Annotated in this window: 53 protein-coding genes (1 of these 53 running past the window's edge); 16 read left to right on the top strand and 37 right to left on the bottom strand. The window is 63.1% G+C overall.

Going from position 1 to position 56,444, the window contains the following annotated elements; all coding sequences use genetic code 11:
- Window positions 1-707: the 3' portion of an ABC transporter ATP-binding protein gene (locus tag ACMGF8_RS13030; RefSeq protein WP_207167246.1), read on the top strand. 1,126 nt of this gene lie to the left of the window's left edge; 707 of the gene's 1,833 nt are visible here — the last part of the coding sequence; its start codon lies beyond the left edge, outside the window; it ends in the stop codon at window positions 705-707.
- Between the two features lie 213 nt (window positions 708-920).
- Window positions 921-1,619, top strand: coding sequence for an aquaporin Z (gene aqpZ, locus ACMGF8_RS13025; protein ID WP_102861680.1), 699 nt, complete (start codon window positions 921-923; stop codon window positions 1,617-1,619).
- A gap of 16 nt (window positions 1,620-1,635) precedes the next feature.
- Here aqpZ and ACMGF8_RS13020 read toward each other — a convergent pair whose 3' ends face one another.
- Both ACMGF8_RS13020 and ACMGF8_RS13015 read right to left on the bottom strand, forming a co-directional pair.
- On the bottom strand, window positions 1,636-2,760 hold the full coding sequence (locus ACMGF8_RS13020; RefSeq protein ID WP_416759855.1) for a GNAT family N-acetyltransferase: 1,125 nt from the start codon (window positions 2,758-2,760) through the stop codon (window positions 1,636-1,638).
- 85 nt (window positions 2,761-2,845) lie between these two features.
- Entirely contained in the window at window positions 2,846-3,751 is a 906-nt protein-coding gene (locus ACMGF8_RS13015; protein WP_207816239.1) for a LysR family transcriptional regulator, read from the bottom strand.
- A gap of 226 nt (window positions 3,752-3,977) precedes the next feature.
- On the opposite strand from ACMGF8_RS13015, the gene ACMGF8_RS13010 reads away from it, so the two are divergent.
- Both ACMGF8_RS13010 and ACMGF8_RS13005 read left to right on the top strand, forming a co-directional pair.
- Window positions 3,978-5,345, top strand: a complete 1,368-nt coding sequence (locus ACMGF8_RS13010; RefSeq protein WP_416759852.1) for an MFS transporter — start codon at window positions 3,978-3,980, stop codon at window positions 5,343-5,345.
- Complete coding sequence (locus tag ACMGF8_RS13005) at window positions 5,326-5,727, top strand: DUF4440 domain-containing protein (protein ID WP_207167243.1); 402 nt, start codon at window positions 5,326-5,328, stop codon at window positions 5,725-5,727. Before ACMGF8_RS13010 ends, ACMGF8_RS13005 begins: the two co-directional genes overlap by 20 nt.
- A 51-nt stretch (window positions 5,728-5,778) precedes the next feature.
- Here the strand turns inward: ACMGF8_RS13005 and argS are convergent, their stop codons facing one another.
- The 17 genes from argS to aceK form a co-directional block, all read right to left on the bottom strand.
- Complete coding sequence (gene argS / locus ACMGF8_RS13000; RefSeq protein ID WP_102861675.1) at window positions 5,779-7,491, bottom strand: arginine--tRNA ligase; 1,713 nt, start codon at window positions 7,489-7,491, stop codon at window positions 5,779-5,781.
- A 54-nt stretch (window positions 7,492-7,545) separates the two neighbouring features.
- Window positions 7,546-8,748: an MDR family MFS transporter gene (locus tag ACMGF8_RS12995; protein WP_102861674.1), complete on the bottom strand. Its 1,203-nt coding sequence runs from the start codon at window positions 8,746-8,748 to the stop codon at window positions 7,546-7,548.
- 51 nt (window positions 8,749-8,799) lie between these two features.
- The gene (locus tag ACMGF8_RS12990) at window positions 8,800-10,113 is read right to left on the bottom strand and encodes a hypothetical protein (RefSeq protein WP_416759849.1); all 1,314 of its coding nucleotides are present in this window, start codon (window positions 10,111-10,113) and stop codon (window positions 8,800-8,802) included.
- A gap of 49 nt (window positions 10,114-10,162) precedes the next feature.
- Window positions 10,163-10,930, bottom strand: coding sequence for an SDR family NAD(P)-dependent oxidoreductase (locus tag ACMGF8_RS12985; protein WP_102861672.1), 768 nt, complete (start codon window positions 10,928-10,930; stop codon window positions 10,163-10,165).
- A gap of 41 nt (window positions 10,931-10,971) precedes the next feature.
- Window positions 10,972-11,961: an ornithine cyclodeaminase family protein gene (locus ACMGF8_RS12980; RefSeq protein ID WP_102861671.1), complete on the bottom strand. Its 990-nt coding sequence runs from the start codon at window positions 11,959-11,961 to the stop codon at window positions 10,972-10,974.
- Window positions 11,958-12,485: a MaoC family dehydratase gene (locus tag ACMGF8_RS12975; protein ID WP_207816244.1), complete on the bottom strand. Its 528-nt coding sequence runs from the start codon at window positions 12,483-12,485 to the stop codon at window positions 11,958-11,960. Before ACMGF8_RS12975 ends, ACMGF8_RS12980 begins: the two co-directional genes overlap by 4 nt.
- Window positions 12,482-13,345 (bottom strand): HpcH/HpaI aldolase/citrate lyase family protein, encoded by an 864-nt coding sequence (locus ACMGF8_RS12970; RefSeq protein ID WP_123393369.1) that lies wholly within the window; start codon window positions 13,343-13,345, stop codon window positions 12,482-12,484. The genes ACMGF8_RS12975 and ACMGF8_RS12970 overlap by 4 nt, the downstream gene beginning before the upstream one ends.
- 28 nt (window positions 13,346-13,373) lie before the next feature.
- Window positions 13,374-14,597, bottom strand: a complete 1,224-nt coding sequence (locus tag ACMGF8_RS12965; RefSeq protein WP_102861668.1) for an aminotransferase class I/II-fold pyridoxal phosphate-dependent enzyme — start codon at window positions 14,595-14,597, stop codon at window positions 13,374-13,376.
- Window positions 14,598-14,631: 34 nt separating this feature from the next.
- Complete coding sequence (locus tag ACMGF8_RS12960; RefSeq protein ID WP_207167240.1) at window positions 14,632-16,788, bottom strand: carbamoyltransferase C-terminal domain-containing protein; 2,157 nt, start codon at window positions 16,786-16,788, stop codon at window positions 14,632-14,634.
- A 41-nt stretch (window positions 16,789-16,829) separates the two neighbouring features.
- Window positions 16,830-17,687 carry an acetaldehyde dehydrogenase (acetylating) gene (locus ACMGF8_RS12955; RefSeq protein ID WP_102861666.1) on the bottom strand — a complete coding sequence of 286 codons (858 nt, stop codon included), beginning with the start codon at window positions 17,685-17,687 and terminating at the stop codon, window positions 16,830-16,832.
- 36 nt (window positions 17,688-17,723) lie between these two features.
- A complete protein-coding gene (gene dmpG / locus ACMGF8_RS12950; protein ID WP_102861665.1) occupies window positions 17,724-18,725 on the bottom strand; it encodes a 4-hydroxy-2-oxovalerate aldolase in 1,002 nt (333 codons plus the stop codon).
- Window positions 18,726-19,384: 659 nt separating this feature from the next.
- Window positions 19,385-20,719 (bottom strand): OprO/OprP family phosphate-selective porin, encoded by a 1,335-nt coding sequence (locus tag ACMGF8_RS12945; RefSeq protein WP_110595114.1) that lies wholly within the window; start codon window positions 20,717-20,719, stop codon window positions 19,385-19,387.
- 295 nt (window positions 20,720-21,014) lie between these two features.
- Window positions 21,015-21,248, bottom strand: a complete 234-nt coding sequence (locus ACMGF8_RS12940; RefSeq protein ID WP_102861663.1) for an anti-sigma factor family protein — start codon at window positions 21,246-21,248, stop codon at window positions 21,015-21,017.
- On the bottom strand, window positions 21,242-21,856 hold the full coding sequence (locus ACMGF8_RS12935) for an RNA polymerase sigma factor (RefSeq protein ID WP_102861662.1): 615 nt from the start codon (window positions 21,854-21,856) through the stop codon (window positions 21,242-21,244). Before ACMGF8_RS12935 ends, ACMGF8_RS12940 begins: the two co-directional genes overlap by 7 nt.
- 80 nt (window positions 21,857-21,936) lie before the next feature.
- Window positions 21,937-23,058 (bottom strand): beta-ketoacyl-ACP synthase III, encoded by a 1,122-nt coding sequence (locus ACMGF8_RS12930; protein ID WP_102861661.1) that lies wholly within the window; start codon window positions 23,056-23,058, stop codon window positions 21,937-21,939.
- Window positions 23,059-23,351: 293 nt separating this feature from the next.
- On the bottom strand, window positions 23,352-27,263 hold the full coding sequence (hrpA, locus tag ACMGF8_RS12925) for an ATP-dependent RNA helicase HrpA (RefSeq protein ID WP_115581816.1): 3,912 nt from the start codon (window positions 27,261-27,263) through the stop codon (window positions 23,352-23,354).
- 132 nt (window positions 27,264-27,395) lie between these two features.
- Complete coding sequence (gene aceK / locus ACMGF8_RS12920) at window positions 27,396-29,117, bottom strand: bifunctional isocitrate dehydrogenase kinase/phosphatase (protein WP_207167239.1); 1,722 nt, start codon at window positions 29,115-29,117, stop codon at window positions 27,396-27,398.
- Window positions 29,118-29,366: 249 nt separating this feature from the next.
- Here aceK and ACMGF8_RS12915 point away from each other — a divergent pair, with 249 nt between their 5' ends.
- Window positions 29,367-30,260 (top strand): DMT family transporter, encoded by an 894-nt coding sequence (locus tag ACMGF8_RS12915; protein WP_102861658.1) that lies wholly within the window; start codon window positions 29,367-29,369, stop codon window positions 30,258-30,260.
- Window positions 30,261-30,331: 71 nt separating this feature from the next.
- Here the strand turns inward: ACMGF8_RS12915 and ACMGF8_RS12910 are convergent, their stop codons facing one another.
- From ACMGF8_RS12910 to cysK, 4 genes are all read right to left on the bottom strand, one after another.
- Window positions 30,332-30,709: a hypothetical protein gene (locus ACMGF8_RS12910; protein WP_102861657.1), complete on the bottom strand. Its 378-nt coding sequence runs from the start codon at window positions 30,707-30,709 to the stop codon at window positions 30,332-30,334.
- A 342-nt stretch (window positions 30,710-31,051) separates the two neighbouring features.
- A complete protein-coding gene (locus ACMGF8_RS12905) occupies window positions 31,052-31,915 on the bottom strand; it encodes a DMT family transporter (protein WP_102861656.1) in 864 nt (287 codons plus the stop codon).
- Between the two features lie 352 nt (window positions 31,916-32,267).
- Window positions 32,268-33,206, bottom strand: coding sequence for an aspartyl/asparaginyl beta-hydroxylase domain-containing protein (locus ACMGF8_RS12900; protein WP_102861655.1), 939 nt, complete (start codon window positions 33,204-33,206; stop codon window positions 32,268-32,270).
- Window positions 33,207-33,432: 226 nt separating this feature from the next.
- Entirely contained in the window at window positions 33,433-34,407 is a 975-nt protein-coding gene (cysK, locus tag ACMGF8_RS12895) for a cysteine synthase A (RefSeq protein WP_102861654.1), read from the bottom strand.
- A 127-nt stretch (window positions 34,408-34,534) separates the two neighbouring features.
- Here cysK and ACMGF8_RS12890 point away from each other — a divergent pair, with 127 nt between their 5' ends.
- The 3 genes from ACMGF8_RS12890 (at window position 34,535) to ACMGF8_RS12880 (ending at window position 37,943) form a co-directional block, all read left to right on the top strand.
- Window positions 34,535-35,611, top strand: coding sequence for a DUF748 domain-containing protein (locus tag ACMGF8_RS12890; protein ID WP_102861653.1), 1,077 nt, complete (start codon window positions 34,535-34,537; stop codon window positions 35,609-35,611).
- A gap of 143 nt (window positions 35,612-35,754) precedes the next feature.
- Window positions 35,755-36,600 (top strand): AAA family ATPase, encoded by an 846-nt coding sequence (locus ACMGF8_RS12885; RefSeq protein WP_011059855.1) that lies wholly within the window; start codon window positions 35,755-35,757, stop codon window positions 36,598-36,600.
- Window positions 36,601-36,764: 164 nt separating this feature from the next.
- Window positions 36,765-37,943, top strand: a complete 1,179-nt coding sequence (locus tag ACMGF8_RS12880; protein WP_102861652.1) for a vWA domain-containing protein — start codon at window positions 36,765-36,767, stop codon at window positions 37,941-37,943.
- A gap of 113 nt (window positions 37,944-38,056) precedes the next feature.
- Here the strand turns inward: ACMGF8_RS12880 and ACMGF8_RS12875 are convergent, their stop codons facing one another.
- The 4 genes from ACMGF8_RS12875 to ACMGF8_RS12860 form a co-directional block, all read right to left on the bottom strand.
- A complete protein-coding gene (locus ACMGF8_RS12875) occupies window positions 38,057-38,974 on the bottom strand; it encodes a biotin-dependent carboxyltransferase family protein (protein WP_207167237.1) in 918 nt (305 codons plus the stop codon).
- Entirely contained in the window at window positions 38,971-39,675 is a 705-nt protein-coding gene (gene pxpB / locus ACMGF8_RS12870) for a 5-oxoprolinase subunit PxpB (protein WP_115581810.1), read from the bottom strand. The genes ACMGF8_RS12875 and pxpB overlap by 4 nt, the downstream gene beginning before the upstream one ends.
- On the bottom strand, window positions 39,672-40,424 hold the full coding sequence (locus tag ACMGF8_RS12865) for a 5-oxoprolinase subunit PxpA (protein WP_416759838.1): 753 nt from the start codon (window positions 40,422-40,424) through the stop codon (window positions 39,672-39,674). Before ACMGF8_RS12865 ends, pxpB begins: the two co-directional genes overlap by 4 nt.
- 72 nt (window positions 40,425-40,496) lie before the next feature.
- A complete protein-coding gene (locus tag ACMGF8_RS12860) occupies window positions 40,497-41,780 on the bottom strand; it encodes an MFS transporter (protein ID WP_102861648.1) in 1,284 nt (427 codons plus the stop codon).
- Between the two features lie 138 nt (window positions 41,781-41,918).
- Between ACMGF8_RS12860 and ACMGF8_RS12855 the strand changes: the two genes are divergently transcribed.
- Entirely contained in the window at window positions 41,919-42,839 is a 921-nt protein-coding gene (locus ACMGF8_RS12855) for a LysR family transcriptional regulator (RefSeq protein WP_102861647.1), read from the top strand.
- A 132-nt stretch (window positions 42,840-42,971) separates the two neighbouring features.
- Here the strand turns inward: ACMGF8_RS12855 and ACMGF8_RS12850 are convergent, their stop codons facing one another.
- From ACMGF8_RS12850 to ACMGF8_RS12840, 3 genes are read right to left on the bottom strand one after another with little or no spacing between them, the layout of a single operon-like run.
- Window positions 42,972-43,514 (bottom strand): DUF2937 family protein, encoded by a 543-nt coding sequence (locus ACMGF8_RS12850; RefSeq protein WP_102861646.1) that lies wholly within the window; start codon window positions 43,512-43,514, stop codon window positions 42,972-42,974.
- 10 nt (window positions 43,515-43,524) lie between these two features.
- Window positions 43,525-44,301, bottom strand: coding sequence for a class II glutamine amidotransferase (locus ACMGF8_RS12845; protein WP_110595098.1), 777 nt, complete (start codon window positions 44,299-44,301; stop codon window positions 43,525-43,527).
- Window positions 44,302-44,333: 32 nt separating this feature from the next.
- The gene (locus ACMGF8_RS12840; RefSeq protein ID WP_102861644.1) at window positions 44,334-44,831 is read right to left on the bottom strand and encodes an MFS transporter; all 498 of its coding nucleotides are present in this window, start codon (window positions 44,829-44,831) and stop codon (window positions 44,334-44,336) included.
- A gap of 100 nt (window positions 44,832-44,931) precedes the next feature.
- Between ACMGF8_RS12840 and ACMGF8_RS12835 the strand changes: the two genes are divergently transcribed.
- Window positions 44,932-46,986, top strand: coding sequence for a S9 family peptidase (locus tag ACMGF8_RS12835; protein ID WP_207167234.1), 2,055 nt, complete (start codon window positions 44,932-44,934; stop codon window positions 46,984-46,986).
- Between the two features lie 103 nt (window positions 46,987-47,089).
- Window positions 47,090-47,563, top strand: coding sequence for a cyclic nucleotide-binding domain-containing protein (locus ACMGF8_RS12830; RefSeq protein WP_102861642.1), 474 nt, complete (start codon window positions 47,090-47,092; stop codon window positions 47,561-47,563).
- On the opposite strand, the gene ACMGF8_RS12825 is transcribed toward ACMGF8_RS12830, so the two are convergent.
- Window positions 47,560-47,874: a hypothetical protein gene (locus tag ACMGF8_RS12825; RefSeq protein ID WP_102861641.1), complete on the bottom strand. Its 315-nt coding sequence runs from the start codon at window positions 47,872-47,874 to the stop codon at window positions 47,560-47,562. The genes ACMGF8_RS12830 and ACMGF8_RS12825 overlap by 4 nt on opposite strands.
- 75 nt (window positions 47,875-47,949) lie before the next feature.
- On the opposite strand from ACMGF8_RS12825, the gene ACMGF8_RS12820 reads away from it, so the two are divergent.
- The 4 genes from ACMGF8_RS12820 to ACMGF8_RS12805 all read left to right on the top strand — a co-directional run bounded on the left by ACMGF8_RS12820 (window position 47,950) and on the right by ACMGF8_RS12805 (window position 50,093).
- Complete coding sequence (locus ACMGF8_RS12820) at window positions 47,950-48,636, top strand: spermidine synthase (protein ID WP_207167233.1); 687 nt, start codon at window positions 47,950-47,952, stop codon at window positions 48,634-48,636.
- Between the two features lie 49 nt (window positions 48,637-48,685).
- Complete coding sequence (locus ACMGF8_RS12815) at window positions 48,686-49,063, top strand: YajD family HNH nuclease (protein ID WP_102861639.1); 378 nt, start codon at window positions 48,686-48,688, stop codon at window positions 49,061-49,063.
- Between the two features lie 108 nt (window positions 49,064-49,171).
- Complete coding sequence (locus ACMGF8_RS12810; RefSeq protein ID WP_102861638.1) at window positions 49,172-49,639, top strand: RNA methyltransferase; 468 nt, start codon at window positions 49,172-49,174, stop codon at window positions 49,637-49,639.
- 82 nt (window positions 49,640-49,721) lie between these two features.
- A complete protein-coding gene (locus tag ACMGF8_RS12805) occupies window positions 49,722-50,093 on the top strand; it encodes a DUF2892 domain-containing protein (protein ID WP_115581808.1) in 372 nt (123 codons plus the stop codon).
- A 39-nt stretch (window positions 50,094-50,132) separates the two neighbouring features.
- On the opposite strand, the gene ACMGF8_RS12800 is transcribed toward ACMGF8_RS12805, so the two are convergent.
- Both ACMGF8_RS12800 and ACMGF8_RS12795 read right to left on the bottom strand, forming a co-directional pair.
- Window positions 50,133-51,368, bottom strand: a complete 1,236-nt coding sequence (locus ACMGF8_RS12800) for a hypothetical protein (RefSeq protein ID WP_207167232.1) — start codon at window positions 51,366-51,368, stop codon at window positions 50,133-50,135.
- 50 nt (window positions 51,369-51,418) lie between these two features.
- On the bottom strand, window positions 51,419-51,868 hold the full coding sequence (locus tag ACMGF8_RS12795; protein ID WP_102861635.1) for a YcgN family cysteine cluster protein: 450 nt from the start codon (window positions 51,866-51,868) through the stop codon (window positions 51,419-51,421).
- 274 nt (window positions 51,869-52,142) lie between these two features.
- Here ACMGF8_RS12795 and ACMGF8_RS12790 point away from each other — a divergent pair, with 274 nt between their 5' ends.
- On the top strand, window positions 52,143-52,736 hold the full coding sequence (locus ACMGF8_RS12790; protein WP_102861634.1) for a nitroreductase family protein: 594 nt from the start codon (window positions 52,143-52,145) through the stop codon (window positions 52,734-52,736).
- Window positions 52,737-52,848: 112 nt separating this feature from the next.
- On the opposite strand, the gene ACMGF8_RS12785 is transcribed toward ACMGF8_RS12790, so the two are convergent.
- The 4 genes from ACMGF8_RS12785 to ACMGF8_RS12770 form a co-directional block, all read right to left on the bottom strand.
- Entirely contained in the window at window positions 52,849-53,781 is a 933-nt protein-coding gene (locus tag ACMGF8_RS12785; RefSeq protein WP_102861633.1) for a D-2-hydroxyacid dehydrogenase, read from the bottom strand.
- A gap of 119 nt (window positions 53,782-53,900) precedes the next feature.
- Window positions 53,901-54,194, bottom strand: a complete 294-nt coding sequence (locus ACMGF8_RS12780; protein ID WP_016964446.1) for a YcgL domain-containing protein — start codon at window positions 54,192-54,194, stop codon at window positions 53,901-53,903.
- A complete protein-coding gene (gene rnd / locus ACMGF8_RS12775; RefSeq protein WP_102861632.1) occupies window positions 54,191-55,324 on the bottom strand; it encodes a ribonuclease D in 1,134 nt (377 codons plus the stop codon). The genes ACMGF8_RS12780 and rnd overlap by 4 nt, the downstream gene beginning before the upstream one ends.
- 286 nt (window positions 55,325-55,610) lie before the next feature.
- Window positions 55,611-56,273 carry a class I SAM-dependent methyltransferase gene (locus ACMGF8_RS12770; RefSeq protein WP_102861631.1) on the bottom strand — a complete coding sequence of 221 codons (663 nt, stop codon included), beginning with the start codon at window positions 56,271-56,273 and terminating at the stop codon, window positions 55,611-55,613.
- Window positions 56,274-56,444 lie beyond the last annotated feature (171 nt).

Genomic DNA, 56,444 nt, shown 5'->3' with positions numbered 1-56,444 from the left:
AGGTGATCAGCGACCTCAACCTGGACATCCGTCCCGGGGAGAAGATCGGCCTGATCGGCCCGTCCGGGGCCGGCAAGTCGACCCTGGTCAACCTGCTGCTGCGCCTCTACGACCTGCAGGGCGGACAGATCCTCATCGACGACCAGAACATCGCCGAGGTGACCCAGGAAAGCCTGCGCGAGCGCATCGGCATGATCACCCAGGACACCTCGCTGCTGCACCGCTCGATCCGTGACAACCTGCTTTACGGCCGCCCCGATGCCACCGACGAGGAGCTCTGGGAAGCGGTGCGCAAGGCCCGGGCCGACGAGTTCATCCCGCAACTGTCCGATGCCCAGGGCCGCACCGGCTTCGATGCCCACGTTGGCGAACGCGGGGTCAAGCTGTCCGGCGGCCAGCGCCAGCGCATCGCTATTGCCCGGGTGCTGCTCAAGGACGCGCCGATCCTGATCATGGACGAAGCCACCTCGGCCCTGGACTCGGAAGTGGAAGCGGCGATCCAGGAAAGCCTGGAGACCCTGATGCAGGGCAAGACCGTGATCGCCATCGCCCACCGTCTCTCCACCATCGCCCGCATGGACCGCCTGATCGTCCTGGAACAGGGGCGCATTGCCGAAGCCGGCACCCACGCCGAACTGCTGGCCCATGGTGGTTTGTACGCGCGCCTGTGGCAGCACCAGACTGGAGGATTCGTCGGCATCGACTGACCGGCGGCCGCGGCTACAGCAATCAGGTGCAGAAGGTTGTGCCTCGCGACGCCAGGGCCCTGTTTCCAGGGGCCCTGGCGTTTTTTTGCGGGCTGGAATTGCGCCAAAAGCCTGCTGTACTGAGCCTAGGTTACGGGACAGAACCTGCAGTTAACCCGCGGGATGCATAACAGTTGTATCGCGTTGATAGGTTGACCTATCAAGGAATCACTCATGTCTTTGTTCAAACGTTCCATGACTGAATTGCTCGGGACCTTCTGGCTGGTTCTCGGCGGGTGCGGCAGCGCCGTGCTGGCGGCGGCGTTTCCCAATGTCGGCATCGGTCTGCTGGGCGTCGCCCTGGCCTTTGGCCTGACGGTGCTGACCATGGCCTTCGCCATCGGCCATATTTCCGGCTGCCACCTCAATCCCGCCGTGTCCGTGGGCCTGGTGGTGGGCGGACGCTTTCCGGCCAGGGAGCTGCCGGCCTATATCGTGGCGCAGGTCATCGGCGGGGCCATCGCCGCAGCGCTGCTGTATTTCATTGCCAGCGGCAAGCCCGGCTTCGAGCTGGCCTCGGGGCTGGCCTCCAACGGCTATGGCGAGCACTCCCCCGGCGGCTATTCAATGGCTGCGGGGTTTGTCTGTGAACTGGTGATGACCGGGATGTTCGTGGTGATCATTCTGGGCGCCACTGACAAACGCGCCCCGGCGGGGCTGGCGCCCATCGCCATCGGCCTGGCCCTGACCCTGATCCACCTGATCTCGATCCCGGTCACCAACACCTCGGTCAACCCGGCCCGCAGCACCGGCCCGGCGCTGATCGTCGGCGGCTGGGCCCTGCAGCAACTGTGGCTGTTCTGGCTGGCACCGATCCTCGGCGCAGTGATCGGCGCCGTGCTCTACCGCTGGCTGGGCAAGGAAGACGGCTGAGCAACGGCGGCGAGGATCACGCCTGCCGATAGGGCAAGGCGTCCCTCGCCTCCTCGGCATAAGCGCGAATCCCGACCCGCTCCCGATGCAGAAAATCCTGCACCGCGGCATTCAGCCCGGGGTGACGCAGGTAGTGCCAGGAGCGGGTGATCACCGGCTCGAAGCCCCGAATCAGTTTGTGCTCGCCCTGGGCCCCGGCGTCGAAGCGCTGCAGCCCCTGGGCGATGGCGTAATCCATGCCCTGATAGAAACAGGTCTCGAAATGCAGGCGGTCAAACTCCGCCAGGCAGCCCCAATAGCGGCCGTAGAAACTGTCGCCCCCCACCAGGCTGAAGGCCATGGCCACCGGGCGCCTGCCCTGCTTGGCCAGGACCACGCGAATCGCCTCGGGCATGCGCTCGGCCAGCAGGCTGAAGAAGGTCCGGGTCAGGTAGGGCGACTGGCGCCGCACCGCATAGGTGTTGGCGTAGCAGGCGTAGACGAAGTCCCAGTGCGCCTCGTCCAGTTCATGGCCTTCGAACCACTGGAAATCAAAACCCTGCCCCGCCACCTGTTCGCGCTCCTTGCGCATCTGCTTGCGCTTGCGCGAGCTCAGGGCGTCGAGAAAATCCTGAAAGTCCCGGTAGCCGCGATTCTGCCAGTGGAACTGACAGCCCAGGCGCTGCAACCAGCCCGGTTGCTGTTCCAGGGCCTGATCGCTGAAGTCATCAGTGAAGTTGATGTGAGCGCTGGAAAGCCCTTCGATCTCCAGGTAACCGGGCAGGCTTTTCAGCAGCTCGAAGGCGTCCGCCTGGGTCGCCGCCAACACCCGGGCGCCGCTCACCGGGCTGAACGGCACCGCGGTCAGCAGCTTGGGGTAGTAGTCGATCCCGGCCCGTGCGCAGGCATCGGCCCAGCCATGATCGAACACGTATTCACCGTAGGAGTGCCATTTGCGATAGCTGGGCAGGGCCGCCAGCAGCCGGCCGTCTTCTACATGCAGCAGGTGCTCGGCCTGCCAACCGGAGCGCGGGCCCAGGCTGCCACTGTCTTCCAGGGCACTGAGAAAGGCGTGACGGACAAAGGGTTGCCCATCCTTGAGCAGGCCATCCCATTGCACAGGATCGACGGCAGACAGACTGTTCAAGGATTGCAGCGGCATGGGGGTCCCCGGAATTCAGATCGAACGACCCGGCGAGTATCCTCCATCCCCGGACTCACCGAAACCGCCAGCACCCTGCCCCCCCTCAATGCCCCAGGTGTTCGGCGAGAAAATCGATGAACACCCGGGATTTGCGCGGCAAGTGGGCGCTGTTGGGAAACAGCACATGCACCGGCTGCGGCGCCAGGCTGTACGGCGGCAGCACCCGCACCAGGCGCCCGTTGGCCAGGTCGTCGAGCACCAGCCATTCGGGCAGCACTGCCAGCCCCAGGCCGGCCAGGGCCAGGGCGCGAATCGCCGTCGCCGAATTGGACTCATGCCCGGGGTTGACCCGCACCTCCACCTCGCCCCGACGCGGATGATTGAAAGTCCAGCAAGGCGGCCCCGCCAGATTGCTGTTGCCGATCCACGGCAAGCGGCAGAGATCCTCGGCCTGCGCCAGTTCCTGGCCCTGGAGCAGATCCGGGCTGGCCACCAGGGCGATGCCGTAGTCCCCCAGCTTGCGCCCCTTGAACCCCGAGTCCGCCAGGTGGCCGAGGCGAATCACCAGATCGAGCTTTTCCGCCACCAGGTCATTCAACGACGAATTGAAGTGATAACTCAGGCGCACCTCGGGGTAGCGCGCGGTGAACAACGGCAGGATCGGCAGCACGAAGGTCTCTGCATACTCCGCCGTGGAGCTGATGCGCAACTTGCCGCTGACCCGGTTGCGTCCGTGCAGCACGTTGTCAAAGGCGGTATCGATATTGGCGACAATCCCCTTGAATTCGTCATACAGGTCCTGCCCGCTTTCCGTCAGGGCGATATGCCGCGTGGTGCGGATCAGCAAGGTACTGGCCAGGGCCTGCTCCAGCGCCTTGATGTGCAGGCTGGCCATGGCCTTGCTGATGCCCAGGTACTGCGCGGCGCGGGTGTAGGAGCCAAAGTCCACCACCGCGAGAAAGGTCTGCACCCGGTGCAGTTGGCCGTGAAAGGTCTCGCTCACTGTCAAATCCTGTTAAACAATGCGTCAAGTATAGGTACCTCGACAGTCTCCGCCCAGCCTCCCTAAGCTCTGTACGAAAAGCCTTGATACTCGGTGATGCTGCGTTGAAAACGGTCTCGGAATGCTCATTTACAACCCGTAAACTCCGCTTCCTCGACCGTTTTCGCCTTGCCTGACCTTCGTCTCAACACTTTTCGTACAGAGCTTAAGCTGCGGGCAAAACGGAGGCGGCATGACCTACAGATACAAAGTGGCGGTGGTATTTCTTCTCGGGTTCTTTATCGACTGCGTGAACATCTTCATGTCGGCGGTGGCCCTGCCGAGCATCGCCGCGCACTGGCAGGTCTCCAGCGCCAGCGTGGCCTGGGTGGCCAACGCCTACATTCTCGGCCTGACCCTGGTGATTCCCATCAGCACCTGGCTGGCAGGACGCTTCGGCAGCCGGGAGATCCTCAGCGCCTCGATGCTGCTGTTCAGTGGCGCGGCCCTGCTCTGCGGGCTGGCCGACGACTTCAGGTGGCTGGTGTTCTGGCGACTGGTGCAGGGCATGGCCGGCGGCCTGCTGATTCCCCTGGGGCAAGCCCTGACCTTCAACCTGTTCCAGGGCCCGCAACGCGCGCGCATCTCGACCCTGATCATGGCCGTGGCACTGCTGGCCCCGGCACTCTCGCCGACCCTGGGTGGTGCAATCGTCGACCACAGTTCCTGGCGCTGGGTGTTCTTCGCCAGCCTGCCGCTGTCCTTGCTGGCGGCGCTGCTGTCCTGGCGCTGGGTCCGCAGCGAACGCACAGCGCATCCGGCCCGACCGGACCTGCGCGGCCTGCTGCTGGTGAGCGCCAGCCTGGGCAGCCTGCTGCTGGGCATGTCGCTGTACGGCAGCGGCTACCCGGCCCATCAGGCCCTGCTGTGCCTCGCGGCCGGCCTGCTGTTGGCCGCGCTGTACCGCAGGCACTGCCAGGCTTGCCCACAGCCCATCGTCGATCTGCACCTGCTGAGCAATCCCCGCCTCGGCCTGTCGGTGGGCATCTACCACGCGATTCCCGGAGTCTTCACCGGCGTCAACCTGCTGAGCCTGTTCTTTCTGCAGGACAGCCTGCACCTGAGCGCGCAACACAGCGGCATGTTCATGCTGCTGTATGCCGCCGGCGCCCTGCTGGCGATGCTGGCCTGCGGGCATTACTACCACCGCATCGGCGCCCCGCGGCTCTTCGCCATCGCCCTGGTGCTGCACAGCGCCGGCATCGCCACCTTGTGTTGGGTCAACGCGACATCCGACCTGCCGCTGATCATGCTGGCCTACCTGCTGATGGGCCTTGGCGGCGGCGCCGGTGCCAACACCGCCCAGACCACCGCCCTGCTGGACTTCAGCGGCAGCGACACGCACAAGGCCAGCGTGATCTGGAACATCAACCGGCAGCTGGCCTTCAGCCTTGGCGCGGCCTTGTTGCTGATGCTCTACAACCTCCTGCTCAGGTACCTGGACGCTGTCGCGGCCTATCACCTGACCCTGCTGCTGGCCGCCCTGGCCGGCCTGCTTTCCTTGCCGGCCCTCGGCAGACTCACTCCACAAAAGGCCTCCCATGCCCAACTCGATCGTTAAACAGGCACAGCACAGCGTGCACTGGATTCATCAACTGATTCACCGCGTCTTCACCGATCAACGGGGGGATGGCGCGGCCTGCATCGAGCAACTGCTGCCGTTGTTCGCCGAGGATTTCCAGATGGTGACCACCAGCGGCGCCCTGGTTGGCCGGGCACAGGTGGAGCAGCTGTTTCGCGGTGCCCTGGGCACCCGCGCCGGGCTGGAGATCATCGTCAGCGATCTGCACTGCCTGTGGCAGGAAGGCCACAGCGCGGCGATCCGCTACAAGGAAACCCATTGCCTGGACCAGAGCCAGACCTCGCGCCTGTCACTGGCGATCATCCGGGTCCAGGACGATGCGGTGCAGTGGCTGTACCTGCACGAAACCGCCTGCCCCTGAGCCCTTTGCCCGAGGCGCGGCACGCGCCCCGCCTCGGCCATGCTCTGGGCATCACATGGTGTCGACCACCTCGATCCCCAGCAGCCCCAGGCCCTCCTTCAGGGTGCGGGCAGTCAGTTCACAGAGTTTCAGCCGCGAACCATCGACACGCTCGTCAGCAATCACCGGGCAGGACTCGTAGAAACGCGAAAATGCCGTGGCCAGCCCGTACAGATAGGCACACAGCACGTGGGGCAGGCTTTCGCGCAGCACTTGCAACATCACATCCTCGAAACGCAGCAGCTCGATGGCCAGGCTGTGTTCATGGGGCTCGATGATCTGCAGGCCTTGCTCCTTGACGCTCCCGGCCCGGGTCAGCACGCGGTTGGCCCGGGTGTAGGCGTATTGCAGGTAAGGCGCGGTATTGCCCTCGAAGGACAGCATCGCGTCCCAGTCGAACACATAGTCGGTGTTGCGATGACGGGACAGGTCGGCGTACTTCAGCGCGCCGATGCCCACCACCCGGGCCACGTGTCGACGGGCCTCGGGGTCCAGCCCGTTGTTCTTCGCGGCGATCAGCACCTCGGCCCGCTCCACCGCCTCGGTCAGCAACGCATCGAGCTTGACCGACTCGCCGGACTTGGTCTTCAACGGCTTGCCATCGGCGCCCTTGATCGTGCCATGGCTGACATGCTCGAAATCCGCCTGGGGCGGCAGGAAGCCGGCCTTGCGCGCCACCAGGAACAACTGCTGGAAATGCAGGGACTGACGCACATCCACCACATACAGGCAGCGGTCGAGCTTGAGCTGGCGAATGCGAAAACGGATCGCCGCCAGGTCCGTGGTGGCATAGAGAAAGCCACCGCCCTGCTTCTGCACGATAAAGGCCGCCTCCTGGCCCTCCTTGTTGGCGTACTCCGCCAGCATCACCACCCTGGCTCCCTGGCTTTCGGTCAGCAGGCCCTTGTCCTGCAGGGCCTGGACCAGGGGCTGCAGGTCATCGTTGTAGAAACTCTCGCCACGGATGTCCGACTGTTTGAGCAACAGGCCCAGGCGCTGGAAGATATCCAGGGAGTGGGACAGCGACACCTCGACAAAGGTGTGCCACATGCGCAGCACCTCGGCGTCTCCCTGTTGCAGCCGGACCACATAATCCCGGGCACGGCGGGCAAAATCCTCCGATTCATCGAAGCGCCGCTTGGCCTGTTGGTAGAAGCGGTTCAGGTCCCGCAGTTCGTAGTCCTGCCGGCGGGTATCGGTGGCCTCTTTCATATAGGCCAGGAGCATGCCGAACTGAGTGCCCCAGTCGCCGACATGACTCTGCAGGATCACGTCCTGGCCCATGAACAGATTGATCCGCGCCAGGGCGTCGCCAATGATGCTGCCGCGCAGGTGCCCGACGTGCATTTCCTTGGCCAGGTTGACCGAAGCGTACTCCACCATCACCCGCTTGGCCGGCTGCGGCTCGACCCCCAGGTTGCGGGTCAGCAGCGCATGCTCCAGGCGTTCACGCAGGAAGTCCTTGCTGAGGGAAATATTGATAAAGCCCGGCCCGGCGATCTGCAGGTGCTCGGCGATGCCCCGCAGATCCACCCGCTCCACCAGTTGCAGGGCCAGCTCGCGCGGCGCCAGGCCCAGTTTCTTGGCCGCGGCCATCACTCCACTCATCTGGAAGTCGCCAAACTCGGGACGGCTGGCCAGTTGAATCACCGGCGGACTGTCAGTGGCGCCCAGGCCGTTGAGGGCGGCCGCGAAACGTTGGTCCAGAATGCGCATTACAGACATGTCGGATACACCTCATCCTTGAAGATTTCGAACCTCAGGCGGCAACCCTGCCCTTTACCTGACGGCGTAGTTTTGTACCACCATGACCAGCCCGCACAGCGCGGCCAGTCCTATGAACATCCATTGCCCCCCCACCAGGTCGAGCATGGCGCCGCCGTAGATCGGCGACAGCGCAATGCCCACTCGATAAAGGCTGGAGACCCCGAAATAGGTGCCGCGCAGACTCTCCTGAGCCAGCCGGTCAACCTCGATGCTGAAGATCGGGAACACGATCAACTCGCCCACGCTCAACAGCAGCGTGGCCAGCGCCAGCCCCCAGAACAGCGTCACCGGCGAGCCGGCGAACACCAGCTGCGAGGCTAGCATCAGGGCCATGCCCCAGAACAGCCGGCAGCGAGTGGAATAAACCTCCAGCAAGCGCAACAGAGGAAACTGAGTAAAGACCACAATCAGCGAGTTGAGGGTGATCAGGATCACCAGCAGGGTCACCGGGTCCTGCACTTCGCTACGCGCCAGGTACTGCGGCAGGGTCGAGTCGAACGAGGCATAGACAAAGGCCGCCACGGTGTTGCACAGCATCAGCAGGGTAAATCGCCGATGCTTGAGCACCGCACCGAAGGCCACCAGGAAGTTGGGGGTCGGAGCGCTGGCATGTCGCTGCACTCGGGCCTCCTTGTCCCGCAGCAGACGCCACAGCAGCAGGCCGAACACCGTGTACACCAGGGCGCAGGCGGCGAACACCAGGGAGCGCACGCTGGACAGCAGCAACATGCCGATCAACGGCCCGATGGAGCCGCCGACGTTCACCAGAAAATAGTTGGCATACAGTGCCAGCTCCCGGGACTGCAGGTCCTCCACGTAATCGCCGATCAGCACTTTGCAGGTCGACTCCAGCAGCGAGCAGCCGATGCTCACCCCCGCCACTGCCACGCCGAACCAGAACACCGAGCCGGCCTCGATGAACAGCAAGAACGACAGCGCGCTCAACAAGGCGCCCGCCAGAATCAGGCGCCGGCGTCCGAAGCGGTCCGAGAGCCAGCCGGTGTAGATACTGCTCAGTGCGCCGCCGACCATGGCCACCGCCAGCAGGGTGCCGATCAAGGTCGCTCCCAGGTGATAGTCCTGGTACAGGAAGATCGCCAGGAACGGCCAGATCATGAAGAACGCGCTACGGGTCAACAGGGTGCCGAACAGCACCACATGGATCTCCCTGGGCAGGGTGGCGTAGCGCGCCCAGCTGAAGGTTCTTTCAATCATGGGCCGGCCCACTTCTCCCGCCAGGGGGAGCCTGTCCTCCCCGGCCCTGGTTCATTGCGCTAGCGGGCACGGTTCAGGCTCCTGGGTCTTGAGTTGCGCCAGCAGCAGTCGCTGCTCCTGGTCGGTGATCGGCAGCGCCCAGCCCGGCATGCCGCCGGACAGCACATTGACCGCCCTGGAGCGACCGTTGCAGCGCAAATACAGGCCCGACATCTGCTGATTGATGTAGTACAGGCCAAACACCACGAACTGCTCCACCGGCTGGTTCCAGAAGGCCTGGGGCAAAGCATAGGAGCGCTGGCGGATGGTGGCCTGGGCAATCCATTCACAGGGTCTTGGACCCACGCAGGCGCGGATCAGTTCGTCAGTGGCTTCCTCACCGAGGATCACCCCCTTGCCACCGGTGGAGTTGCAGGGTTTGAACACCAGTTCTTGGCGCCGCTGCAGCAAACCCTCAAGGTTTTGCGCACTGACCCGCACCGTCATGGGTATCCGGCGATCGATGGCGGCGCGCTGTTCAGCGTCCAGCACCGCCCGCAGCGCCGGCTCATGAAACAGCGAGAACCATGACTTGCAGCCGCTCACGTAGTTTTCAAAGGTGTTGAGCAGCAAGGCGCCCGAACCGCAGATACGCCGCACCAGATCGCCGCCATCGACGATCTCCTCCTCCAGGAACAGGCGATAGACCAGGGTTCGCGCGCCCTCTTCGGCGCTCAACCACTGCGCCTGGTACTGATGCTCCTTGATCAGCACCACTTCCAGATCCGCACAGGCCTGACGCACATGGCGCAACAACGGCTGGTAGGCCGAAGCGCCTGCCCAGTGGTCATAGGCTTGAAGATCCAGGAGCACCACCCGACTGCGCCGCTGCTCCTTGCACAGGCGCTGGATCAGCCGCGCCAGATCGACATAGGGCGATTGCCCGTGTTCGAAGCCACTGAGCTGCACCCCTCGCGACTCCAGAAAACGCGAGCAGAATTCGTGCAACTGCGGGCCTTCGATGGCCGGGCCGATATTCAGTTCGCACAGTTGGTACTGGCCATCCTCGCTCAGCAGAACGTCCGCACGGCCAATCAGCCGCCCGCCCTTTTCCAGCAGCGACCAATCCACCAGGTCGCGGACCTGAACCGGCACATTGAACAATTCGAGGATGTGCTCGCGGCTGTGCAGGGTCAGCAAATGGGCCAGCATCCGCGACTGCGCCGCCAGGATCAGGCGCAGGTCGGCGGCCACCGCCTGAAAGGCAGTGGCGGGAAACAGGGCCAGGGGAAAGGGGGTCGCCTTGTATCCCTGGGGCTTGATCAACTGCGGATTGCGCTGGCCAAACACATCGAACAACGGGCGATTGAGCTCTTCAAAATTCATGGATCGCGCTTCCTGATGCAAATGAGGGGCAAGCCCTCGGTGGGAATGATCAGAGGGTCGCTTCGCCGCCATCGATCACGATGTCGGCACCGGTCACCCAGGCGGCTTCGTCACTGGCCAGAAACACCGCCGCGCCGGCGTGATCCTGGGGCGTGCCGGCACGGCCCATGGGAATGTCCTTGCCCCGTTCGCGCCACAACTGCGGATCGTTGTGCCACTGGTTGCGGTTGCCCTGGGTGGCGGTCAGTCCGGGTGACAGGGTATTGACCCGGATGCCCTGGGCAGCGAACTCGTAGGCCAGGCTCTTGGACAGCATCGACAGCCCGGCCTTGGATGACTGGTAGTGGGCCATCTGGCTGATGGCCTTGAAGGCACTGATGGAAGACACGTTGATCACACTGCCGGCGATCCGCCGTTCGAGCATGTGGGCGATCACCGCCTGGGTCAGAAAGAACGGAAACCGCAGGTTGGCATTCATCACCTTGTGGTAGTCCTCGACGCTGGTTTCGAGAAACCCCGTGCGTGTGGTGATGCCGACATTGTTGACCAGCACATGCAGCTCATCGAACCCGGCAAGGACTCGACCGGCCAGTTGCGGCGCGGCACTGGCCTCCCCCGCATCCACCTGGAAGGCCTGGCACTTCACCCCCAACTCTTGCAGTTGACCCAGCACCTGGGTCGCGGCGGCCTCATCGCGCTGATAGGTAAACGCCACATTGGCCCCTTCTCGCGCCATGGCCAGGGCGATGGCCTGGCCAATGCCATGACTGGCGCCGGTGATCAGCGCGTTCTTGCCGGACAATCGTTGTTCTGCCATGTATTCATCCTTGTCATGCCTGGGCCCCAGGCACTGTGGTTTCAGAGGCTGACGCGTGTGCCCAGCCCCTTGGTCCGTGCCGAGCGCAGCAGGGCTGCCGCCACCGCCACATCCTGAATCGCCGTGCCCACTGACTTGAACAGGCTGCTGGCGGTGCCTCGCGGGACGACGGAGCCGCCCAGCAGGCTGGCGATTTCCTGCACATCCCCGGGCATCAGCACCCCCAGGCGCAGGCTTTGAATCAGCTCGCCGGCCTCACGCAGAGCGGCATCGCGTTCCTCGACGTACACCGCCGCCTGTCCCAGCAGCAGCGGATCGATCTCGCAGGCCATTTCATCGACCCCGCCGATGGCATTGATGTGGGTCCCGGGGCGCACATCCGCCGCCCGCACCAGCGGCTCGGCGCTGGCAGTGGAAGTGGCCGTGCAGATCACGTCCGCCATGCACACCGCCCGGGCCACGCTGTCGGTCACCATGACCTGGGGGCACAACCCACGATCGCTGACCCAGGCCGCCAGGGCCCGGGCCTTGTCCAGGCTCCTGGAATGCAGCAACAGCTGTTCGATGGGGCGCACTGCACAGACCGCCTCGATCTGGCTGCGGGCCTGGACCCCGGCACCGATCACCGCCAGCACCCGGGATGCGGGCCGCGCCAGCAGATCGGTGGCCAGCCCGGCCATGGCCCCGGTGCGCAGGGCCGTCAGATGGGCGCCTTCCATCAGCGCCAGGATTTCCCCGGTCTGGCTGCTGAGCAGGATCACCAGGGCATGGATCAGCGGCCGACCGTGGCGGGGGTTGTCCGGGGTGATGGTCGAAACCTTGACCGCCACCGCCTGGGCCAAGGGCAGGGCCGCCGGCATCACCAGCACTTGGTTGCTCTCGGCACTGTCGCCCAGGGTCATGATGGTTCGTGGCGGCACTTGCACACCGTCCGCCATGGCCGGTGCCAGGGCCTGGCGCAGGGCCTCGATGGCCTCGCCCATGGACAGTGCCCGAGCCATGGCCTGGCGATCGAGGCTGAGAAAATTCATGGCACCTCCTGTTCGACCGCGGGCAGGGCCAGAGGCTCGCGCCGGGGCACCAGGAATGAACGCTGGTAACTGAGCACCACACTGCCATCGGCCTTGAAGCCTTCGGTCTCGATGGTGGCGATCCCCTGCCCCGGCCGTGAACGGCTGGGGCGGATGGCCAGGACCTTCGACTTGGCGTAGAGGGTGTCGCCGATGAACACCGGGGCCGACAGCCGCACCTGATCCCAGCCCAGGTTGGCCAGGGTGCGAAAGCTCATGGTCTGCACCGACATGCCATTGATGATGGCGAAGGTCACCACGCTGTTGACCAGGACCTTGCCGAACTCCGTGTCCTTGGCGTACTCCTGGTCGAAGTGCAGCGGGTGATGGTTCATCGACAGCAGGGTCAGCCAGGTGTTGTCGGTTTCCAGCACGGTGCGCCCGGGCCAGTGACGAATCACGTCGCCGGGCTTGAAGTCCTCGAAGAACATCCCCGGCGACTCCAGGTACTCACCGTTGTCCAGCCGTTGCAGGGTCGCGATCATGGATGTGGCTCCTGGGTAAAATTGTTCAGCAGCTTGCGGGCCTTCTTGATGAATGGAGGACCGATCATGTCGCCATCCAGGGTGAAGATTTCGCCCTGGCTGTGCTCCGCCCGACGCAGGATCTCCCGGGCCCGTTCCAGCTCGCCGGGGCTGGGGCTGAACACCTCCATGACCGTGGCCAGCTGGCGCGGGTGGACGATGGCCTTGCCATGGAATCCCAGGGCCTTGACCGCCCGGCTTTCCTGCAGCAGCAGCTGCGGGTCGTCCAGGTGATAGCAGGCGGTGTCGATGGCGGCGATGTCGTAGCGCGCCGCTGCGTTGGCGATGCGCTGGCGGGCGTAGAGCATGTTTTCCCAACCGATTTCCACCCCCAGCTCGGCCGCAAAGTCCGCCGAGCCGAACACCAGCCCCGAGCACTGGCTGGCAATCGGGTCGATGGCATCGATGGCCTCCAGGGTCTCCACGGTGACGTACAGCTCCACCGGGTGCTGCAGCTCGCTGAGCTGGGCACGCACGATCTCCAGTTCGCAGGCATCGCGGACCATGGTCAGCATCACGATGTCCGGCGCCAGGCCATGGCGGATGAAGGCCTCAAGGTCCAGCAGGCCTTGGGGCGAGCGCAGTTCGTTGATCCGCACCGCCACCCGGGACGCCGACGCCGGAGCCTTGAGCAATTGCAGACAATGCTCCCGGGCCAGGGCTTTCCTGGCTGGGGGCACCGAGTCTTCCAGATCGATCAGACAGACATCGGCCCCCGCCTCCCGAGCGCCTTGCAGCCGTTCGAGGTTGAAGGCCGGGGTGTAGAGGATCGAACGGGGCAACCGGGGAATGGGGGCAACTGAATAACCACGGGTTTGCATAACCGGACACTCGCAGCAATGGATGGGTTCAGGACTCGATGCAGCCACGCAGCAGTTCGCACATGGACAGCACCTGCTCCTCGCTGATGGTGGAGCGCAACATGACCCGCAGCCCGGCGTTGTCCTTGGCCACGATGGGGAAGAACACCGGCGACACATAGAAGCCGTTTTCGAACAGCAGCCGACCGCTGCGGATCACCTGGTCGTTGGGCAACTGCACCAGGCGGATCGGAAAGGCATTGCCGGCCTGCTCGGTGCGGATGAACTCGTCGAACAGCTGGATGTTGCGCGACAGGGCGTTCTGCCGCAGCGCCAGCTCCGGGCCGCGATGCAGCTCGGCAGACGCCAGGGAGGCGCCGATGGCCGCGGTGTTCATCGGCTGCGACCAGGCCATCGGCCCGCCGAAACGGGTCAGGATGTCCTCCACCTGCTTGCCCTTGGGGCCGAACATGATGGCTGCGCCACTGGTGCCGAACGCCTTGTTCAGGGTGGCGACGATGATGGTGTTTTCATTGACCTGATCGATGTGCGAGCGCACATAGCCCTCGCCGTGGCGACCGACGATGGACAGCGAGTGTGAATCGTCCAGGTAGAGGAACAGGCCGTACTTTTCCTGCAGGGTCAGCAAGTCCCCGAGGGCCGCGTGGCCGCCCATGCTGTAGGTGCCGTCGGCGACATAGGCGACCTTGCGGTACTTGCGGCACAGGTCTTCCAGGGCGTTCATGTCGTTGTGGCCGATGGTGAACACCTCGGTCTCATCGCCGCACACCGGCTTGTACAGGCTCATGGAAAAGTGCGCGAACTTGTCGAAGGCCATCACCGGGCGCACGCCCTGGGTCAGATGCCCGGACGCCAGCAGCGGGAGGATGCCCGCCGTGGCCGCGCCGGCGGAAATAGCGGTAATCACCTTGGCCTCGAACAGCTGCGAGAGCGACGCCTCCAGCTCCAGCAGCGCCGGAATCTGGATGCGAATCCGGGAAATGCAGTGATCCAGCACGCCATAGCGATGCAAGGCGTCGATGGCGCCCTGGACAATGCTCGGATGGGAATCCAGGTCCAGGTAGGAACAGCAACTGACGTTGATGAAACGATGGCCATCAGCGGTTTCCAGGCTGCCGTCCCCCACCAGGTTGGCGACGATGCCCGCCAGGCCGTTGCGTTCGGATTCGTCCCAGAACTGGTTGCCGTAATCGAAGGCCTTGAGGTTGTTGCGGTACTTGTTGGTGGCCTGAGGCTGAGTGTTGTCGGTCATGATGCTCTCCGGAATTCGAGTGAATAGGTGCCTGTCAGGTAGGCATGACGTCGAGGGCCTGGGCTTCGAACACCGCTAGCCGCCGCTTGAAGTCGCTGTCGGTTTTCCACACCGCGAAGATGTCGCCACTGGCGCCGACCATGATCAGCGCGTCCATGCCCTTGGCCCGCTTGAGGGTCTGCAGGGCATGGGCCGGGGTCTGGGCGATCGGGCTGCCGACGTTCAGCGAAGTGTTCACCGAGGCCTCGACCCCGCAGTGTTTCCCCATCTGCTTGAGGTAGGCGTGGATCAGCGGGTTGAGGGACTGGCGCACGATCTGCAGGCGACTGGTGCCGTCCACATGGACCACCGCCGGAACCCGGCTGCGGGCCTCGGGGCGCGCCCGGGCGGTGAGCACCATGTAGTTGTAGGCCGAGTAGTCGTCGGTCTTGGCCCCTTCATCGAGCTCGAACAGCCGATGGGCTTCTTCCAGGGTGACCATGGGCGCCAGCGGCCGGATCTTCTCCCGGAACTTCACTTTCGAGTTGAGCAGTTCCAGGGTGTTGGGATTGCACGGGTTGGCCAGGATGCTGCGATTGCCCAAGGCCCGCGGACCGGTTTCCGCCGGCCCCTGGAACACCCCGATCACGGCGTTGTTGCACACCAGGCTGGCCATGAAGCGCGCCACCTCGGTCAGGGAATCGGCCTGGTTCAGAGAGCCGATCTTGCGGGCTTCGACCCCCTGCTCCTCGATCACTGCGCGCTGGATCTGCGCCGTGGACGGTGCCAGGCCACACAGGTACGGGCTGGCGAAATCGTTGCGCGCGTCGGCGCCATTGCGCATGGCGAACTGTATCGCCGCGCCCAGGGCCACACCGCAGTCGCTGGGGATCGGCGGCACCCAGATCTTCAGGCACTGGTCCTGGCCCAGGTAGCGCTGGAAGTAGTCGCGATTGAAGTGCTGCACCAGATGCATGTTGGCAATGCAATTGAGCGCCGTGCCGCCGGTGAGCACCAGCTTGTGGGCACAGGTCTTGCGGATCAGGTGATCGACGATATGGAACAGCGCGTCCTCGAACACCAGTTGCAGGGCCTGGGCCTTGTCGACCCGATCCTGGGTGATGTCCGAATGCTCGATGTCGTCGACGCTGAGCACGCTGTCCGGGTTCCACATGTCCCCCGGAGCGATGGGCGCGCCGAGGATGTCGATCAGCGGCTGGCCATAGGGCTCGGTGTGGCTCTTGATGTGCCAGTTGACCATGGTCCGGTTGACGTGGATGTTGCCTTCCTCGGCGAAGTACAGGATCTGCCGCAGGCGCTTGTAATAGGGGTTGGTCAGGCGGCTGGCATTGCCCCAGGCTGCGGCGCCCATGTAGCGCCCTTCGGAGCTGAGGAAACTCCAGCCGCCCTGGGTCGAGCTGATGTAGCCGTACAGGTAGCCCAGGGAGTCGATGGTGCTCTGGTTTTGCCGGTGACAGATGACCTGGCCGTCGCGGACTTCGTACAACGAGATGGCACCGTTGTCGCCAGTGCCGTCGAGCACGGTGAGGATCACCGGCTCAGGCTCCCGGGCGAACGGCGACAGGGCATAGGCCAGGTAGGCATGGTTGTTGTGGTGATGCATGCCGATCAGCGGCTGGGTGGTTTCCAGGCCCAGGCTCTGGGAGATTCGCTTGGGCGCCCCCAGGCCCTTGACCAGGTGGCTGAGGTTGAAATTCGGGTCGTGCCGCGGGTTGAGCAGGGTCAGGCTGCTGGGGGCGTGCTCGAAGATGATCTTCAGGTCAAAGCCCAGGGCGCGGATGTAGTCCCAACTGCCAAGAATGCAGAAGATGTCCTGCGCGCTGATGTTGCGGCTGGCCATGATCAGGCGGATCTCTGCCAGGCTGTGCTGGGGAAACTTGTTGGAGTGTTTTTCTGCGCTGAAGCGCTCCTCCTCGTTGTTGGCAATGATGTGGATGCCATCCTTGGCGCTGACCTTGATCAGGGCCACGCCGGTGTTGTGCCCGAAGGGACCGACCCCTAGCAGGTACAGGCTCTCGCCCTGGGCCAGACGCCGGGCGAACTCCGCTCCGCGCTCCTGGGCGAAGGCGCTTTCACCGCTGTAGAAATGCTGCCGCCGGCCCAACTTCTCGTAGACAAAGTCGGTCACGCGCTTGACCCACTCGGGCAGGCGCTTGAGCTTCGGCCCGTAGGTTCCGTATACCCTGGTCATGTCGACACTCTCCTGAGATAAACCTCGAACCCGTCCTGGGTTCAGTTCCGGCAACGATCTTCGGCGGCCCGGACTGCCGCACTGGTGATGATGTCCAGATTGCCCGCATAGGCCGGCAAGTAGTCCCCTGCCCCCCTGGCCCGGACCATGGTCACCACTTTGCCGTCGATCAGGCTGGGTTCCATGATCAGCGAGTAGCCGGGCATGTACTGGCGCACCTGATCGAGCATCACGCGGACACTGTGCCGCAGCTCGGCCATGTCCGGTTTGTCTATCAGGGCGAAGACCGTGGTCTGCATGTCCACCGGCGGATCGGCCGGATTGATGTTGAGGATCGACTTGACGCTCGGGGCGCCGGAGAAATGCTTGAGGGCCTTCTCCGTGGTGCACAGGTACTCGTTCACATTCAGCCGGGTTGCAGCGCCGGCACTGCGGGCGGAAATCGACGACACCGCCTCCACGTAGTCCAGGTGCTGACCGGTGCGCCGCAGCGCGTGCACGATCGGCAGGGAGGCCTGGCCACCGCAGGTGACCATGTTGAGGTTCTCTACATCCCGCAACGTGCTTGAATTGATCGTGGGCACACACCAGACGCCGGTATCGGCCGGAGTCAGGTTGATCAGCAACTTGCCCTGCCCCTCCAACACCTGGGCATGTTGCACATGGGCCTGGGCACTGCTGGCATCGAACACCACATCAACTTCATCCAGATGTTCAACTAACTTATCAATACCGCGATGATCACAACGCACTCCCAGTTTTGCGGCATAGTCCAGCCCCGCCGACTGTTGATTGCGCCCAATAAAATAATCACAGCGCAAATAAGAACTGCGCATGACCTTCAACAAAAGATCACAGCCAATATTACCGCTGCCTAATATCGCGACTCTAAGTACCATAAAGCGCTCTCCTTGCTTATGGGAAGTCAGTTGAATTCACAGCGCCTTGGCCAGATTCATCGCAACTTCAATAATCAGGTCTTCCTGACCTGCCACTACTTTTCTTTTGCCCAGCACGCGATATATATCCAGCGCCGCGACACCATGTTGGTGTGCGGCCTTCAACACCGGCTTTTCAAACCCCGAGAACACCCCGTACAAACCGCTGACAATGTTCATGGCACTGATATGGGGCTGCGCGCTCTTGATCCGGTCCGTGCTCTGCTCAGAGGCGACGATCATGGCAAAGGCCTGAGCCTCGTCCACCAGACCGAGCTTCATCAGCGCCGCGCACAACACTTCCAGGGGGGTATTGCCGGCGCCGGCGCCGAGGCCATTGATGGTGCCGTCGAGCAACCGGGCTCCGGCCCTGACCGCGCTCAGGCTGTTGGCCACCGCCAGCCCCAGGTTGTTATGCCCGTGAAAACCTATGGGCACTGGCAACTCCTGGGCCAGCAGCGAAACCTTTTCAAAGGCGTCCTGCTCCATGTAGGCCCCGGCGGAATCCATCAGCACAATGGCATCGGCGCCGTAGCTGACCTGCAGTCGGGCCTGCTCCAGCAGGGTCCGGGCACTGGCCATGTGGGTCATCATCAGCACGCCCTGGGCCTCGGCGCCCCGTGACTTGACGAAGTCGATGTAGCGCGCGGTGATATCGGCCTCGGTGCAATGGCAGGCGATGCGCAGCACATCCACACCCTGCTCGATGGCCATGTGCAGATGATCGATCCTGGCGAACCCGGGAATCGCATGAATCCCCAGGCGGGTCTGCTGCAAGGCTTCCCGAGCGGTGCTCAGCATCGCTTCATCACTGTGGGGAGCCAGCCCCAACTGCAGGGACGAAGCACCCAGGCCGTTGCCATGACCGACCTCCACGCAATAGAGCCCACAGGCATCCACGGCGCGGCAATAGGCACTGATGTCCTCCAGGCCAAGTCGGTGCCCGAGCGCATGATTACCGTCCCGAAGTGTCGGGTCGTAAAGTTCAACTTTCGTCATGTCAGCAATCCCTTGCGACCCCCGGTACAGGGGTACTTAATTACTCTGCCCCACCCTTCACTTCCTTGAAGGGCTTATCGGGCCGGGGCATGACCAAACAACTCAGCGCCGGCCACCAGCGTATTAACAATCGGTTAAAGCTCTAACTTCCCTGACAACAATCAGCCTGGCCAGCTCTACAAAACTCCGTGTAGAACTGTATCTTCCAGGTAACTTTACAAACGTTTACCTGCAATCTTCTTTGATACTTCCATAGCCATTCCGAGGCTGTCAACCGCACTAATTTCATTCTAAAAAACCGTAATATTTTTTAAGAAAAAAAATCAATCCAGAAAAAAACCGTATCGACGCCCTCGCCTCATCCACCATTGCCCCGTATCGACTGGCCCATGAGCACTTTCGCCAACGGCTGTAGCGAGAGCGATTGATGGCGGATTTCAACAGCGAAAATAAACTCGGCGGGAACTATCCAGAGGCTATTTATTTTTTAAATTTGACGCCTGCCAAGGGGCTAACTAGCGTCCTTCGATCGCTATGACCTTCACTCCAAAAACAGCGTATTGCCGTATTCGGGCAAAAAAAAACCCCGCCGCAGCGGGGTCAAAACGAGAGGAGCTATAACGGATGAGAAAGAGCTCTACCTGGATGTTGCAACAGCCTTAGAACACGTACTGCACGCGAGCCACCAGGGCGTCGCCACTGTCATCGCCAACGCTGTTGCTGATCTTGTCGGTGCTGACCTTGATGTAGTTGGCGGACACCTTGATCGCCTCGTTGGCGTACCAGTTGACCCCGATGGTGTTCATGTTGGCCTTGGCATCGCCAACCTCACGGGTAGCGGTGGCGGCGACGATGTTCTTGTCATCAACCTTGATGTTGTCGTAGCGGTAGAACACTTCCCAGGCACCGTACTGCTTGTTTTCCGGCTTGATGGTGTCGAACTTGGCGCCATCGAGTTTGTAGACCCGGGATTCGCCGGTCAGGGTGTAGGCCAGTTGGCCGTAGAAACCGTTGGCCTTGACGTCCTTGTAAGCGTTGCTGTCGGCTTTGAGCTTGCGAGTCAGGTATTCCGCCTGGGCCGAGAACGGGCCACTGGCGAAGGCGAACTCGCCGCCGAACACTCGGTCATTGTCATAAGCGCCTGCTGTCGTCAGGTTCGAGGCGTTCAGGCCGACACCACCGCCGAAGGTAGCGCGGTTGCCGTTGGCGCCGGCATCGTTGCCGCCGTTGGTGGCGATGCCACGCACGCCCAGGCGAGGACGAATCCGCGAGTCGAAGGCGGTATCGCCCAGATCGCGGCTGGCGAAGTCCAGGCCGAAGTGCAGGACGTTGCCGGTTTCATGCAGCGGTGCAAACACGGCACGGGCATTGAGCTGCTTGACGCTGTCGCCATCGCTGTCGTTGATGTCCTTGGCCGAGACGCTGCCGGACAGGTAAGCCATGTCGGCCACCACCGAGCTGACCTGCAGCCCCATGCCGTTCTCGTGGGAGTTGATCCAGTCGGCCAGCTCATAGGCGGCGTTACGCTCCATGGAGGTAACCCACTTGGAGCTGGTGGCCTTCTCCAGACCAAAGTCGGCGTCGAAACGACCGGCGCGAATGGTCACCGGCTTGAAGCCCACATAAGAGATGGACGCCTCGTCGAAGTAACCGTCATCGGCGGTGCCCGAGTTGTGGGAGAAGTCGTAGCTGATCTGGTATTTCCAATCCTTGTAGGCGGTGCCGCCCAATTCCAGATAGGCGCGGCGGAAGTAGGCGCCGTCGCCGGTATCACCATTCTTGGTGTAGAACCCGTCGAAACGGCCATAGTCGGCTTGCAGACGACCGCCCAGCTTGAAGCTGAATGCGGAGTCGGTGGTAGCAACCTCAAGGCCGCCCTTGGTTTTGACTACGATATCGGCGCCGTCGGTGGTGACGGTGCCAGCGAAAGCCTGGGCGGTTACTGCCAGGGCCAGGGCGCTGGCGGCAAAACCGGCGAAGTGCTTACGGATCATCGAAGAGTTCCCCTAATTGGTGGTCTGTAGCGTTGGAAAACACGCGGGGTTGGCCCGCTGGTGTTGGGTGGGAATCTTGGCGATGGGTTATTTCAGCCGGGTTGCTGATAGATAAAGATTTAATTACAGGGGAACTTTTTTACTTCGAAATGCAATAAGGCAAAAAGCCCGTGCTAGAGCGCTTTCGCCAGGGTTTGCGGGGGAATGGGGGGACATTACAGAGCTGTCACCTTCGATCGGATGACCGATTGATGACAGATGCGGATGCACGGCGGCATCCGCATGGGGGCAAAGGTCAGAGGTCGCGCTTGTGCTCGGCAGCCAGGCGTTCGGCCAGTTCGTCCAGACCTTCCAGAGGCGGTTCGGGAAGCACCCGCAACGTGGCCTGGAGCAGGCGCATCTGACGAATGAAACGCCGGCAATTGGGGCAGAACAGCAGATGATGGCGAACCATCAGGCGCTCGCGAAAACTCAGCTGGCCGTCCAGGTAGTCGCTGGAACGTGCCACTTGTTCCTTACAGGTCAGCATTGGCCGGTTTCCTCAAAATGCTCCACGGTGGCGAAGACTTTCAAACGCGCCCGGTGCAACAGCACCCGTACATTGGAGAGCGTGAGCCCCAAAAGATTACAGATTTCTTCCAGTTCCAAACCCTGGCGTTCGCGCAACAGCAGGACGCTGCTTTGCAGTTCCGAGAGGCTGAGCAGGGTGTGCTCCAGACAGTCTCGCAGCTCGGACTCGGTCAGCAGGGCCTCCGGGGTGTCTTCGTGCCAGGCGAAGGGCGCCACCAGCCAGTGGCCATCGCTGGAAGAGAAACGCTCATCGCCCACAGTGCCGTGGGGGGCGGGCAAGTCATCCAGCAGGACTTCCCGGCGATTCTGTTTGTAACGGCCCTTGGCCGCGTTGGACGTGATGGTCAGCAGCCAGGTCTTGAGGCTGGAACGCCCCTGAAACCCTGACAGATTGCGCACCACCGACAACCAGGCGTCCTGTACCACTTCATCGGCATGGCGGTTGCCGACAATGGCGTAAGCCACCGCGCGCATAGCGCTCTGGTAGGTACTGACCAGTTCCTTGTATGCCTTTTGCTCACCCGCCAAAAGGCGCTCTAGCAGTTGCGTGTCATCAGCAGCAGCCATTCGTGCCTCGTTCAATCATGCAGGTTTGAGAGGGTGTGACGCGCCAACCCGGCCCTGCGCCACACCCACATCAGCCTAGATCAACGCTTGCGCAGCAGTACGCTGCCGATGGAGTAGCCGGCGCCGAAGGAACTGAGCACGGCCAGGGAGCCGCTGGCCAGGTCGTCCTGGTACTTGTGGAAGGCAATCACCGAGCCGGCCGAACTGGTGTTGGCGTAAGTGTCGAGAATCACCGGGGCCTCTTCCACCGTGGCTTCACGGCCCAGGAGTTTCTTGACGATCAGGTGGTTCATGCTCAGGTTGGCCTGGTGCAGCCAGAAGCGCTTCACGTCGCCGACATTGAGCTGGTTTTCTTCCAGGTGGGCCGCGATCAGTTCGGCCACCATCGGGCAAACGTCACGGAACACCTTGCGGCCTTCCTGGACGAACAGCTTGTCCCGGGCACCTATGCCCTCTTCCGCCGCGCGGTTGAGGAAACCGAAGTTGTTGCGGATGTTGTTGGAGAACTGGGTCAGCAACTTGGTGCTGACGATCTCGAACTGCTGGGCCGAGGTGGCGAGGTCGGCCCGCTCGATGATCACCGCGGTGGCGGCGTCGCCGAAGATGAAGTGGCTGTCGCGGTCACGGAAGTTCAGGTGTCCGGTGCAGACTTCCGGGTTGACCATAAGGATGGCCCGGGCCTGACCCAGTTGCACGCTGTTGCAGGCAGCCTGGATGCCGAAGGTCGCCGAAGAACAGGCCACGTTCATGTCAAAGCCGAAGCCCTGGATGCCCAGGGCGGCCTGGACTTCGATGGCGATGGCCGGATAGGCACGCTGCAGGTTGGAACAGGCAACGATCACCCCGTCGATGTCGGCGGCGGTCTTGCCGGCCCGTTGCAGGGCCTGTTCGGCGGCGGCGACCGCCATCTGGCAAAGCACCGACCATTCGTCGTTGGAACGTTCCGGCAGGCGCGGGGCCATGCGTTGCGGGTCGAGGATGCCGTCCTTGTCCATGACGAAGCGACTTTTGATCCCCGAGGCCTTTTCAATGAAAGCGGCGTTGGATTCGGTCAGGGCCTGCACCTCGCCCCGCTCGATGGCCGCGGCGTTGTCGCTGTTGAACTGGTGGACGTAGGCATTGAAAGATTCCACCAGCTCTTCGTTGGAAATGCTGTTGGCCGGGGTAAACAGGCCGGTGCCGCTGATGACGACGTTATGCACGGTCGTTCCTCTAGTGTGATGAGGCAGAAGGTCTTGGCACCGCCGTGCCAAACCATAAACGGACTGCCCCGCTGGTGGGAGCCTTCCTGGCATCGCTTTATTCCGATCCGCCCGTTTGCCTGGGGTACAGAACAACAGGGCCGGTATTTATGACGGCGGAGTTTGCCATAAACACCGGCATTTCGCCGCAATTGCAGTGTGCCCGGTGGGCGCCGGCTTGCCGGCGAAGGGGCCTTGGCGCCTTGCGTTGCCCACGCAGACACCTTAGCTGGGGAGCCGGCGCCTGCAGGGGCTCAGGCTTCGACCTGGCTCCACTGCTTGTTCAGGCGCTTGTCGGAAATCGGCACCTTGGTCCCCAGTTGCTGGGCAAACAAGGACACCCGGTATTCCTCCAGCCACCAGCGATACAGCTCCAGTTGCGGGTCGCGCTTGCCTTCCTGGGCATGCTTCTGCGCCCGGGTCTGGTACTGGCTCCACAGGCCCGCCAGTTCGGTGCTCCAGACCCGATCCTTCTGCAGCTGGCTGCCGAGCTTCTCGAAACGCAGTTCCACCGCCTTGAGGTAGCGCGGCAGTTCCTTGAGCCACAGGGCCGGGGTTTCCCGGACAAAGCCCGGGTACACCAGATTCGCCAACTGCGACTTGATGTCGTTGAGGGCCACCGCCTGGGCCAGGTCGATCTTGCCCTTGAAGCGTTTTTGCAGGCCGTGCCAGAGCTTGAGAATCTCCAGGGTCAGGCGCGCCAGACGCTCGGCGTGCTCGGTCCAGGCGCCGCGCTTGCGCTCGGCCAGGGACGCCAGGCCCGCGCCATCGCGAGGCAGCGTGGCTTCGCCGTCGAGGATGCAACTGTCGAGGCTGGCCAGGAGGATGTCCTCCACCAGGGCATCGACCCGGCCCAGTTCACGGTACAGCAGGCCCAGCTCAGTCAGCCCCGGCAGCTTGCCGCGCAGGAACTTGGCCGGTTCGGCCAATTGCTGCAACAGCAGGCGCTGCAGGGCCCGGCGATGCTGGAATTCGGCCTCGGCGGCGGTGGAGAAACGCCCTTCCTTGACCGTCCCCGCCTCTTCCACCAGGGCCGGGTACACCGTCATCGACAGTCCGGCGATCTTCTGCTGGGTCTTTTCCGCGACCGCGGCAAACACACGGGCCTCCACCGGTTGCTGGCTCTTGGCGGTTTGCGGCACCGCCAGGGCGGCCTGACTGGCTTCGGCAAAACGCGCGGTCAGTTCGGCCAGGTCGCGACCTTCACCGAGGAACTTGCCCTGGGCGTCGACGATTTCCAGGTTCATCCGCAGGTGGCTCTCCACCTGCTGCGCGGCCTCGCTCCAGGCCTCGTCGCTGACCCGGGCACCGGTCATGCGCAACAGTTCGCGGCCCAGGGCCTGGGGCAACGAGCCTTCGGCGAAGACCATGCGCTGCAAGGCCGCCTTGACGAAGTCCGGCACTGGCACGAAGTTTTTGCGCAGGGCCTTGGGCAGGTTGCGCACCAGGGCGATGCACTTGGCCTCGATCAGCCCCGGCACCAACCACTCCAGGCGTTCGGCGGGCAGCGCCGGCAGCAGGGGCGCCGGCACCCGCAAGGTCACGCCGTCGCGGGGATGGTTGGGCTCGAAGTGATAACTCAGGGCCAGTTCCAGATCGCCAATATGCAGGGTGTCCGGGTACTGCTTGGCAGTGACCTCGCTGGCCTCGCGGGCCAGCACGTCTTCCTCGCGCATGATCAACAGCTGCGGGTTCTTCTGGCTGTGGACCCGGTACCAACTGTCGAAGGTCGCGGTCTGGTGGATCTCCGCCGGCAGGCGCTCGTCGTAGAAGGCGAACAGGGTTTCCTCGTCCGCCAGGATGTCCCGGCGCCGGGCCTTGGCTTCCAGGGCGTCGAGCTGTTCCAGCAATTGGGTATTGGCAGTCAGGCACTTGGCCTTGGACTGAATCTCACCGCGCACCAGGGCCTCGCGGATAAACAGCTCGCGAGACACCACCGGGTCCACCGGACCGTAATGCACCGGCCGACGGCCGACCACGATCAGCCCGAACAGGGTGATCTGCTCGTAGGCCACCACCTGGCCACGCTTCTTTTCCCAATGGGGTTCGAAGTGGTTCTTCTTCACCAGGTGGCCGGCCAGGGGCTCGATCCAGTCCGGCTCGATCTTGGCCACCATGCGCGCATAGAGCTTGGTGGTCTCCACCAGCTCGGCGGTCATCAGCCATTGCGGGCGTTTCTTGCCCAGGCCCGAGGACGGATGAATCCAGAAACGTCGCTGACGAGCTCCCAGATAATCGCCGTCTTCGGTCTTCTGGCCGATCTGGCTCAGCAGGCCCACCAGTACTGCCTTGTGCAGTTTCGGGTAGTCCGCCGGTTCCTTGTTCAGGCTCAGTTGCAGGTCGCGGCAGATCAGGCTCAGCTGCCGGTGCGAGTCGCGCCACTCCCGCAGGCGCAGGTAATTCAGGAAGTTCTTGCGGCACCAGTTGCGCAGCGGGCTGGCGGTCAGGGCCTGGCGCTGCTCTTCAAAGCCGCGCCACAGATTGACCAGCCCGGCGAAGTCCGAATCCACGTCCTTCCACTGTGCATGGGCCTGGTCGGCGGCCTGCTGGCGCTCCGGCGGACGTTCGCGAGGGTCCTGGATCGACATGGCACTGGCGACGATCAGCACTTCCTGCAGGCTGCCGAGTTTCGCCGCTTCCAGCAGCATGCGGCCCATGCGCGGGTCCACCGGCAGCCGCGCCAGTTGCCGGCCCAGAGGCGTCAACTGACTGTTGCGGTCCACCGCCGAGAGTTCTTGCAGCAGGTTGAAACCGTCGCTGATGGCCTTGCCATCCGGCGGCTCGATAAACGGGAACGCGGTGATTTCCCCCAGGCGCAGATGGAGCATCTGCAGGATCACCGCCGCCAGGTTGGTACGCAGGATTTCCGGATCGGTGAACTCCGGCCGGCCGAGGAAATCCTCCTCGCTGTACAGGCGCACGCAGATCCCCGGCTCGACCCGGCCACAGCGGCCTTTACGCTGGTTGGCGCTGGCCTGGGACACCGCCTCGATGGGCAGGCGCTGGACCTTGGCCCGGTAGCTGTAGCGGCTGATGCGTGCAGTGCCGCTGTCGATCACATAGCGAATGCCCGGCACGGTCAGCGAGGTTTCCGCAACGTTGGTCGCCAGCACCACCCGCCGGCCCGGGTGGGACTGGAAGATCCGCTGCTGTTCCGCCGGCGACAGGCGCGCGTACAGCGGCAGGATCTCGGTGTGCTTGAGCTGAGCCTTGCGCAGCATATCCGCGGCGTCGCGAATTTCCCGCTCCCCCGGCAGGAACACCAGCACGTCTCCGGGGCTGCGCCGCTCGCTGCGCTCGTAGGCGGCGATTTCATCCAGGGTGGCGAGGATCGCCTGGTCCACCGTCAGGTCGTCCTCGACCCGGTTGCCCTCCTCGTCCTGCTCCAGGGTCAGGGGGCGATACCAGGTTTCCACCGGAAAGGTGCGGCCAGAGACTTCGACGATCGGCGCGTTATCGAAGTGCTTGGAGAAGCGCTCCAGGTCGATGGTGGCCGAGGTGATGATGACCTTCAGGTCCGGACGCCGTGGCAACAGGGTCTTGAGGTAACCGAGGAGGAAGTCGATGTTCAGACTGCGCTCGTGGGCCTCGTCGACGATGATCGTGTCGTAGCGCTCCAGGTAACGGTCGTTCTGGGTTTCCGCCAGCAGGATGCCGTCGGTCATCAACTTGATCAGGGTGCTGGAGTCGCTCTGATCCTCGAAACGCACCTGGTAACCCACCAGCGACCCGAGGGGCGTGGCCAGTTCTTCGGCCACTCGGCTGGCGACACTGCGGGCAGCGATCCGCCGGGGCTGGGTATGGCCGATCAGACCGTGCTGGCCGCGACCGATTTCCAGGCAGATCTTCGGCAACTGGGTGGTTTTGCCCGAGCCGGTCTCACCGGCAATGATCAGCACCTGATGCTTGAGCAGCGCCTCCTTGATCTCATCGCGCTTGGCGGCAATCGGCAGGCTGTCGTCATAGCGAATCGGCGGCACGCTGTCGCGCCGCGCCGTCACCAGGTTGCACGACGCCTGCATCCGCTCCAGCCACTGGGCGAGCTTGGCCTCGTCGGGCTTCTTGCGCAGTTCAAGCAACTGCCGGCGCAACCGGTGGCGGTCGGCGAGCATGGCTTGATCGAGGTTTTTCAACAGTTGGTCGATTGCAGGCGATTCGGAAGTCATCAGGTACGCAAAATATCGTCTATGTAGGCAGGGCGCGATTGTCGCAGAAAAGCGCAGGCAATACGTAGGAGCCGGCGTGCCGGCGAAGGCGTCCTCACGAGCACCTTCGCTGGCACGCCGGCTCCTGCACTTTTATTCGTCTTCCAGGCCTTTGCGCCGGTAAGGGAAGACATCGATGATCTTGCCGGCGCGGATGGCGTCCTGCAGGCCCTTCCAGTAGTCGGCGTTGTACAGCTCGCCGTGCAACTGGTCGAACAGCTTGCGCTGGCCGGCATCGGCGAACAGGAACGGCGGGAACTCCTCGGGGAACACGTCGTGGGGGCCGATGGAATACCAGGGCTCGGAAGCCATCTCGTCTTCCGGTGTACGGGGCGCCGGAATGTGACGGAAGTTGGCTTCGGTGAGGTAGCAGATCTCGTCGTAGTCGTAGAACACCACCCGGCCGTGACGGGTCACGCCGAAGTTTTTCAGCAGCATGTCACCAGGGAAGATATTGGCTGCCGCCAGTTGCTTGATCGCCAGGCCGTAGTCCTCCAGGGCCTCGCGGACCTGATCCGGGTTGGCGTGCTCCAGGTAGAGGTTGAGCGGGGTCATGCGGCGCTCGGTCCAGCAGTGGCGGATCAGCACGGTCTGGTCTTCCACGGCCACGGTGGACGGCGCCACTTCCAACAGTTCCTCAAGGCAGGCCGGATCGAACTTGCTCAGGGGGAAGCGGAAATCGGCGAACTCCTGGGTATCAGCCATGCGCCCGACCCGGTCGACGCTTTTCACCAATCGGTACTTCTCGATCACCGTGGCCCGGTCGACGTTCTTCGACGGCGAGAAGCGGTCCTTGATGATCTTGAACACGGTATTGAAGCCCGGCAGGGTGAACACGCTCATGACCATGCCGCGCACACCGGGAGCCATGATGAAACGGTCGTCGGTGCTGGCCAGGTGGTTGATCAGGGCGCGGTAGAACTCCGACTTGCCGTGCTTGTAGAAGCCGATGGAGGTGTACAGCTCGGCGATGTGCTTGCCCGGCAGGATGCGCTTGAGAAAGCCGATGAACTCCGCCGGCACCGGCACATCCACCATGAAATACGAGCGGGTGAAGGAGAAGATGATCGAGACATCGGCTTCGTCGGTGATCAGCGCATCGATCTGGATGCCCCGGCCTTCACGATGCAGCAGCGGGATCACCAGGGGCCACTGTTCTTCGTGGGTGAAGATACGCCCCACCAGGTAAGCGCCCTTGTTGCGGTAGAGCACCGAGGAGAACAGCTCCAGGGTCAACTCAGGGTCCTTGCACACCCAGTCCGGCAGGTTCTCCCGCAGTTGCGCCTCCAGGCGCCGCAGGTCCCCCGGCAGGTCGGCATAGTCCTCGCTGAAGCGGTAGTCGGCGAACACCTGTTCGAGCATCGCCGGCAGGTTGCCCTTGGGGTGGTAGCTGCGGGTCTGCGCGGCCCGGGCCCGGCGCAGGCTGGGCCGGGTGGTGTGGATGAACATGCAGCCGTCGCTGATCAGGTCATGGCTGAACAGCCCGCAGAAGATCGAGTTGTACCAGGTCTCGGACAGCTCATCGTCAAAACGCAGGTCGATCAGGCTGATGTAGGCGCTTTTCACCAGGGGCCACTGGCCGACATCCATCAACGCATCGTCGCTGAAGGACTGGTGCAACCGGGCCACGGTTTCCCCGACCTTTTCCTCATACAGGTTGATCCGCGCCGCCGAGGCCCTCTGCGCTTCCTGCCATTGCGCCTGCTCGAAGCGTTGCCGGGCGCCGTCGGTGATCTGGCGGAAATGCTCGCGGTAGTCGTCGAAGCCATCGAGGATCATTCGAGCGATATCGGCGGCGGGCCATGGCTGCGGCATAAGTAGACCTCTGCGGGAATTTACGATGCCAGAGCTTAGCCAGTGAAACGGCTTGAGGAGAAGCGTATTTTTGTGATCAAGCGTACGCCGGAAAATGACCCGGCAGTCGCCCTGCTCCCCAGGCTTGTGTGGCGGATCATGGGACAAAACAAACCCAGTGCCGGGTTTCTTCGCCCTGTGCACCAATAAGGTTTGCTATGCCCGCCAGCGCTGGGCAAGATCCCCGCCCTCAAACCGAAGGATCCTTGCGTGAGACTTGTCGATCTCCTGCGTCTGTTGTCGCTGGCCGCCATCTGGGGCGCTAGCTTTTTGTTCATGCGCATCATCGCCCCGGTGCTGGGCAGCGTACCCACGGCGTTTTTCCGGGTGTCGATTGCCGCGCTCGGGCTGCTGGTCATGCTGGCGCTGATGCGGGTCGACTGGAGTTTTCGCGGCAAGCTCAAGACCGTGTTGCTGCTCGGTGTGATCAACTCAGGCATACCGGCAACGATGTATTCGGTGGCAGCCCAGGTGCTGCCTGCCGGCTACTCGGCGATCTTCAATGCCACCACGCCCTTGATGGGGGTGTTGATCGGCGGGCTGTTCTTTCATGAGCGGCTGAGCCTGAGCAAGATCGCCGGCGTCTGCCTGGGCCTGTTCGGCGTCGGCATCCTGACCCGTGCCGGCCCTGTGGCCTTCGACCATGAACTGCTGCTGGGCGCCCTGTCCTGCCTGATGGCCACCACCTGCTACGGCTTTGCCGGCTTCCTCGCGCGGCGCTGGCTGGATCAGGCCGGCGGCCTGGACAGTCGCCTCTCGGCGCTGGGCAGCATGCTCGGTGCCACCCTGCTGCTGTTGCCCCTGTTCGCCTACAACGCCATCAGCCAGCCGCCGGCCAGTTGGGGTGGCTGGAGCGTGTGGCTGTCGCTGCTGGGCTTGGGGCTGGGCTGCACGGCGTTTGCCTATGTGCTGTATTTCCGGCTGCTCAGCGCCATCGGTCCGGTGCGATCAATGACCGTGACCTTCATGATTCCGCCGTTCGGCGTGTTGTGGGGGGCCTTGTTGCTGGATGAGCCGCTGTCCATGGCGCATCTGTATGGCGGCGCGCTGATTGGCGCCGCCCTGTGGCTGGTGCTGCGGCCCGGGGCAAAATCGGCGGCCTGAAGCACTGCCTGGTTCTGATCAGCCTGCGACTCGGGAGGCCGCAGCTCCGAGTCGCAACGCTGGCGGTGGCCCTATGGAACGTTCAGGGTAATCAGGTAGGTGCCGGAGGTTACGGCCTTGCCGGCCTGATCAACAAAGGCATAGTGCTGGTTGTAGTAACGGCCCTGGGAACCACTGTCGGCCAGGAGCTTGACCTTGACGGCGGAATGATCCGAAGCGCTGACGCTGGCCACGGCTCCCACACGGGCTACGTCGATTGCGGTGCCGCGGGAGCCTTGAGGACATTGGCGTAGGCTAAGCCCTGTGCTGGCGGCGCTGGTGGTGCAATGGCTCTCAACGATACTGCCGGTAAAGCGGATGACCCCCTGTGCCACGGGAGCAGCGGCGAAACAACTGCTCGACAGTCCCAAAAGCAAACCGAAAGCGGTTGAAGCGAACGTTGCGTTCATACTGACTCTCCTTTGTTTAAGGACTATGTCGTCAGTCTAGGTACCGGCTTTAGCTTTTAAGGTTTGTCTGATGGACTAATTTGGAATACCAACAAAAAAGTCTAAGCATCTGGTTATCAAAAGAACCTTGAGGGTTCGCTTCAGTCGCTCATTACGTGCACATACAAGGTTTGAAATCAGACCTTTATTGACCGGCAAAGAACTACACGACGATAGTGGCATCTAGCCACTATTCGTGCTTATAGTCGATCATTAATTGAATCAATGATGCGCAAAAGCGACCGAGCATTGCGCTCGGCCGCAGGTCTGGACAACCACCGCGAAGATCGTCGCCCGTAACTATCAGGCGCTCTTACGGAACACGAAGACCAGGCCGACAATGATCAGGCCCATGCCCATCAGGCTCAGCCAGGCCAGACGATTGCCGAAAAAGATAAAGTCCATCAATGCGGTCACCGCCGGCACCAGATAGAACAGGCTGGTGACATTCACCAGGTTGCCCTGAGCGATCAAGCGGTACAGCAGCAGTGTGGCCAGTACCGACACCACCAACCCCATCCACAGCAGCGCAATCACGAAGCTGGCGCTGTACTCGAAGTGAAACGGCTGGAACGGCACGAACAGCGCACACAGCAACAGGCCCGCCAGGTACTGCACCGGCAGGGTGCCCAAGGGGTTGTCGGTGATGCGCTTCTGCATGATCGAACCGGCCGTCATGCTGACCAGGGCCAACAGGCCACAGAGCATGCCGGAGACGGATATCCCTGCCAGACCGATGCCCTGGTAGACCACCATGATCAGCCCGGTGAGCCCCAGGCTGAGGCCGAACAGGCGGCTCCAGGAACGCTGGCGCTCCATCAGCACCACGGTGAGGATCGGTTGCACCCCCATGATGGTGGCCATCACGCCGGGGGTGACCTTCAGGTCCAGGGCCAGGATGTAGAAGATCTGGTAGGCCCCCAGCAGCACCAGGCCGGTGGCCATGGCAAAGCCCACGGCCCGGCGCCCCTGGGGCAACTTGAGCTTGAGCAGGGGCAGCAGCAGCACCAGGCCCATCAGCGCGATGATGAAACGCAGCAGCAGGAAGGCAAAGGGCGAAGCCTGGGTCAGGCCCCATTTGGAGAAGATCGCGCCACTGCTCCAGAGCAGGACGAACAGGCTCGTGGAAGCCGCCGCAAGTGCGGACTTTTTGGAAATGAGCAACATGAAAACCACCTGTAATCAGGCAAGAAGCCAATTCAGCCAAGGCTGAAGTTCAGTAGTGTTTGGTTCAGGCGGGCACAGGGAACAGCAGCGATTGCTGATCAGCCCGAAAAGCCAACGCCCGGCGGTGATACGACTGCGTACACCGGCGTGCTACTGACAGGTGGGGGGTACTGACCGATCTGCACAGGCTGCTGATTCCCGCACGGCACGACGCCAGCGTTGACCGCTGAAACCACTACCGCGTTGAGAGGGGAAAAGGCCATGAGCTGATCTTTCTTGAAGGGAAAAAACCATGAGTCGGTTGACTCATCGGGCGCCGAATGTAACCGGCGCCCGATATTCATTGCAAGACTTATCCGAACAACCACTTCCACAAGACCACCAGCACCACCACCGCCAGAACCGGGCGCAGGATGCGGTAGAGCTTGGGATTGCGGCGCTTCCACTGCTTGACCACACCGCTGAAGCTGTCGCTGAAACGCTTGCTCCAGGCATAGGCCTGGTTGATCCCGCCAACGCGCTCGTCATCAAGGTTCTGCGGCGCGGTCGCACGCCCCAACTGGGCGCTGACCCAGCGGTTGATGCGCGTCATCAGCGGGCTGCTCAGCGGACGCTCGATGTCGCAGAACAGGATCACCCGGGTGGTTTCGGTTTCGTTCTTCACCCAGTGCACATAGGTCTCGTCGAACATCACGTCTTCACCGTCGCGCCAGGCGTACTCCTGGCCATCGACGAAGATCCGGCAAGCGTCGGAGTTGGGAGTCGACAACCCCAGGTGATAACGCAGCGAGCCGGCAAAGGGATCGCGGTGCGGGTTCAGGTGGCTGCCACCGGGCAGCAGGGCGAACATCGCCCCCTTGACGTTGGGAATGGCGCTCACCAGCTCGACGGTCTTGGGGCACAGCGCGGCCGCCGACGGCAGGGGCTTGTCGTACCACTTGAGGTAGAAACGCTTCCAGCCCTTCTTGAAGAAGGAACCGAAGCCGGCATCGTTGTTCTTCTCCGCCGCGCGGATATACCCCTCGTCGAACAGATGCATGGCCTCTTCGCGGATCACTTCCCAGTTGTCCCGCAGCACGTCCAGCTCGGGGAACTTGCTACGGTCCAGGTAAGGTTTGGAGGGCACTCCGGAAAACAGATACATCAGCGCGTTGTAGGGGGCAAACAACGCCGAATGGTTGACGAACTGGCGCAGTACCGGCAGACGCGCTTTGCCGCGCAGATGCACGTAAAGGATGCTGCCGACGAACAGCGACAACACCGCGAACTTGGCGGCAAAGGAAAAGCTCATGCAACGACTCCTTGGAAATAGGCACCTGTGGGGGGAGTGTTCACCCAACCTGGCAGCCGGCAATGATAAACACTCCTGGACCCTGGAAAAACCCGCACGACTCAACATTCAGTGTTAACGGGCGTGCAACAAAGGCGCTTAAGTAGCATAAGCGGCCAGGCTCTTGCCTGATGTAGGTCAGCATTCACCGGCGAGCCGGCGCCTGTCGGCGAATGCCCGGGGTGCGTTACTGCTGGTTTTCCTGCTCGGTGAACAGATCGCTGAACAGCATGCTCGACAGATAGCGCTCGCCGGAGTCCGGCAGGATCACCACGATGGTCTTGCCCTGCATTTCCGGGGTCTGGGCCAGGCGCACCGCCACCGCCATTGCCGCGCCGCAGGAAATCCCGCAGAGAATCCCCTCTTCCTGCATCAACCGCAGGGCCATGGCCTTGGATTCCTCGTCGGTCACCAGCTCGACCCGGTCGACCATTTCCAGATCCAGGTTCTTGGGCACGAAACCGGCGCCGATGCCCTGGATCTTGTGGGGGCTGGGCTTGATCTCTTCACCGGCCAGTTTCTGACTGATGACCGGCGACGTGGCAGGTTCCACCGCCACCGAGAGGATCGGCTTGCCCTGGGTCTTCTTGATATAGCGCGACACGCCGCTGATGGTGCCACCCGTGCCGACCCCAGCCACCAGCACGTCCACGGCGCCGTCGGTGTCGTTCCAGATTTCCGGACCGGTGGTTTTCTCGTGGATCGCCGGGTTGGCCGGGTTATCGAACTGCTGCGGCATGAAGTACTTGGACGGATCGCTGGCGAGAATTTCCGCCGCCTTTTCAATCGCGCCCTTCATGCCCTTGGCCGGCTCGGTCAGCACCAGCTCCGCCCCAAGGGCCTTGAGCACCTTGCGCCGCTCGATGCTCATGGACGCGGGCATGGTCAGCATCAGCTTGTAACCACGGGCAGCGGCGACGAACGCCAGGCCAATCCCGGTGTTGCCCGAAGTGGGCTCGACGATGGTCATGCCCGGCTTGAGCTTGCCGCGACTTTCCGCGTCCCAGATCATGTTGGCGCCGATCCGGCATTTCACCGAATAGCCCGGGTTACGCCCTTCGATCTTGGCCAGGATGGTCACGCCGCGAGGGGCGATACGGTTGATCTGCACCAAGGGCGTATTGCCAATGGAATGGGCATTGTCAGCAAAAATTCGGCTCATGGCTGGGTCCTTATGCAGCAGTGAAGAAGTCCTCAAGGGTATGCCTGGTGCCTTTGAGCGTCCAGTCGCGCCGAACGACTGCGACCCCAGGCAGTCAATGCCTCTATACGGCTGGAGACTGCTGATCATGAAACGTCGTTACCGTTGGCCCCTATGGACCCTGGCCGGCCTGCTGGTCCTGCTGCTGGCCCTGCACTTCACCCTGCCCTATCTGGTGCGCGACTACTTGAATGACAAACTGGCGGACATGGGCGACTACCGTGGCCAGATCAGCGATATCGACCTGGCCCTGTGGCGCGGCGCCTACCGCATCAACGGGCTGGAGATCGTCAAGGTCAGCGGCAAGGTGCCGGTGCCCTTCGTCAAGGCGCCGCAGATCGACCTGGCAGTGAGCTGGCATTCACTGTGGTACGACCACGCCGTGGTGGCCAAGGTGCAGTTCGTCCAGCCGGAGCTGAACTTCGTCGATGGCGGCGCCGACAAGCAAGCGTCGCAGACCGGTGAAGGCACCGACTGGCGGGCGCAACTGGGCAAGCTGTTGCCCATCACCCTCGACGAGCTGCGGATCAGCGACGGCAAGATCCACTTTCGCAACTTCAGCTCCACGCCCCCGGTGAACATCGGCGCCACCCAGGTCAATGCCAGCGTCTACAACCTGACCAACGTGGTGGATACCCAGGGCAAACGCGATGCACGCTTCGACGGCAAGGCCTTGCTGCAAGGCCAGGCCCCCATGGAAAGCACCGCCACCTTCGACCCCCTGAGCAATTTCGAGGACTTCGAATTCCGTCTGCGGGCCCGGGATATTGAACTCAAGCGTTTCAACGACTTCGCCTCGGCCTACGGCAAGTTCGACTTCAATGCCGGACACGGCGACGTGGTGATCGAAGCCCAGGCCGAGAAGGGCCAACTGCATGGCTATATCAAGCCGCTGCTGCGGGACGTGGAAGTCTTCAACTGGCAGCAGGACGTGGAGAACCGCAACAAAGGAATATTCCGCTCGGTATGGGAAGCCTTGGTGGGGGCCGGGGAAAACCTGCTGAAGAACCAGCACAAGAACCAGTTCGCCACCCGGGTCGAACTCAGCGGCAGTGTGCACCAGCAAGATATCAGCGCATTCCAGGCGTTTTTGCAGATTTTGCGCAATGGATTCATCCAGGCTTTCAATGCCCGTTACGAACAACCCAAGCCCTCGACTGACTGAGTCACCCCGTGACGCTCCATTCAGAGACTGAATGGGGCGTCCACGTTCACAGTCGACCGGGCACCGCGTTATAGTCGCGCCATCACTCTCCATTCAATCGATCTGCCCCGGGCAGCTCGCCGTCACCGTTCGAGGAATTGCAGATGAAGTTCGAAGGCACCAGCGCATACGTCGCCACCGATGACCTGAAGCTGGCAGTCAACGCCGCCATCACCCTGGAGCGTCCGCTGCTGGTCAAGGGCGAACCCGGCACCGGCAAGACCATGCTCGCCGAGCAACTGGCCGAATCCTTCGGCGCCAAGCTGATCACCTGGCACATCAAGTCCACCACCAAGGCCCACCAGGGTCTGTATGAGTACGACGCGGTCAGCCGCCTGCGCGACTCCCAGCTGGGTGTGGACAAGGTCCACGACATCCGCAACTACCTGAAGAAGGGCAAGCTCTGGGAAGCCTTCGAATCCGAGGAGCGGGTGATCCTCTTGATCGACGAGATCGACAAGGCCGACATCGAGTTCCCCAACGACCTGCTGCAAGAGCTCGACAAGATGGAGTTCTACGTCTACGAAATCGACGAGACCATCAAGGCCAAGCAGCGGCCGATCATCATCATTACCTCCAACAACGAGAAAGAGCTGCCGGACGCATTCCTGCGTCGCTGCTTCTTCCACTACATCGCCTTCCCCGACCGCACCACCCTGCAAAAGATCGTCGACGTGCACTACCCGGACATCAAGAAAGACCTGGTCAGCGAAGCCCTGGACGTATTCTTCGATGTGCGCAAGGTGCCGGGCCTGAAGAAGAAGCCCTCGACCTCGGAGCTGGTGGACTGGCTCAAGCTGTTGATGGCCGACAACATCGGCGAAGCGGTGCTGCGCGAACGCGATCCGACCAAGGCCATCCCGCCCCTGGCCGGCGCCCTGGTGAAGAACGAGCAGGACGTGCAGTTGCTGGAACGCCTGGCCTTCATGAGCCGTCGCGGTAGTCGTTAGGCTCTGCCCAGAAGCTGCCTGCGCGTCGATCATGCTGCGTTAGAAATCGGTTCGGAATGCTCATTTAGCTCGCTAAACTCCGCCTCCTCACCTGTTTCTGCCTTGCCTGATCGCCGCTTGGCGAGCTTCTGAACAGACCCCTAGATCATTAGAGAGCGATAGTCATGCTGCTCAACCTGTTCAATGAAATGCGCGCGGCCAAGGTACCGGTGTCGGTACGCGAGCTGCTGGACCTGATCAACGCGCTCAAGCAGCGCGTGACCTTCGCCGACATGGACGAGTTCTACTACCTCGCCCGGGCGATCCTGGTGAAGGACGAACGGCATTTCGACAAGTTCGACCGAGCCTTCGGCGCCTACTTCAACGGCCTGGAAAAGCTCGATGACCACCTGCAGGCGCTGATCCCCGAGGATTGGCTGCGCAAGGAATTCGAGCGTTCCCTGAGCGATGAGGAACGGGCGCAGATCCAGTCCCTGGGCGGCCTGGACAAACTCATCGAAGAGTTCAAGAAGCGCCTGGAAGAACAGAAGGAACGCCACGCCGGCGGCAACAAGTGGATCGGCACCGGCGGCACCAGCCCCTTCGGCTCCGGCGGTTTCAACCCGGAAGGCATCCGCGTCGGCGACGCCGGCAAGCGCCAGGGCAAGGCGGTGAAAGTCTGGGACCAGCGCGAATACAAGAACCTCGACGACTCGGTAGAACTGGGCACCCGCAACATCAAGGTGGCCCTGCGCCGGCTGCGCAAGTTCGCGCGCCAGGGGGCGGCGGAGGAGCTGGACATCGACGGCACCATCGACCACACCGCCCGTGATGCCGGACTGCTGAACATCCAGATGCGCCCGGAGCGACGCAACAGCATCAAGCTGCTGTTGCTGTTCGATATCGGCGGCTCCATGGATGCCCACGTGAAGATCTGCGAGGAACTGTTCTCGGCCTGCAAGACCGAGTTCAAGCACCTGGAGTACTACTACTTCCACAACTTCATCTATGAATCGGTGTGGAAGAACAACCTGCGCCGCGGCTCGGAACGCACCTCGACCCAGGACCTGCTGCACAAGTACGGCGCCGACTACAAAGTGATCTTCGTCGGTGACGCCGCCATGGCGCCCTATGAAATCACCCAGGCCGGCGGCAGCGTCGAGCACTGGAACGAGGAAGCCGGCTATGTGTGGATGCAGCGCTTCATGGAAAAGTACAAGAAGCTCATCTGGATCAATCCCTACCCGAAAGACACCTGGGGCTACACCGCTTCGACCAACATCGTTCGCGAGTTGATCGAAGACCAGATGTACCCGCTGACCTTGCGTGGCCTGGAAGAAGGCATGCGTTTCCTGTCCAAGTAAGCGCGGCCTTGCGGGCCTTTTCGCAGCCTCGCCATGGCTCGACAGCGGCTACAGAGCCCCCTGTAGCCGCTGCCGCAGGCTGCGAACGGTGGCGAAGCGGCCGCCTTCAGCCATTACCCAAACCTGCGCAAGAATGCCACCTGCTGCCGATGCGCCGTTTCCTGCACCACCGGCGTCAATCGCACCTCGCTGCCCGGCAAACACTGCGCCAACCGCGCCAGTGACAAGGGGGTCAACGCCCCCAATCGCGGATAGCCGCCAATGGTCTGCCGATCATTGAGCAGGATGATCGGCTGGCCGTCCGGCGGCACCTGGATCGCCCCCAGGGGAATGCCCTCGGAAATCATCGGCCGGCCCTGATACTGCAAGGTCGGCCCCAGCAAGCGCGCGCCCATGCGATCGGCACGGCTGTCCAGGGTCCAGGTGCTGTTGAAGGCGTCGAACAGGCTCAAACCGCCGAACTGGCCGATCTGCGCGCCCAGAATCACCTCCAGGGGTGCTGCGCATTGCCAATCCGGCAACTGCGCGGCCGACAGGCTCCTGAGCGCACCGCCAGTCCCCGAGTAACTCAAGGCCCCGCCCTCGCTCAGGGCCCGGCCATAACCATCCGGACCGCCCAAGGCTTCGCGCAACACACTGGCGCAACTGCCCAGCACCTTGGGCGCGTCAAATCCGCCAGGGGCTGCCAGGTAGGCCCGGGCGCCGAAGAAAGGTTGAGTAAAACGCAGGCGCTGGCCCTTTTGCAGGATGAAACTGCGTCCCGGGCTCAAAGGCCGCTCATCGACATATGCCCCCAGATCGGCCCCGGCCAGGGCCAGCAGGCAATAGTCCTCGGCCAACAGGGTGAAACCGCCCAGAGTGATTTCCAGCACCGGCGCATCCAGGGCATTGCCCAGTAGCCAGTTGGCCCAGGACATCGACACCCAATCCAGCGCCCCACCCTGGGTCACGCCCAAATGGCGCACACCAAAACGCCCGGCATCCTGCAGCATGCACAGCGGGGTGCTGGCCTCGATCATCAAGCGGCTCATGCCGGCACCTCCAGCGGCGTGTCATCGCCCCCCAGGCGCAGGAACTCGGCCCGCTCCACGGCAGCAAAGCGCACGCGGTCCCCCGGCTGCATCAGGCTGTAGCCTTCGCGCTCGCGATCGAACAGGCGGCTCGGGGTCCGGCCGATCAGGTTCCAGCCCCCCGGCGATACCACCGGGTAAGCGGCGGTCTGGCGTTCGGCGATCCCCACACTGCCTGCCGCCACCCGCTTGCGCGGGGTGTTCAGCCGCGGCGCCGCCAGCGCCTCTTCCACCAATCCCATGAAGGCAAATCCGGGCGCGAAACCCAGGGCGAACACTTGATATTCACGCTGGCTGTGACGCTCGATCACCTCAGGCACCGACAGCCCGCTGCGCCGGGACAACAGCGCCAGTTCCGGCCCGACACTGAGGTCGTACCACACCGGCAGCACATGCTCGCGCCCGGCCTGAGTGGTACTGGGCGCCAGATCGGTCAAGGCGACCGCGATCCGCTGCCGAGCCTCGGACGGACTCAGGGCCAGCAGGTCGTAATGCACCATCAACGTGGTATAGGACGGCACCAGGTCGATCAGAGACTCGCCAAAAGCCCGCCGCAGCCCTTGGGCGGCGGCCAGCATCCAGGGCATGTTGTCCTCGGCGATCACCTCGAACAACCGCACCATCAGGCAGTCGATGGCGACGACTTCAACCTGTGGCTTCATAGGCCGGACTGCTGGTTCAAGGCCGCGCGAATGCGCTGCACGGCCGCCACCGAACTGGCGTTGTCGCCATGCACGCACAAAGTGTTGGCGTGCAACTGCAAGGCGCTGCCGTCGCTGGCGGTCAAAGGCTCGCCACGGGCAATGGTCAGGGCCTGTTCGATGATGGTCGCCGAATCGTGGTGCACTGCCCCTGGCAGCTGTCGCGAAACAAGGTGCCCGGCATTGTCGTAGGCGCGGTCGGCGAAGGCCTCGAACCACAGGGTCACGCCATATTCGTCGCCCAGCGCCTGGGCCGCGCTGTTATCCCGCGTGGCCATGAGCATCAACGGCAGTTGCGGGTCGTAGGCCGCCACCGCCTGGATCACCGCCCGCAACTGGGTCGGCTTGGCCATCATGTCGTTGTACATCGCGCCGTGGGGTTTGACGTACTCGACCCGCCCGCCCTGGGCCCGGCAGATGCCATCCAGTGCACCGATCTGGTAATGCAGCAGATCCTGGATTTCCTCGGGCGAGTAGCTCATGGAGCGGCGGCCGAAACCGGCCAGATCCTGATAGGCCGGGTGCGCACCGATGCGCACGCCGTTGGCCAGGGCCAGGGCCACGGTCTTGCGCATGATGCCCGGGTCGCCGGCATGGAAGCCGCAGGCAATGTTGGCGCAGTCGATAAAGGGCATCACCTCGGCATCCAGGCCCAGGGTCCAGTTGCCAAAGCTCTCGCCGATGTCGCAATTCAATAACAGGCGGCTCATGGTCAGTGCTCCTGTGGTTCTTGTTGTGGGTCAGTTGCAGGGCTGTCGCGCAATGTCCGCGCAGATTATCAGTTAGCGCGCCTCAAGTTCCTTGCCGCGGGTTTCCGGCAGGCTCAGGGCCGCGAGCACCACCACGCCGTAGGACACCGCGGCAAAGCTGCCGATGGCCACGCTCAGGGGTACATGCTGGCTCAGCAGGCCGATCAGCAGCGGGAACAGCGCCGCCAGCGCCCGGCCGCTGTTGTAGCAGAACCCCTGGCCGGAACCACGGATACGGGTGGGGAACAGCTCAGTGAGGAACGCCCCCATGCCGCTGAAAATGCCTGAAGCGAAGAAGCCCAGGGGAAAGCCCAGCCAGAGCATCACGGCATTGCTCACCGGCATTTGCGTATAGAGCAGGACAATGGTGAAAGAGCCGGCGGCGAACAGCACGAAGTTCTTCTTGCGGCCGAGAATATCCGTCAGGTAGGCGCTGATCACATAGCCCACGTAGGAGCCGGCGATCACCATGGCCAGGTAGCCGCCGGTACTGAGCACGCTCAAGCCGCGCTCGGTCTTCAGATAGGTCGGCAGCCAGAAGGTGATGGCGTAGTAACCACCCTGTGCCCCTGCCGCCAGCAAGGAGGCGCGCAGGGTGGTGCTGAGAATCCCCGGGGCGAAGATCTCGTAGAACCGCGCCGGGTTGCTTGGCGCTTCACGCGCCTTGGTTGCCCGGTAGACCTCGGGGTCCTTGACCAGGCGACGAACGAAGATCACGAAAATCGCCGGCAGGATGCCCAGCAGAAACAGCCCGCGCCAGGCGTCCTCCGGCGGCAGCAAGGAGAACAGCAGCGCATACAGCAGCGCCGTCAGCCCCCAGCCCAGGGCCCAGCCGGACTGCACCATGCCCACCGCCTTGCCGCGATTCTTGGCGCGGATCACCTCACCGATCAGCACCGCCCCGGCGGTCCACTCGCCGCCGAATCCAAACCCCATCAAGGTGCGGGCGATCAGCAACTGTTCGTAGTTCTGCGCAAGACCGCAGAGAAAGGTGAAGACGGCAAACCACAGCACCGTGAGTTGCAGGGTGCGTACCCGGCCGATGCGGTCGGAAAGAATCCCGGCGATCCAGCCTCCCAGGGCGGAGGCCAGCAAGGTACTGGTATGGATCAGGCCGGCTTCGGCGGAAGTGATGCCCCACAGCGCGATCAAGGTCGGGATCACGAAGCTGAGCATCTGGGTGTCCATGCCATCCAGGCCGTAACCTATCTTGCAGCTCCAGAATGTCCGGCGTTCCTGCTGGTTGATGTCCCGGTACCAGTCAAACGGGCCGGCGCGGCGCGGAGCCTTGGCGGCCAATGTTTCGGGCGCACTCATGGCGATCTCCAGGGTAGTGTTGTTGGTATTGTTCTGGGCCCCGACGACGCATATCGTGGGTTGGGCCATTCTTCGGTTCAGGCACAACCTGCGTCCAACTAATAAAAACCGCCCCAAGGCATAAGAAAAGTTGATCCCATGAATCTCAAGTTTCTCGAAACCTTCGTCTGGGTGGCGCGGCTCAAGAGCTTCAGCCTGACCGCGGAAAAACTCTTCACCACCCAGGCGGCCATCTCCAGCCGTATCGCGGTGCTGGAAGGCGAACTGGGGGTGAAGCTGTTCCTGCGGGACTCGCGGGGCGTCAGCCTGACCCCGCAAGGGCTCAAGGTGCTGGAGCACGCCGAGCAGATGCTCGACACCCTGCAGGTGCTGAAACAGTCCATCGAGGCGCCGTCGAGCAAGGTCGGGCGGATTCGCATCGGGGTCATGGATACGGTGATCCACACCTGGCTCAGCCCCCTGGTGGCGGAAATGATGGATCACTACCCGCAAGTGGAAATCGAACTGGTGGCCGACACCTCGCTGAATCTCTGCGACCAGCTGCAAAAAGGCTTTCTCGACCTGGTGCTGCAGACCGACTTGCTGCGCCAGGAAAGCATCCGCAGCCGGGAGCTGGCCAGCCACCCGGTGGGCTGGATTGCCGCCAGCAACTCGATCTACAACCGCGACTACGCCAATCTCGCCGAGCTGGCCCGGGAGCGGATCATCACCTATTCGAAGAACTCCCTGCCCCACCAGCAGGTACTGAGCCTGATGCAGGCCAACGGGGTGCCGGCGCCACGGCTCAATTGCGTCAACTCGGTGTCGGCCATCACCCGCCTGCTCAGGGACGGCTTCGGGATTGGCGCCCTGCCGCCGGTGCTGGTCCGCGAAGAGCTGGCCCGTGGCGAACTGACCCTGCTGGCCATCGACCAGCGCCCGCCCAACCTGCAGGTGGTGGTGTCGTGGCGCGTGGGCGTGGAACTGGTGGAGGATATCGTGGAGCTGTGCCAGCGCGTGGTGCAGCGCTATGGGCAGAAGGTCGGCGAGGATCAGCTGGTACTGATCGCCCCCCAGTAAACATCGCCATCCCCCCCCTCGTAGGAGCTGGCTTGCCAGCGAGAAGGCGATCTGTAGCCAGACGCAGGCTTACAGGCCCCTTCGCTGGCAAGCCGGCTCCTACAGATGTGGAGTGAAGGCACCTACTGGCAGTCAGAGGCCTTTGAGGTCACGTTCTTCGATGGGACGGCTCTGGCGCAAACGCCGCCCGCCCAGGACCACCCAGTCGATCAGGCGGTACAGGCACTCCAGTCCAAAGGACAGCAGCATGGCGCCGCTCATGCCCCAGATCATCGCTTCCGGGGTCAGCAGGATCTGGTAGCTGTAGCCGTCCCAGGTTTCCTTGCGGATATCCGGGTCGGCTGCCAGGGCCACTTGCAACAGGCGGATGTACCACGGGCCCTGCATCGCCTGGTATTGCTTGTCCAGGGCCAGCTGACGATGGAGCAAACCGCTCAAGCTTTCGGCATCGCTGCGAAACACCGGGTCTTCGCTGGCCCGGTAATGGGCCACCAGCGCATTCAGATCGCCCTTGAAGAACTGCTGCGCGGTGCCCTGGAAGCCCCGCAGGCTGTTCTGCGACTCAATCAAGTGGGCTTCCACGCGCTTGGCGTAGTCGCTGATGAAACCCGGCACTTGCACACCGATCAACAGGCCGGCGGCGAACAACACCAGCCGCAGATAACTGAGCAACATAGAGATGTCCTTATTCGGTCTGGCCGTGGCTGACGCATTCACCGCGCCGCCACAGGCTCCATTGGCCCGGCTGATAGCGGGTCCAGGTTTCGTTTTCGGTCAGAGGTTCGGTGGCGATCACCGTCACAACGTCGTTGGGGGTGGTTTCCGCCTGGAAGTCGACAATCACATCGACATCCTTGAGCCGGGCCGGGCCGAACGGCGCGCGCCGGGTGATCTGCGCCAGCTTGGTGGAGCAGAAGCAGAACAGCCAGTCACCGTCGCTGAGCAAGCCGTTGAACACGCCCTTGCTGCGGTATTCGCTACAGGCCTGGATCAGGGTCGGCAGCAGTTGCTCGACCTCCACCGGTTCGGGAAAGGCTTCGCGCACCCGGTTGAGCAAGTCACAGAAGGCCGCTTCGCTGTCGGTATCGCCCACCGGACGATAGAAGCTGGTCTGGGGCTGGAAGTCCGCCAACTGGCCGTTATGGGCGAAGCACCAGTTGCGGCCCCAGAGTTCACGGACAAAGGGATGGGTGTTGGCCAGGCAGACCTTGCCGACGTTGGCCTGGCGGATGTGGCCGATGACCACTTCGCTCTTGATCGGGTAGCGCTGCACCAGGTTGGCCACTTCCGACTCGCTGCTGGCCGCCGGGTCCTGGAACAGCCGCAGGCCGCGGCCCTCGTAGAAGGCGATGCCCCAACCGTCGCGATGGGGGCCGGTGCGGCCGCCGCGCTGCATCAGCCCGGTAAAGCTGAAGACGATATCGGTCGGTACATTGGCGCTCATGCCCAATAACTCACACATGCTCGGACTCTCGCTGCAATGCCGGGGCCAGGTTACAGACGCGGCTCGACCCGCGTGTTCAGGGGGGTGCCCGCAGCTGGCGGACGACCATAACGGTCATTGCCGGCGCCACCAAAGGGCTGGTCATCCTCGACTTCGGCAGCCTTGGCCGCGGCTTGCGCCGCTTCATTGCGCTGGCGGCGTTCATTGGCGGCACGCTCGATGGGCCAGCGGATCAGCACGAACAGCAGGTACACGCCAAAGGCGATCATGCCGTACATGAACAGATCGGACACCGCGCGCCAGGCGTTGTTGCCGACCTTGAAGGCCATATCCAGGGCAGTGATAGCCACCGCCGGGGCAAATTTTTCCTTGACCGGGTCGATGATGGTGGGACTGAACAGCAGCACCGCCACCAGTACACGCAGCGGCTCGCGCAGCCAGCGCCACATCCAGCGGGTCAGGCGCATCCACACCAGCAGGCAGCCCAAGGCGGCAAAGGCGTAAAGGCCCCAGGCGATCAGATAGTCGTTCTCGGTCATGGTGTCCATGGCAAGGCAGGCAAAGAGGCGCTTATGATAACGACTTTTCCCGTGTCAGGCTGCACCGCCGTCTGCCAAGCCCTCATTTGTCTTCGTTCGAGAGCCACCCATGCCCCTACCCGCCAACGACAGCAGCGCCCCGATTGCCCACAAGGCCGAAGGCGCTGACCCGTATGCCTGGCTGCAGGAACGCGACACCGACGCGGTGCTCGACTACCTGAACGCTGAAAACAGCTACCAGGAAGCCCGGCTGGCCCACCAGGCGCCCCTGCGCGAGACACTGTTCCAAGAGATCAAGGGGCGGATCCTCGAGACCGACCTGTCCCTGCCCTCGCCCTGGGGCCCGTACCTGTATTACACCCGCACCACCGCCGGTGACGAATACGCCCGGCACTACCGCTGCCCGCGCCCGGCGGACGACAGCCTGACGGTGGACGAAAGCCGCGAACAGCTGCTGCTGGACCCCAATGCCCTGGCCAACGGAGGCTTCTTCTCCCTAGGTGCCTTCAGCATCAGCCCCGACCACCAGCGCCTGGCCTACAGCCTCGACACCACCGGCGAGGAAATCTACACCCTGTTCATCAAGGAGCTGTCCAACGGCAAGGTCAGCGAGCTGTCCTTCGACAACTGCGACGGCAGCATGACCTGGGCCAACGACAGCCTGACCCTGTTCTTCGGCGAGCTGGACGACACTCACCGCCCGCACAAACTGTTCCGCTACCGCCTGGACGGCACAGCCGCCGAGGAAGTGTTCCACGAGCCGGACGGACGCTTCTTCCTGCACTGCTACCGCTCAAGCTCCGAGCGCCAATTGCTGCTGTCCCTGGGCAGCAAGACCACCGGCGAAACCTGGGCTCTGGATGCCGCGCAGCCGCAGTTGCCGTTCACCTGCCTGGCGCCACGGGTCGAAGGCCATGAATACGATGTCGATCACGGTCAACTCGACGGCCAGTGGACCTGGTTCATCCGCAGCAACCGTGAGGGCATCAACTTCGCCCTCTACCAGGCTGCGGACGAAGGCGTTATCCCCGAGGAAGGCGACTGGCAACTGCTGGTCCCGCACAACCCCGAGGTGATGCTCGACGGCGTGACCCTCAATGCCGGCGCCATGACCCTGAGCCTGCGCGAAGGCGGCCTGCCGATCATCGAAGTGCATCCCCAGGACCTGCCCGTGTATCGCGTGCAACTGCCGGACGCGGCCTACAGTCTGCACGTGCACAACAGCCTGGAGTTTTCCAGCGATCGCATCCGCCTGCGCTACGAGGCGCTGAATCGCCCGGCCCAGGTACGCCAGCTGCAACTGGCCGACGGTCAACAGCAGGTGCTCAAGGAAACCCCGGTGCTGGGCCCCTTCGACGCCGATGCCTACGTCAGCCAGCGCCTCTGGGCCACCGCGGCCGACGGTACCCAGGTGCCCATCAGCCTGGTGGTCAAGCGCGAGTGCCTGGGCCAACCGACACCGCTGTACCTGTATGGCTACGGCGCCTATGGCGAGAGCCTCGATCCCTGGTTCTCCCATGCCCGCCTGAGCCTGCTCGATCGCGGCGTGGCCTTTGCCATCGCCCATGTGCGCGGCGGTGGCGAGCTGGGGGAAGCCTGGTATCGCGCCGGCAAGCAGGAACACAAACAGAACACCTTCAGCGACTTCATCGCCTGCGCCGAGCACCTGATCGCCCAGGGCCTGACCAGCGCCCAGCAACTGGCCATCAGCGGTGGCAGTGCCGGCGGCCTGTTGATCGGCGCCGTGCTCAACCAGCGACCCGAACTGTTCCGGGCGGCCATCGCCGAAGTACCCTTCGTCGACGTGCTCAACACCATGCTCGACCCGGAACTGCCACTGACCGTCACCGAGTATGACGAATGGGGCAATCCCGAGGAGCCTGAGGTCTATGAGCGGATCAAGGCCTACGCCCCCTACGAGAATGTCCGGGCCCAGGCCTACCCGGCGACCCTGGTGATCGCCGGCTACAACGACAGTCGCGTGCAGTACTGGGAAGCCGCCAAATGGGTGGCCAAACTGCGCGCCACCAAGACCGACGACAACCTGCTGCTGCTCAAGACCGAACTGGGCGCCGGTCATGGCGGCATGAGCGGCCGTTACCAGGGATTACGTGACGTAGCCCTCGAATATGCCTTTATCCTGAACATTCTGGGCCTGGACTGAGGAACTCTCGGCGGCGCTCCTGTCTTAACCCTGGACCGCCGCCGGCAACCGCCGGACCGGGCCTGCGCCCGTGCAACAGACACAAGAAAAAGACCCTGATCCCATGTCTGAACCCACCTTACTGAACAACGAGATCCGCGACTGGCTGATGGACTGCGGCCTGTTCGACCAACTGCAGCCCGCCGACTTCAACGCGGCGGCCGGCTATTTCAGCATCAGCAGCATCGCCGAAGGCGAAGCGATCTTTCGTGAAGGCGATGCCGGCAGTTTCATGTGCATCATCCACAGCGGCCAGGTGGCCGTGCAAAAGAGCACCCTGGACGGCCAGCCGCTGACCATCGCCACCCTGCGCAGCGGCCGGGCCTTTGGCGAAATGGCGGTGCTCGATGGCGAGCGACGCTCGGCCACCTGCGTGGCGGCCAGTGATTGCCAGTTGCTCAACCTGGGCAAGGACTCCCTGGAGAAGATGCTCAACGATGCGCCGAAGATCGCCGCCAAGATCATCCGCGCCCTGGCTATTTCCCTGTCCAAGCGCCTGCGCATGGCCGACGGCCAGTTGCTCGCACAGCAGATCTAGGCTCCTTGCACCTTGGCCTTGTTGTCGTTCTGCTCCAGCCCCGGCAGGGTCTGATCCTTGGGCGGCTTGGGCATGTCGATGGGCGGCAGCAAGGGCGCACTGCCACTGCTGCCGGTTTTCGGCGTGCTGGGTGGGGTCACTTGCGGATAAGGCGTGGGGGTGGCCGTGCCCGGGGTGCCGAGGGTCGGCGTCGGGGTCACCACCGGGGCGCTTTGCGGCTCGTCGGCCAGGGCCGGGCCAGCACTGAGCGCCAGGGCGGCGGTCAGGGCGAGCGCCGCTTGGGCAATCACCGTTAGAATAGTGCGCTTCATCAATGGCTCCATTGCTATTGTCTGGCGTCAGGCTACTCCCAACCGGGAGCTTTTGCCTTCCTCAATGAGATCTCCATGAAACGTTTCGTACTGCTGGACACCACTGCGATTCCCGACAACGGCGGTGCCTTGTGCCTGTTCGAATACGGTGAGGATTTCGTCATCAAGATCCAGGGCGGCGACGGCGGCCAATTGATGAACACCCGCATGCACGGCTCCGAGGACGCCCTGGCGCAGATTCCCTGCAGCAAGGTCGCCGGGCGCCCGAACTCGCGGGTGCTGATCGGCGGCCTGGGCATGGGCTTCACCCTGGCCGCGGCCCTCAAGCACCTGGGCCAGAGCGCCGAGGTGGTGGTCGCCGAACTGGTGCCCGGGGTAGTGGAGTGGAACCGCGGCCCGCTCGGGGAAAAGTCCGGCCGGCCGCTGCTGGACCCGCGCACGGTGATCCGCCTGGAAGACGTGGCCAAGGTCCTGCAGGCCGAGCCCCAGGGCTTCGACGCGATCATGCTCGACGTCGACAACGGCCCCGAAGGCCTGACCCAGAAAGCCAACAGTTGGCTCTACTCCAGCGCCGGCCTGGCCGCCTGTGCCCACGCTCTGCGGCCCAAGGGCATTCTTGCGGTGTGGTCGGCCAGCGCCGACCAGAAGTTCTCCGAGCGCCTGCGCAAGGCCGGCTTCAAGGCCGAGGAAGTGCAGGTGTACGCTCACGGCAATCGCGGCACCCGGCATACCATCTGGATTGCCGAGAAGCTCAAGGCCTGAGCTAAACTTTGTCCATTACCGTCATTAGTCCTTCTACAAAGGTGAACCCATGAGTTCGTCCACTCCCCCGTCCAACACCGCCAAGCTGGACCGTATCCTTGCCGACGCCCAGCGCGACCGGGAAATGGGCTACCGCGACAAGGCGCTGAAGATGTACCCCCACGTCTGCGGCCGCTGCGCCCGGGAGTTTTCCGGCAAGCGCCTGAGCGAGCTGACCGTGCACCACCGCGATCACAACCACGACAACAACCCCCAGGACGGTTCCAACTGGGAACTCTTGTGCCTGTACTGCCATGACAACGAGCACTCGCGCTACACCGACCAGCAGTACTTCGGCGAAGGCTCCCTGAGCACCCCGAAAATTGCCAAGGCGACCCACAACCCGTTTGCCGCCCTGGCCGGGTTGATGAAGAAAGACGACGAGTAAGCTTTTCGCGGGCCAGCCGCCCGGCTTGCCCGCGAACCGCCGAGCACCCCGCCACACCCCGCACAATCCCCGTATAATCGCGCTCTTTTCCCCCAAGGCTCCTCGCTCGTGGCAAACAAAAGGTACAGCTGCATCGGTTTGTATAACCCCAAGTCACCGGAGAATGTCGGTTCGGTGATGCGCGCCGCCGGCTGCTATGGCGTCGCCTCGGTGTTCTACACCGGCAAGCGCTATGAACGTGCCCGCGACTTCGTCACCGACACCAAGAAGGTCCACCAGGACATTCCCCTGATCGGCATCGACGACCTGAAGAAAATCCTCCCCCTGGGCTGCATCCCGGTGGCCGTGGAACTGGTGGAAGGCGCCCGTGCGCTGCCGGAATACACCCACCCGGACCGTGCGCTGTACATCTTCGGTCCGGAAGACGGCTCCCTCGACAAGGAGATCCGCGACTGGTGCGAAGACGTGGTCTACATCCCCACCACCGGCTGCATGAACCTGGCGGCCACGGTCAACGTGGTGCTCTACGATCGCCTGGCCAAAGGCAACAACACCCGCTCCGGTCCGAAGTACTGAAAACCCGTCGATCAATCCCCGGGAACCAGCGACGCCCTGGTGCAGTCAGCTTTGTATCCCACACCGCCCTTGGAGACAGAGCATGAGCGAGCGCAAACAGCTGCAAACGATCGAAGCCACACCCTTGCCGAGCCAACCGACCCAGAACGTCCAGGGCTGGGAGCGCATCGGTTCCCTGGCCGGTGGCGTGGTGATGATGGGCAAGGGCCTGCGCCGCGGCGGCGTGTTCGGCCTGATTCAAGTCGCCATCGGTGGCGTGGCCTTGGCCCGGGGGATTACCGGACATAGCTCGGCGAAAAGCCTGCTGCACAAGAGCCGCCAGGACATGCACAACGTGCGCAGCAAGATCGAGCGCGCCGGGGAAGAACTGCGCACTCTGAAGGCCAATGCCGAAGCGGCCAGCCGCCATGCCAAGGCGGCCAGCAATGATGAAGTGAAGACGCCCAAGGCTTGAGGCGAAGGCGTTCCTGCGGATCCCCTGCGCGGGCAAGGGTCAATGCAGCAGGCTGGTGTCCAGGACCTTGGACGATTCGCCCAGCACGTTTTCACTGAGCTGGATGAACTCGGCGGTGCTGACGCTTTCCAGGCGCATCGCCGCTTGCAGCACATCGTCCAGGGAACGCTTGTTGCGGGTCTTGAGGCGGATTTCCCGATCCAGCTCCTGCAACAGCAGCACGGCCTTGGCCACGGTGGCACTGTCTACCTGCTCGCCCCGCAGGCTGTCGACCTTGTGACTGTCCCGGACCAGGCGCTTGTGCAGCACCTGATAGCGCTCGTCACTGATGCCACCGGCCCGGCGCAACAGTTCGATGCCGTAGTACTGCGCCAGCCCCTCGCTGATCCAGTCGCTGCCCTGGCTGTCGTTGATCCGCGACAGTGACTGCACCAGTTCCCGCAACAACGGGCTGCTGCCGCTCTCGCTGACCAGGGGCAGGCGGCTATGGAGGAACAGCGAGTCACGCCCCGCCAGACTGCCGCGCCACATCGGATCGGCCGCACCAACGATCAACAGCTTGCCGGGCTGACGCGGGAACACCGCCTGTACTTGCGGCCAGACAAAGGTCAACAGGGTCAGCACGTCCATGCGGCGCATGCCCTGGCCCAGGGGCGACACCACGCTGACTTCGGTTGCTCCCAGACGCGTACGGCGGCTGCCCAGGTTGCCGGCCAGCATCCAGCCCGCGGGACGGTCGAACAGTCGCGAGGGATTGTCGATGCGGAAGCGATTCTTGCCGATACGCGGCCAGGCGGTTTCGATGCTTTTCCAACCGGCCGGCAAATCGAAGTCCAGGCGCGCCACCAGTTCGACGCCATCTTGTTGATCAAGCCTGGCCGGGGGCACCAGGGTCTCGCCGCGCAACAGCGCCCAGTTGGCGCTGCTGCGGCTGTCGTAGCTGCCCTTCTTGATGCTGTGACTCAGGCGCACCCTGTAGCTGAGGCTGGCCTTGCCGCTGGCCGGACGCCAGACACCGCGCTGGCCACCGGCATCCGCCGCCCCGGCCTGCCATTGGCCGTCGGCCTTGAAGTCGCTGTAGTCGCCGTCACGCCCCAGGTCGAAGTCCAGGCTGCGCAAGGCCGAGCCCTCGGCCAGGGTCAGGCGCACCTCGGCCTGATCGCTCTGGGGCAGGAAACGCACGTGATAATCCAGATCGACTTTCTTCGCCGCAAAGGCCGATACGCTCAATGCCAGCATTGCAGCGGCCAGCGCCAGTTTCGCCCCCACCCTCATACACACTCCTTTCCTGGGTAACCTGGTTCTGCAGCCAACGCGGCGAATCCTCAGCCGGCGCGGAAAATCAGATGATCCTCCCAGTCCTCTTCCGCCACGCTGCCTTCGGCCAGCATGCGCCCGGACTGGGAAATACGTTCGTGGTGCACCGCATCGCGATCGCCGCACACCAGGTGGTGCCAGAGCGGCAGGTCCTTGCCTTCGCTCACCAGGCGGTAGCCGCAGGTGGGTGGCAGCCACTTGAATTCGTCGGCCTTGCCCGGGGTCAGTTGGATGCAGTCGGGCACCGACGCCCGGCGATTGGGGTAGTCGCTGCACTGGCAGGTTTTCAGGTCCAGCAGTTTGCAGGCGATGCGCGTGTAATAGACGCTGTTGTCGTCCTCGTCCTCAAGCTTTTGCAGGCAGCACAGACCGCAGCCATCGCACAACGACTCCCATTCGTCCTGGTCGAGCTGTTCGAGGGTTTTGCGTATCCAGAAAGGTTCGACTTTGGCGGCCATGGCTCAAGCATCAGTATCCGAGGGTGAAAAGGCCGCCAGTCTAGTGCCGAAGGCCCGGCGGGCCAAGCGCTTACGACTGTCGGTAGGCCGGGGCTTGTCAGCAGCAGGCCCGCACAGTAGCTTTGCGCCTCGGACCACCCCGCGCCCGAGTGCCATTAACGCTCGACCGCGTTGCACCCGGCAAACCGCACGGGGTCAGGAATACCCCTTCGCTCAGCTGATCTGCGCTTGCCGGTTTATTCCACCCTTCTCACTTGCTGCCAGGAGTTTTTCCATGAGCGCCAATCCTCGCGTTGCCGATTACGCCATCCACCCGCAGTTCACTCAGCGCTGGTCGCCACGGGCCTTCACTGGCGAAACCATCCCTGAAGAAACCCTGCTGAGCTTCTTCGAAGCCGCGCGCTGGGCGCCTTCGGCCTACAACTCGCAACCCTGGCGCTTTCTCTATGCCCGACGCGATACGCCGAACTGGGAGCGTTTCCTCGGCCTGCTCAACGAATTCAACCGTGGCTGGGCGCAACATGCCTCGGCCCTGGTGATCGTGATTTCCAAGACCACCTTCACCGCCCCCGGCGCCACGGAAGAAAGCCCGGCCCTGTGGCACACCTTCGACACCGGCTCGGCCTGGGGCCACCTGGCACTGCAGGCCAGCCTCAGCGGCTGGCACACCCACGGCATGGCCGGCTTCGACCAGGAACTGACCCGCAAGGAGCTGAAGATTCCCGAAGGCTATGCACTGCACGCAGCGATAGCGGTGGGCAAGCTGGGAGACAAGTCGACCCTGGCCGACTACCTGCAGGCCCGTGAAGAGCCGAGCCCGCGCCGTCCATTGAGCGAGACCGTGGCCGAAGGCGATTTCAGCCTCTAAGCCGCGATCGCCTCTGTAGGAGCGAGCTGGCTCGCGAAGCCCTGAAGGCCGCCGCGCTTGCCTGGCAAGCGCGGCTTCGGCGAGCCAGCTCGCTCCTGCGATCAGGCACGTTTCAGTAGCCGCGAGCGAAATCCACTTCGCCGCGCAAGGCCTGCTTGGCCTGGTAGGCCCGCAGGTTGTCGACGAACAACTGCACCATCAGTTCCGGCGAGGTCGGCGCCGAGCTGTGGCCCGTCAGCAGCAAGCCCCAGGCCGTCCAGAACGGATGCCGTTGCGGCAAGGGTTCCTGGCGGCAGACATCAATCACCGCCCCCGCCAGATGCCCATCCTTGAGGGCCTGCACCAAGTCGCCATCGACCACGGAAACACCCCGGCCCACATTGATGAACAGCCCCGTGGACTTGAATTGCTTGAACAGCGCCGCGTCATACAGGTCGTGGGTACTTGGGGTGTTGGGCAGCAGATTGACCACATAATCCACCTCCCCCACCAAGCGTCCCAGGTCTTCCAGGCCAGCCACTTCGATAAAGGGGGCCTGCTCCCGCGCCTGGCTGGCGATGCCGTACAGCTTCACGCCAAAGGGCAGCAGAAATTGCGCCACGCTCTGGCCGATGTCGCCGGTGCCGACGATCAGCACCTTGCGCCCCACCAGGCTCTGGCCCAGGCGGTTGTCCCACTTGCGCTCCACCTGGCTGACCAGCCGCGCCAGCACTTCGCGCTCATGGCCGAGGATGTAGGTGAGCACGTACTCGGCCATCACCTGGCCGAAGATGCCCACCGCCCGGGTCAGGCGGTAATGCCGGGGCAGACCGTCGGCCAGCAACGGGGTGATACCGGCCCAGGTGGATTGCAGCCACTGGGGCTGATGGCCCTGACGCAGCAGGGTCGCCAGCAGGTCCGGCTGGCCCAGCCAGACCGGGCAATCGGCCGCCAGCCGCGACAGTTCGGCGGAATCGCCGCTGGTCAGCACTTCCAGCTCCGGAGCCGCCTGACGCAACAGGCGGGCATAAACAGCGTGATCGTGTTCGGCAATCAGAACGCGCATGGTTCAAACCTTAAAAAACGGTGCAGGCCGCCGCCGACGGAGCATTGCTCCATCGATCAAGGCGGTGGCCAGGTCAGTCAATTGCATTTCACAGCGGCTCGGGACCGAGCCTCTAGAGGTCAGACCGGATCATTGCGGCGCAGCAACTCTTCGGGCAAGTGCTCGATGTACTCGTCTTCCGCCGGCGGCATCTGCAAGTGATAGCCCTGCTTTTCGAGGTTCTCCAGCACCTGGTGGATGTCCTCCCGGGACAGCTTGCGCTCCGGGGTCAGTACCAGGTCGAAGGCATGTTGCGGCTTGCCGAAAGCCAGCAGCAGGTTTTCCGGCACGCGTTCCAGGGCCTCGCTTTTCAGGACGTAGAGGTACATCTCGTTCTTGCGCGGGCTTTTATAGATGGAGCAGATACGTTTCAAGGCTGTTCTCCGGCGGTGGCCAGGCTGTCCAGCAGCGCCTGGCCCATCAATTCGCGGCGCCAGCCACGCAGCGAATCAGGCAATTGGTAAGGCCCGTTGGGGTAGCCGCTCTTGAGCAGGCTCTCCAGGGTTTTCTTGCGCAGCATGACTTCCGGGGCGATGCCCAGACGCTCGGCCTCGGCCTGCCCCACTGCCTTGAGGCGCTTGAGCAGGGCCGCGGCTTCGATCGGCAACGGCTCGGGTACGGCCGGCGGCCATTGATCCGGGCCAAGGGCCGCGGTGCGCTTGATCAGGTCGAGGAGAAACTCGCCGTCCTGACGCACGGTACGCGGGTGCATGTCTTCGATCTTGGCCAGCGCCGCCAGCGTATCGGGCTGAGTCTTGGCCAGGGGCCAGAGGGCGTGTTCACGCACGATGCGGTTGCGCGGCAAGTCCCGGGCACGGGCTTCACGCTCGCGCCAGGCACAGAGCTCACGCAGCACCGCCAACTGGGCACGGGAGAGTTTCCAGGCCAGCTTGGCCTCGCGATAAACCTCGTTGGGGTCCACTTCGCGGCGCAGGTTGGCCACCAGCTCGGCGCCGTCTTCCAGCACCCAGCGGTACTTGTCCTCGGACAGCTTCGGCCGCAGCTCGGTGAACACCTGGGCCAGATGCACGGCATCTTCGGCGGCGTAACTGACCTGGGTTTCCGAGAGCGGACGCTGCAGCCAGTCGGAGCGGGTCTCGCCCTTGGGCAGTTCGATGCCCAGGACTTCCTGCACCAGGCGTGAATAGCCCATGGAAAAGCCCAGGTTCAGGTAGGCAGCCGCCAGTTGCGTGTCGAACAAAGGCGCCGGCAGACTGCCGGTCAGGCGCAGCAGGACTTCGAGGTCCTCACTGCAGGCATGCACCACCTTGACCACCGCCGGGTTCTCCAGCAGGGCCGCCAGGGGCTTCCAGTTGTCGATGGTCAAAGGATCAATCAGGTAAGCGCGCTGCCCATCGCCGATCTGCAACAGGGCGGCGATGGGATAGAAAGTGTCGACCCGCATGAATTCGGTATCGAGGGCGACGAATGGCAACTGCTGCCACTCGGCGCAAAACTGACCGAGGCTATCGTTGTCGCGAATCCAGTGTATATCGATGGCCACACGGCTCTCCCTTGAAGAATGGCGCGCAGTATATATCGCCTCCGGCGATTTCTGAGCATTCACCCGACAAGAGCAAGTGCGAAACCTTATGCCGGACGGCAAGAATAGTCCGAGAGTCGCAATCGGGTTCTGTACGAAAGCTCGCCGAGTGAAGATCAGGCCAGGCAAAAATAGGCGAGCAAGCGGCGTGTAGGGGCCTACATGAGCATTGCGAGCCTGTTTCTACGTAGCACCGAAGGCGCGCAGTGGCGGCATGGTCGAAACGCAGGCAGTGTTCGTGCAGAACCTAGCTGGGTTTTCTAAGGACATAGACCCGCGCCACCCCGCAGCCGGGCAGAAAATCCTGCTGGCTCACGACCTCGAAACCGGCCTGCTTGAACTCGCCTTCCAACTGTCCCCTGCCGATCGCCAGTGACGCCGCGGACTCTCCCCACGCAGTGGCCAGGTGCTTGAACAACGGCTCGACCCGGGTCGCGAGGATCACCGAATCACGGCTGACCCGATGAAACTCCCGCAGCAACGCCAGGCGATCCTCGCTGCGGGTCACATGGGCAAACAGTTGCATGCAGATGATGCTGTCCACCGCATTGGCCGACAGACCGATGTCGAACGCCGAGCTGTGCAAGGTCTTGACCCGTTGCAGCAGGCTGGCCGGGTGATGGGTCTGGGCATGATTGAGCATGTCCTGAGACGGGTCCGACGCCAGGATCACCCGGTTGCCATGTTCGGCCAGCACCGGCCAGTAGCGCCCGGCACCACAGGCCACATCCAGGATCAGTCCCGGCTCGCCGGCCACTTTCAGGGCATGGCGTACCAGGCGCACCGTGCGCCACAGCGCCAGGCGCGCGGCAAGCCCGGCAGGCCGGGGCTCGCCGCAGACCCGGGCGTGCTCCTGATCATAGCGCCGGGCGAACTCCAGCTCGATGGATGGTGGGGGATGGGACGACATGACTGGCGAACTCTTGTAGGTATCCAGAAGCCACAGGTTAACCAGTCGTTCGTGAAAAAAAGGTCGAAAGCCCTCGAGCGGTTTTGTCCAGGCGGGGCACCAGGCCACCCTTGCCCGACCCAGGGCCGATGCCAATAATGCTTCGGCACCGCGTCCCGCCCTTCACTTCAA

This window comes from Pseudomonas sp. BNK-7 (genome assembly GCF_048072025.1).
GTDB lineage: Bacteria > Pseudomonadota > Gammaproteobacteria > Pseudomonadales > Pseudomonadaceae > Aquipseudomonas > Aquipseudomonas danubii.
Note: the sequence above shows the minus strand (reverse complement) of the source record. Positions and strands in the feature narration are given on the sequence as shown.

Coding starts and splice junctions, on each gene's coding strand:
- ACMGF8_RS12875 (WP_207167237.1), bottom strand. CDS start 38,974: ATGAGCCGCTTGATGATCGAGGCCAGCACCCCGCTGTGCATGCTGCAG.
- ACMGF8_RS12995 (WP_102861674.1), bottom strand. CDS start 8,748: ATGATTGAAAGAACCTTCAGCTGGGCGCGCTACGCCACCCTGCCCAGG.
- pxpB (WP_115581810.1), bottom strand. CDS start 39,675: ATGAAGCCACAGGTTGAAGTCGTCGCCATCGACTGCCTGATGGTGCGG.
- ACMGF8_RS12865 (WP_416759838.1), bottom strand. CDS start 40,424: ATGAGCCGCCTGTTATTGAATTGCGACATCGGCGAGAGCTTTGGCAAC.
- ACMGF8_RS12960 (WP_207167240.1), bottom strand. CDS start 16,788: ATGACCAGGGTATACGGAACCTACGGGCCGAAGCTCAAGCGCCTGCCC.
- ACMGF8_RS12855 (WP_102861647.1), top strand. CDS start 41,919: ATGAATCTCAAGTTTCTCGAAACCTTCGTCTGGGTGGCGCGGCTCAAG.
- ACMGF8_RS13020 (WP_416759855.1), bottom strand. CDS start 2,760: ATGCCGCTGCAATCCTTGAACAGTCTGTCTGCCGTCGATCCTGTGCAA.
- ACMGF8_RS12970 (WP_123393369.1), bottom strand. CDS start 13,345: ATGCAAACCCGTGGTTATTCAGTTGCCCCCATTCCCCGGTTGCCCCGT.
- ACMGF8_RS12945 (WP_110595114.1), bottom strand. CDS start 20,719: ATGATCCGTAAGCACTTCGCCGGTTTTGCCGCCAGCGCCCTGGCCCTG.
- ACMGF8_RS12790 (WP_102861634.1), top strand. CDS start 52,143: ATGAGCGCCAATCCTCGCGTTGCCGATTACGCCATCCACCCGCAGTTC.
- ACMGF8_RS12980 (WP_102861671.1), bottom strand. CDS start 11,961: ATGAATTTTCTCAGCCTCGATCGCCAGGCCATGGCTCGGGCACTGTCC.
- ACMGF8_RS12825 (WP_102861641.1), bottom strand. CDS start 47,874: ATGAAGCGCACTATTCTAACGGTGATTGCCCAAGCGGCGCTCGCCCTG.
- ACMGF8_RS12890 (WP_102861653.1), top strand. CDS start 34,535: ATGAAACGTCGTTACCGTTGGCCCCTATGGACCCTGGCCGGCCTGCTG.
- ACMGF8_RS12985 (WP_102861672.1), bottom strand. CDS start 10,930: ATGGCAGAACAACGATTGTCCGGCAAGAACGCGCTGATCACCGGCGCC.
- ACMGF8_RS12835 (WP_207167234.1), top strand. CDS start 44,932: ATGCCCCTACCCGCCAACGACAGCAGCGCCCCGATTGCCCACAAGGCC.
- ACMGF8_RS12990 (WP_416759849.1), bottom strand. CDS start 10,113: ATGAATTTTGAAGAGCTCAATCGCCCGTTGTTCGATGTGTTTGGCCAG.
- ACMGF8_RS12900 (WP_102861655.1), bottom strand. CDS start 33,206: ATGAGCTTTTCCTTTGCCGCCAAGTTCGCGGTGTTGTCGCTGTTCGTC.
- ACMGF8_RS12905 (WP_102861656.1), bottom strand. CDS start 31,915: ATGTTGCTCATTTCCAAAAAGTCCGCACTTGCGGCGGCTTCCACGAGC.
- ACMGF8_RS12815 (WP_102861639.1), top strand. CDS start 48,686: ATGAGTTCGTCCACTCCCCCGTCCAACACCGCCAAGCTGGACCGTATC.
- ACMGF8_RS12820 (WP_207167233.1), top strand. CDS start 47,950: ATGAAACGTTTCGTACTGCTGGACACCACTGCGATTCCCGACAACGGC.
- ACMGF8_RS12880 (WP_102861652.1), top strand. CDS start 36,765: ATGCTGCTCAACCTGTTCAATGAAATGCGCGCGGCCAAGGTACCGGTG.
- hrpA (WP_115581816.1), bottom strand. CDS start 27,263: ATGACTTCCGAATCGCCTGCAATCGACCAACTGTTGAAAAACCTCGAT.
- ACMGF8_RS12940 (WP_102861663.1), bottom strand. CDS start 21,248: ATGCTGACCTGTAAGGAACAAGTGGCACGTTCCAGCGACTACCTGGAC.
- ACMGF8_RS12845 (WP_110595098.1), bottom strand. CDS start 44,301: ATGTGTGAGTTATTGGGCATGAGCGCCAATGTACCGACCGATATCGTC.
- cysK (WP_102861654.1), bottom strand. CDS start 34,407: ATGAGCCGAATTTTTGCTGACAATGCCCATTCCATTGGCAATACGCCC.
- ACMGF8_RS12885 (WP_011059855.1), top strand. CDS start 35,755: ATGAAGTTCGAAGGCACCAGCGCATACGTCGCCACCGATGACCTGAAG.
- ACMGF8_RS12935 (WP_102861662.1), bottom strand. CDS start 21,856: ATGGCTGCTGCTGATGACACGCAACTGCTAGAGCGCCTTTTGGCGGGT.
- ACMGF8_RS13010 (WP_416759852.1), top strand. CDS start 3,978: ATGACCTACAGATACAAAGTGGCGGTGGTATTTCTTCTCGGGTTCTTT.
- ACMGF8_RS12910 (WP_102861657.1), bottom strand. CDS start 30,709: ATGAACGCAACGTTCGCTTCAACCGCTTTCGGTTTGCTTTTGGGACTG.
- ACMGF8_RS12850 (WP_102861646.1), bottom strand. CDS start 43,514: ATGTTGCTCAGTTATCTGCGGCTGGTGTTGTTCGCCGCCGGCCTGTTG.
- dmpG (WP_102861665.1), bottom strand. CDS start 18,725: ATGACGAAAGTTGAACTTTACGACCCGACACTTCGGGACGGTAATCAT.
- ACMGF8_RS12830 (WP_102861642.1), top strand. CDS start 47,090: ATGTCTGAACCCACCTTACTGAACAACGAGATCCGCGACTGGCTGATG.
- argS (WP_102861675.1), bottom strand. CDS start 7,491: ATGTCTGTAATGCGCATTCTGGACCAACGTTTCGCGGCCGCCCTCAAC.
- ACMGF8_RS12770 (WP_102861631.1), bottom strand. CDS start 56,273: ATGTCGTCCCATCCCCCACCATCCATCGAGCTGGAGTTCGCCCGGCGC.
- ACMGF8_RS12965 (WP_102861668.1), bottom strand. CDS start 14,597: ATGACCGACAACACTCAGCCTCAGGCCACCAACAAGTACCGCAACAAC.
- ACMGF8_RS12800 (WP_207167232.1), bottom strand. CDS start 51,368: ATGAGGGTGGGGGCGAAACTGGCGCTGGCCGCTGCAATGCTGGCATTG.
- aqpZ (WP_102861680.1), top strand. CDS start 921: ATGTCTTTGTTCAAACGTTCCATGACTGAATTGCTCGGGACCTTCTGG.
- ACMGF8_RS12860 (WP_102861648.1), bottom strand. CDS start 41,780: ATGAGTGCGCCCGAAACATTGGCCGCCAAGGCTCCGCGCCGCGCCGGC.
- ACMGF8_RS12975 (WP_207816244.1), bottom strand. CDS start 12,485: ATGATCGCGACCCTGCAACGGCTGGACAACGGTGAGTACCTGGAGTCG.
- ACMGF8_RS12955 (WP_102861666.1), bottom strand. CDS start 17,687: ATGGTACTTAGAGTCGCGATATTAGGCAGCGGTAATATTGGCTGTGAT.
- ACMGF8_RS12840 (WP_102861644.1), bottom strand. CDS start 44,831: ATGGACACCATGACCGAGAACGACTATCTGATCGCCTGGGGCCTTTAC.
- aceK (WP_207167239.1), bottom strand. CDS start 29,117: ATGCCGCAGCCATGGCCCGCCGCCGATATCGCTCGAATGATCCTCGAT.
- ACMGF8_RS12805 (WP_115581808.1), top strand. CDS start 49,722: ATGAGCGAGCGCAAACAGCTGCAAACGATCGAAGCCACACCCTTGCCG.
- ACMGF8_RS13005 (WP_207167243.1), top strand. CDS start 5,326: ATGCCCAACTCGATCGTTAAACAGGCACAGCACAGCGTGCACTGGATT.
- ACMGF8_RS12785 (WP_102861633.1), bottom strand. CDS start 53,781: ATGCGCGTTCTGATTGCCGAACACGATCACGCTGTTTATGCCCGCCTG.
- ACMGF8_RS12795 (WP_102861635.1), bottom strand. CDS start 51,868: ATGGCCGCCAAAGTCGAACCTTTCTGGATACGCAAAACCCTCGAACAG.